The sequence below is a fragment of the Deltaproteobacteria bacterium genome (assembly GCA_005879535.1).
In the GTDB taxonomy this organism is placed as follows: Bacteria; Myxococcota; Myxococcia; order Myxococcales; family 40CM-4-68-19; genus 40CM-4-68-19.
Genome location: VBKI01000070.1, coordinates 56152 through 105799, shown reverse-complemented (window position 1 = coordinate 105799; position 49648 = coordinate 56152). Strand labels below are relative to the sequence as shown.

General features: G+C 68.1%; 46 protein-coding genes and 1 pseudogene (1 of these 47 cut by a window edge). 33 read left to right on the top strand and 14 right to left on the bottom strand.

All coding sequences use genetic code 11. The features are described from left to right. The first annotated feature begins 23 nt into the window (after positions 1–23). The 4 genes and pseudogenes from kdpB to E6J58_15845 all read left to right on the top strand — a co-directional run bounded on the left by kdpB (position 24) and on the right by E6J58_15845 (position 5708). Positions 24–2058, top strand: a pseudogene (gene kdpB, locus E6J58_15860) (potassium-transporting ATPase subunit KdpB). Between the two features lie 10 nt (positions 2059–2068). Then, positions 2069–2671: a potassium-transporting ATPase subunit KdpC gene (gene kdpC / locus E6J58_15855; GenBank protein ID TMB35667.1), complete on the top strand. Its 603-nt coding sequence runs from the start codon at positions 2069–2071 to the stop codon at positions 2669–2671. Positions 2672–2730: 59 nt separating this feature from the next. Continuing rightward, positions 2731–3876 (top strand): histidine kinase, encoded by a 1146-nt coding sequence (locus E6J58_15850; GenBank protein TMB35747.1) that lies wholly within the window; start codon positions 2731–2733, stop codon positions 3874–3876. After that, a complete protein-coding gene (locus E6J58_15845; protein TMB35666.1) occupies positions 3873–5708 on the top strand; it encodes a HAMP domain-containing protein in 1836 nt (611 codons plus the stop codon). The genes E6J58_15850 and E6J58_15845 overlap by 4 nt, the downstream gene beginning before the upstream one ends. 2 nt (positions 5709–5710) lie before the next feature. On the opposite strand, the gene E6J58_15840 is transcribed toward E6J58_15845, so the two are convergent. Both E6J58_15840 and E6J58_15835 read right to left on the bottom strand, forming a co-directional pair. Then, positions 5711–7045, bottom strand: coding sequence for a sigma-54-dependent Fis family transcriptional regulator (locus E6J58_15840; protein ID TMB35746.1), 1335 nt, complete (start codon positions 7043–7045; stop codon positions 5711–5713). Positions 7046–7074: 29 nt separating this feature from the next. After that, entirely contained in the window at positions 7075–7413 is a 339-nt protein-coding gene (locus E6J58_15835) for a hypothetical protein (protein ID TMB35665.1), read from the bottom strand. Positions 7414–7557: 144 nt separating this feature from the next. On the opposite strand from E6J58_15835, the gene E6J58_15830 reads away from it, so the two are divergent. From E6J58_15830 to astB, 3 genes are read left to right on the top strand one after another with little or no spacing between them, the layout of a single operon-like run. After that, positions 7558–9600: an amino acid permease gene (locus tag E6J58_15830; GenBank protein ID TMB35745.1), complete on the top strand. Its 2043-nt coding sequence runs from the start codon at positions 7558–7560 to the stop codon at positions 9598–9600. A 56-nt stretch (positions 9601–9656) separates the two neighbouring features. Then, entirely contained in the window at positions 9657–10121 is a 465-nt protein-coding gene (locus E6J58_15825) for a MaoC family dehydratase (GenBank protein ID TMB35664.1), read from the top strand. Between the two features lie 12 nt (positions 10122–10133). After that, positions 10134–11477, top strand: coding sequence for an N-succinylarginine dihydrolase (astB, locus tag E6J58_15820; protein ID TMB35663.1), 1344 nt, complete (start codon positions 10134–10136; stop codon positions 11475–11477). Here the strand turns inward: astB and E6J58_15815 are convergent, their stop codons facing one another. Next, a complete protein-coding gene (locus E6J58_15815; protein ID TMB35662.1) occupies positions 11478–12389 on the bottom strand; it encodes a hypothetical protein in 912 nt (303 codons plus the stop codon). A gap of 112 nt (positions 12390–12501) precedes the next feature. After that, entirely contained in the window at positions 12502–13095 is a 594-nt protein-coding gene (locus tag E6J58_15810; protein TMB35661.1) for a hypothetical protein, read from the bottom strand. A gap of 76 nt (positions 13096–13171) precedes the next feature. On the opposite strand from E6J58_15810, the gene E6J58_15805 reads away from it, so the two are divergent. Further along, complete coding sequence (locus E6J58_15805) at positions 13172–13969, top strand: hypothetical protein (protein ID TMB35660.1); 798 nt, start codon at positions 13172–13174, stop codon at positions 13967–13969. Between the two features lie 4 nt (positions 13970–13973). Here the strand turns inward: E6J58_15805 and E6J58_15800 are convergent, their stop codons facing one another. Beyond that, positions 13974–14339 carry a roadblock/LC7 domain-containing protein gene (locus E6J58_15800; GenBank protein TMB35659.1) on the bottom strand — a complete coding sequence of 122 codons (366 nt, stop codon included), beginning with the start codon at positions 14337–14339 and terminating at the stop codon, positions 13974–13976. A gap of 67 nt (positions 14340–14406) precedes the next feature. Here E6J58_15800 and sppA point away from each other — a divergent pair, with 67 nt between their 5' ends. The 9 genes from sppA to E6J58_15755 all read left to right on the top strand — a co-directional run bounded on the left by sppA (position 14407) and on the right by E6J58_15755 (position 23074). Then, the gene (gene sppA, locus E6J58_15795; GenBank protein ID TMB35658.1) at positions 14407–15345 is read left to right on the top strand and encodes a signal peptide peptidase SppA; all 939 of its coding nucleotides are present in this window, start codon (positions 14407–14409) and stop codon (positions 15343–15345) included. Further along, positions 15342–15851: an HIT domain-containing protein gene (locus E6J58_15790; protein ID TMB35657.1), complete on the top strand. Its 510-nt coding sequence runs from the start codon at positions 15342–15344 to the stop codon at positions 15849–15851. The genes sppA and E6J58_15790 overlap by 4 nt, the downstream gene beginning before the upstream one ends. Continuing rightward, complete coding sequence (locus tag E6J58_15785; GenBank protein ID TMB35656.1) at positions 15845–17614, top strand: arginine--tRNA ligase; 1770 nt, start codon at positions 15845–15847, stop codon at positions 17612–17614. Before E6J58_15790 ends, E6J58_15785 begins: the two co-directional genes overlap by 7 nt. A 35-nt stretch (positions 17615–17649) precedes the next feature. Next, a complete protein-coding gene (locus E6J58_15780; GenBank protein ID TMB35655.1) occupies positions 17650–18237 on the top strand; it encodes an SPOR domain-containing protein in 588 nt (195 codons plus the stop codon). Between the two features lie 2 nt (positions 18238–18239). Then, positions 18240–18599: a cupin domain-containing protein gene (locus E6J58_15775; protein ID TMB35654.1), complete on the top strand. Its 360-nt coding sequence runs from the start codon at positions 18240–18242 to the stop codon at positions 18597–18599. Continuing rightward, the gene (locus tag E6J58_15770; GenBank protein TMB35653.1) at positions 18578–19537 is read left to right on the top strand and encodes an SDR family oxidoreductase; all 960 of its coding nucleotides are present in this window, start codon (positions 18578–18580) and stop codon (positions 19535–19537) included. The genes E6J58_15775 and E6J58_15770 overlap by 22 nt, the downstream gene beginning before the upstream one ends. Before the next feature lie 99 nt (positions 19538–19636). After that, positions 19637–21445: an elongation factor 4 gene (gene lepA / locus E6J58_15765; GenBank protein ID TMB35652.1), complete on the top strand. Its 1809-nt coding sequence runs from the start codon at positions 19637–19639 to the stop codon at positions 21443–21445. Further along, complete coding sequence (lepB, locus tag E6J58_15760) at positions 21442–22614, top strand: signal peptidase I (GenBank protein TMB35651.1); 1173 nt, start codon at positions 21442–21444, stop codon at positions 22612–22614. Before lepA ends, lepB begins: the two co-directional genes overlap by 4 nt. Positions 22615–22645: 31 nt before the next feature. Beyond that, complete coding sequence (locus tag E6J58_15755; protein TMB35650.1) at positions 22646–23074, top strand: hypothetical protein; 429 nt, start codon at positions 22646–22648, stop codon at positions 23072–23074. A 16-nt stretch (positions 23075–23090) separates the two neighbouring features. Here the strand turns inward: E6J58_15755 and E6J58_15750 are convergent, their stop codons facing one another. After that, the gene (locus E6J58_15750) at positions 23091–25253 is read right to left on the bottom strand and encodes a hypothetical protein (GenBank protein TMB35649.1); all 2163 of its coding nucleotides are present in this window, start codon (positions 25251–25253) and stop codon (positions 23091–23093) included. Positions 25254–25371: 118 nt separating this feature from the next. On the opposite strand from E6J58_15750, the gene E6J58_15745 reads away from it, so the two are divergent. The 7 genes from E6J58_15745 to E6J58_15715 all read left to right on the top strand — a co-directional run bounded on the left by E6J58_15745 (position 25372) and on the right by E6J58_15715 (position 30841). Beyond that, a complete protein-coding gene (locus E6J58_15745) occupies positions 25372–27075 on the top strand; it encodes a restriction endonuclease (protein ID TMB35648.1) in 1704 nt (567 codons plus the stop codon). A 44-nt stretch (positions 27076–27119) separates the two neighbouring features. After that, positions 27120–28061: a HEAT repeat domain-containing protein gene (locus tag E6J58_15740; protein TMB35647.1), complete on the top strand. Its 942-nt coding sequence runs from the start codon at positions 27120–27122 to the stop codon at positions 28059–28061. Continuing rightward, positions 28058–28615: a hypothetical protein gene (locus E6J58_15735; protein ID TMB35646.1), complete on the top strand. Its 558-nt coding sequence runs from the start codon at positions 28058–28060 to the stop codon at positions 28613–28615. Before E6J58_15740 ends, E6J58_15735 begins: the two co-directional genes overlap by 4 nt. 13 nt (positions 28616–28628) lie before the next feature. Then, entirely contained in the window at positions 28629–29030 is a 402-nt protein-coding gene (locus tag E6J58_15730; GenBank protein TMB35645.1) for an acyl-CoA thioesterase, read from the top strand. Beyond that, entirely contained in the window at positions 29023–29988 is a 966-nt protein-coding gene (glpX, locus tag E6J58_15725) for a class II fructose-bisphosphatase (protein TMB35644.1), read from the top strand. The genes E6J58_15730 and glpX overlap by 8 nt, the downstream gene beginning before the upstream one ends. Continuing rightward, positions 29885–30487, top strand: coding sequence for a hypothetical protein (locus E6J58_15720; GenBank protein ID TMB35643.1), 603 nt, complete (start codon positions 29885–29887; stop codon positions 30485–30487). The genes glpX and E6J58_15720 overlap by 104 nt, the downstream gene beginning before the upstream one ends. 174 nt (positions 30488–30661) lie before the next feature. After that, a complete protein-coding gene (locus tag E6J58_15715; protein ID TMB35642.1) occupies positions 30662–30841 on the top strand; it encodes a hypothetical protein in 180 nt (59 codons plus the stop codon). Positions 30842–30934: 93 nt separating this feature from the next. Here E6J58_15715 and E6J58_15710 read toward each other — a convergent pair whose 3' ends face one another. Next, positions 30935–31777 carry an SDR family oxidoreductase gene (locus E6J58_15710; GenBank protein ID TMB35641.1) on the bottom strand — a complete coding sequence of 281 codons (843 nt, stop codon included), beginning with the start codon at positions 31775–31777 and terminating at the stop codon, positions 30935–30937. A gap of 187 nt (positions 31778–31964) precedes the next feature. On the opposite strand from E6J58_15710, the gene E6J58_15705 reads away from it, so the two are divergent. Further along, a complete protein-coding gene (locus E6J58_15705; GenBank protein ID TMB35640.1) occupies positions 31965–32897 on the top strand; it encodes a carboxypeptidase regulatory-like domain-containing protein in 933 nt (310 codons plus the stop codon). Positions 32898–32961: 64 nt separating this feature from the next. Then, positions 32962–34251: a phosphopyruvate hydratase gene (locus E6J58_15700; GenBank protein ID TMB35639.1), complete on the top strand. Its 1290-nt coding sequence runs from the start codon at positions 32962–32964 to the stop codon at positions 34249–34251. A 3-nt stretch (positions 34252–34254) separates the two neighbouring features. Here E6J58_15700 and E6J58_15695 read toward each other — a convergent pair whose 3' ends face one another. After that, positions 34255–35430, bottom strand: coding sequence for an MFS transporter (locus E6J58_15695; protein TMB35638.1), 1176 nt, complete (start codon positions 35428–35430; stop codon positions 34255–34257). A gap of 76 nt (positions 35431–35506) precedes the next feature. Beyond that, positions 35507–36415, bottom strand: a complete 909-nt coding sequence (gene rpoH, locus E6J58_15690) for an RNA polymerase sigma factor RpoH (GenBank protein ID TMB35637.1) — start codon at positions 36413–36415, stop codon at positions 35507–35509. Positions 36416–36631: 216 nt separating this feature from the next. Here rpoH and E6J58_15685 point away from each other — a divergent pair, with 216 nt between their 5' ends. Then, positions 36632–37285 carry a HAMP domain-containing histidine kinase gene (locus E6J58_15685; GenBank protein ID TMB35636.1) on the top strand — a complete coding sequence of 218 codons (654 nt, stop codon included), beginning with the start codon at positions 36632–36634 and terminating at the stop codon, positions 37283–37285. Positions 37286–37295: 10 nt separating this feature from the next. Here E6J58_15685 and E6J58_15680 read toward each other — a convergent pair whose 3' ends face one another. Next, entirely contained in the window at positions 37296–37505 is a 210-nt protein-coding gene (locus E6J58_15680) for a CsbD family protein (protein ID TMB35635.1), read from the bottom strand. 57 nt (positions 37506–37562) lie between these two features. Beyond that, positions 37563–38411: a lytic transglycosylase domain-containing protein gene (locus E6J58_15675; GenBank protein TMB35634.1), complete on the bottom strand. Its 849-nt coding sequence runs from the start codon at positions 38409–38411 to the stop codon at positions 37563–37565. 298 nt (positions 38412–38709) lie between these two features. On the opposite strand from E6J58_15675, the gene E6J58_15670 reads away from it, so the two are divergent. Next, entirely contained in the window at positions 38710–39360 is a 651-nt protein-coding gene (locus tag E6J58_15670; GenBank protein ID TMB35633.1) for a 50S ribosomal protein L3, read from the top strand. Between the two features lie 12 nt (positions 39361–39372). On the opposite strand, the gene E6J58_15665 is transcribed toward E6J58_15670, so the two are convergent. The 3 genes from E6J58_15665 to E6J58_15655 all read right to left on the bottom strand — a co-directional run bounded on the left by E6J58_15665 (position 39373) and on the right by E6J58_15655 (position 42910). Beyond that, complete coding sequence (locus E6J58_15665; GenBank protein ID TMB35632.1) at positions 39373–39846, bottom strand: cupin domain-containing protein; 474 nt, start codon at positions 39844–39846, stop codon at positions 39373–39375. A gap of 138 nt (positions 39847–39984) precedes the next feature. Continuing rightward, positions 39985–40599 (bottom strand): DUF429 domain-containing protein, encoded by a 615-nt coding sequence (locus E6J58_15660; protein TMB35631.1) that lies wholly within the window; start codon positions 40597–40599, stop codon positions 39985–39987. 124 nt (positions 40600–40723) lie between these two features. Continuing rightward, positions 40724–42910 (bottom strand): cyclic nucleotide-binding domain-containing protein, encoded by a 2187-nt coding sequence (locus E6J58_15655; GenBank protein ID TMB35630.1) that lies wholly within the window; start codon positions 42908–42910, stop codon positions 40724–40726. A gap of 186 nt (positions 42911–43096) precedes the next feature. Between E6J58_15655 and E6J58_15650 the strand changes: the two genes are divergently transcribed. The 5 genes in view from E6J58_15650 to E6J58_15630 are tightly spaced (at most 11 nt apart) and all read left to right on the top strand, a layout consistent with a single transcriptional unit that may run on beyond the window. After that, positions 43097–43858, top strand: a complete 762-nt coding sequence (locus tag E6J58_15650; protein TMB35629.1) for an outer membrane beta-barrel domain-containing protein — start codon at positions 43097–43099, stop codon at positions 43856–43858. 2 nt (positions 43859–43860) lie between these two features. Then, a complete protein-coding gene (locus E6J58_15645; protein ID TMB35628.1) occupies positions 43861–44697 on the top strand; it encodes an outer membrane beta-barrel domain-containing protein in 837 nt (278 codons plus the stop codon). An 11-nt stretch (positions 44698–44708) separates the two neighbouring features. Further along, on the top strand, positions 44709–46175 hold the full coding sequence (locus E6J58_15640; GenBank protein ID TMB35627.1) for a hypothetical protein: 1467 nt from the start codon (positions 44709–44711) through the stop codon (positions 46173–46175). Next, entirely contained in the window at positions 46172–49264 is a 3093-nt protein-coding gene (locus E6J58_15635) for a tetratricopeptide repeat protein (protein TMB35626.1), read from the top strand. The genes E6J58_15640 and E6J58_15635 overlap by 4 nt, the downstream gene beginning before the upstream one ends. Next, on the top strand, positions 48583–49648 hold the 5' portion of the coding sequence (locus E6J58_15630; protein TMB35625.1) for a tetratricopeptide repeat protein. 839 nt of this gene lie beyond the right edge of the window; the window shows 1066 of its 1905 coding nt (coding positions 1–1066); the start codon lies at positions 48583–48585; the stop codon falls past the right edge of the window. Before E6J58_15635 ends, E6J58_15630 begins: the two co-directional genes overlap by 682 nt.

The window sequence follows — 49648 nt, the reverse complement described above, 5'->3', positions numbered from 1 at the left end:
CGGAGCAGGAAGGGTCTTCTGAAATGGCCCCCAAGGCAAAGCAGCTCTCGCTCCTCGATCCGTCGATCCTTCGCCCGGCGATCCTGGAGTCGTTCAAGAAGCTCGCCCCACACCTGGTGGCGAAGAATCCGGTCATGTTCGTGGTGGAGATCGGCAGCGTCCTCACCACCGCGATCTGGCTTCGCGACGTCTTCGCTCCCTCGCCGGGGGCGGCGCCGACCTGGTTCACGCTCGCCGTCTCCATCTGGCTCTGGTTCACGGTGCTGTTCGCGAACTTCGCCGAAGCGGTCGCGGAAGGGCGCGGCAAGGCCCAGGCGGACACCCTGCGCCGGATGCGTCAGGACACCGTCGCACGCAAGGTGCGGTACTGGCCCGAGCGCGAGGACGTGCCGGGCATCTCCAATGAGGACATCATCCCCGCCTCGCGCCTGAAGAAGGGCGACCTCGTCATCGTGGACGCCGGCCAGGTCATTCCCGGCGACGGCGAAGTCATCGAAGGCATCGCCTCGGTGGACGAGTCCGCGATCACCGGGGAGTCGGCGCCGGTGATCCGCGAGAGCGGCGGCGATCGCTCAGCGGTAACTGGCGGCACGAAAGTGCTCTCGGATCGCATCGTGGTGCGCATCACGGTGGACCCCGGCGAGTCGTTCCTGGACCGGATGATCGGCCTGGTGGAAGGCGCGTCGCGGCAGAAGACGCCGAACGAGATCGCGCTGCACATCCTGCTNNNNACCCATGGGCCTCTATTCGGGGATCCGGCTTGGCGCGACGGCCGTGGTGGCCCTGCTGGTCTGCCTGATCCCGACCACCATCGGCGGCCTCTTGTCCGCCATCGGCATCGCGGGAATGGACCGGCTCCTGCGCAAGAACGTCCTGGCGATGAGTGGGCGCGCCGTGGAGGCAGCGGGCGACGTGGATACGCTGCTGCTCGACAAGACGGGAACCATCACCCTCGGCAACCGGATGGCGACGGAGATCCTCCCTGCGCCCGGCGTCCGCATGGAAGAGCTGGCCGATGCCGCGCAGCTCGCAAGCCTCGCCGACGAGACGCCCGAAGGCCGGTCCATCGTCGTGCTGCTGAAGGAGAAGCATCAGTTGCGGGGCCGCGAGACGAAGGGGATCGCGCACTTCATCCCCTTCAGCGCGCAGACGCGGATGAGCGGATGCGATCTGGGCGAGCGGCGCGTGCGAAAGGGAGCGGTGGACGCCGTCGGCGACTACGTCAAGTCGCAAGGCGCCCAGATGCCCGAAGAGCTGGTGCAGACCGCCTGGAAGATCGCCGATGCCGGCGGAACCCCGCTGGCGGTGGCGGAGGGGGGGAGGGTCCTCGGCCTCATCCACTTGAAGGATATGGTCAAGGGCGGCATCGCGGAGAGGTTCGCGCGCTTCCGGGCCATGGGCATCCGCACGGTGATGATCACCGGCGACAACCCCAGGACGGCGGCGGCGATCGCTCGCGAGTCCGGCGTGGACGACTTTCTCGCGCAGGCCACGCCGGAGACGAAGATGCAGCTCATCAAGGACGAGCAGGGGAAGGGCAAGCTCGTGGCGATGACCGGCGACGGCACCAACGATGCGCCGGCGCTTGCGCAGGCGGACGTGGGCGTCGCGATGAATACCGGCACGCAGGCTGCCAAGGAAGCCGGCAACATGGTGGATCTCGACTCCGATCCCACCAAGCTGCTGGAGGTCGTCGAGGTCGGCAAGCAGCTCCTGATGACGCGCGGGACGTTGACGACGTTCTCCATCGCCAACGACGTGGCGAAGTATTTCGCCATCCTTCCGGCGCTTTTCGTAGGCGTCTTTCCGGAGCTCTCGCCGCTCAACGTCATGCGCCTCGCATCGCCCTACAGCGCCATCCTCAGCGCGGTAGTCTTCAACGCCATCATCATCATCCTGCTGATCCCATTGGCGCTGCGCGGAGTGCGCTATCGTCCGCTCGGAGCGGCGGCGCTGCTGCGGCGCTCGCTGCTCATCTACGGAGTCGGCGGGGTCGTCGCTCCGTTCGTTGGCATCAAGATCATCGATCTCGGCCTGGCGGCCGTCGGTCTGGTTTGAGGAGGCGCTCATGCTACGCAATGAGCTCTTTGCCGCCGTTCGCACCACGCTGGTCACGCTCATCGCCCTCGGCGTCGCATATCCCCTGATCACGACGGCCGTCGCCGGCGCGATCTTTCCCCGCCAGTCCGCCGGTAGCCTGATCACCGATGATCCGGGAAACGCCGTCGGCTCCGAGCTGATCGCGCAGCCTTTCGGCAAGCCGGGATATCTGCAGCCGCGGCCATCGGCGGCCGGTGAAAAGGGCTACGACGCGGCAGGCTCCTCAGGCTCCAACCTGGGGCCGACCTCGAAGGTGCTCCGCGAGCGCGCTGCGAAGGAGCTGCAGCGCCTCCTCGAGGAAAATCCCAATGCCGAAGAAACGGTGCCGGCGGAGCTGGTCAGCGCCTCCGCCAGCGGACTCGACCCTCATCTCTCACCGGCGGCGGCGCTCTGGCAGGCTCCGCGCATCGCCCGCGCGCGCAACGTGGACGAGGCGCGCGTCCGCGCCGTCATCGAAGCCAACATCGAAGGGCGCGACCTGCTCGTCCTGGGCGAGCCCCGCGTCAACGTCCTGCTGGTCAACCGCGCGCTCGACCGGCATTTCGGACGGCCACCGCTGGCGACCAGATAGCCGCCGCCCGTGGCCGATGGCGAGCGGCGCCGGCACGTGGTGGAATGACCCCGGAGCAGATGACGAAGCCGGCGCAAACGCGAAGGCCCGAAGACTTCCTCGAGCTGGTGGAGCGCGGAAGGCGCGGCCGCCTGAAGCTGTACGTCGGTTTTGCCGCGGGCGTGGGAAAGACGTACCGCATGCTGCAGGAAGCGCACGATCTCCGCCGCCGCGGAGTGGACGTGGTGATCGCGTTTATCGAGCCCCACGGGCGCGCCGAGACATCGGCGCTGATCGAGGGGCTGGAAGTGATCCCGCGCCGCCGCGTCGACTATCGCGGCGTCACCGTGGAGGAGATGGATCTCGAGGCCGTTTTGCTTCGTCGTCCCACCGTTGCCGTCGTCGACGAGATCCCACATACGAACGTACCGGGGTCGCGGAACCGCAAACGTTACCAGGACGTGCTCGCGCTGATCGACGGGGGAATCAACGTGATCGGCGCCATGAACGTGCAGCACCTGGAATCCCTGAACGGTCTGATTGAGCGGGCGACGGGCGTCGTCGTGCGCGAGACCGTTCCCGACAACTTCCTCACGCAAGCCGACCAGGTGGTGAACCTCGATCTGACGGTCGAGGACCTGCAGGAACGCCTTCGGGCGGGAAAAATCTATGTGCCAGAGAAGATCCCCTGGGCGCTGGAGCACTTCTTCAAGGACCAGAACCTTGCCACGCTGCGCGAGCTCGCGCTGCGTGAGGTGGCGGAGAGCCTGGATCGCGCCGGCCTGGCGAAAGGAGCGCCGGAGGTGAAGGCGTCCGGACGCGTGATGGTGGCCCTGGCCTCGAATCCGCCGCGCGCGAAGACGCTGCTCTCGCGGGGCTCGCGGATGGCGGGCCGCTTGAACACCGACTGGTTCGTCGTGTACGTGGAAACGCCAGACGAAGCGCCGACCCTGATCGACTCCGAGGCGCAGCGACACCTGCTGGGAAACGTCGAAAAGGCGAGAGAACTGGGCGCGGAAGTGGTGCGGCTCAAATCGGATGAGCCCGCGCAGGCGCTGCTCGATTTCGCCCGGACGCACGGCGTGGCGCACGTCATCGTGGGGCGCTCGATGCAGCCCTGGTGGAAGCAGGTGCTGCGTGGCTCGGTCCTGACGCGGCTGATCCGCGAGGGCACCGACTTCGACCTGCACGTGGTGGCGGCGACGGATGAGGAGAGGGCGGCGTGACCCTGCGGACGAAGCTGCTGTTGGCGCAGGCGCCGCTGGCGGTCGGACTCGCCCTCGTAGGCGTCGTGGCGCTCACCACCGTGCAGACGCTGGGCCAGAGCTCGGAGCGCATCCTGCAGGACAACTTCCGCAGCGTCCTCGCGGCCCAGCGGATGAAGGAAGCGGCCGAACGGGTGGACAGCGCCGCCCTCTTCCGCGCCGCCGGCCGTCCGGACAAGGGCGATGCGCAGGCGGGTCCGAACATCGAGGCGTTCGAGACGGAGCTGCGGATCCAGGAGAGGAACATCACCGAAACCGGCGAGGCGGACGCGACGCGCCGCCTGCGCGCGGCCTGGAACGGATACGTCGCTAAATACGACGCCTTTCGCCGGCTCCGCGAGGAGAAGGACCTGCGCCGCGACTATTTCGCCGAGCTGCAGCCGGAATTCCTCCGGTTGAAGGACGCCGCGGAAAGAATCCTCGAGATCAACCAGGACGCGATGCTGCTCAAGAGCGACCGCGCGCGCGCCACCGCCGAACGCAATCGCTCGTTGCTGCTGCTGTCCACCATCTCGGCGCTCGCCCTTTGCCTGTTCGCCTCCGTATCCCTCACCCGGCGCGTGCTGCGGCCGCTGAACAGGCTCAGCCTGGCGGTGCGCCGCATCGGGGAAGGTGATCTGGAAGCCCGGGCGCGCATCGAAGGACAAGACGAGATCGCGCAGGTGGGCCGCGAGCTGGATACGATGGCCGACAAACTGCGCGAATACCGGAGCAGCTCGCTGGGGGAGCTGCTCCAGGCACAGCAGGCATCGCAGGCAGCGATCGACAGCCTCCCCGATCCCATCCTCGTCGTCGCCGCGGATGGGGCGCTCCTCAACGTGAACGAGAGCGCCGAGCGGGAGCTGCAGATCCACGCCGGCGAGCAGCCTCTCGCGCGCATCGACCCGGATCTGCGGACTGCGATCGAGAAGGTACGGGCGCACGTCGTTTCGGGAAAAGGACCGTATCTCCCCCGCGGCCTGGAAGAGGCGCTTCACGTGCGCGACCGCAGGCTGCTGCCGCGTGCGACTCCGCTCTACTCCGAAGAGGGGGCCGTCGTCGGGGCGACCATCGTCCTGCAGGACGTGACCCGCCTGGTGCGATTCGACGAGCTGAAGAACGATCTGGTGGCGACCGTTGCGCACGAGTTCCGCACGCCGCTGACGTCGTTGCGCATGGCGATCCACATCCTGGTCGAAGGCACCGTGGGGCCGATCAACGAGAAACAGGCGGACCTCTTGCAGGCGGCGCGCGAGGATTGCGAGCGCCTCCAGGACATCGTCGACGATCTGCTCGACCTCGCGCGGATCCAGGCGGGAAAGGTCGAGGTGCAACCGGCGGCCATTTCCGCCAAGTCCCTGGTCGAGGGAGCGCTTGCGAACCGCTCTGCCGCGGCGTCGGCGGCGAGGATCCAGCTTGCCGCGGAGCTTGGCGAGCCGGTCCTGCCGGTGCTCGCCGATGCGGAGCGGATCTCGCTCGTCCTCGACAATCTGATCGGCAATGCAGTCCGGCATAGCGCACCGGGTGGCGCGGTCATCGTGCGGGCCCGGCCGCAGCACGACAGCGTGCGCTTCGAGGTGGAGGACCACGGACACGGCATTCCGCCGGAATACCGGCAGCGGATCTTCGAGAAGTTCTTCCGCGTGCCGGGGACCAAAGGAGAGGGGATTGGCCTTGGGCTCTATCTCGCGCGGGAGATCGTCCTCGCGCACGGCGGAGACATGGGCGTCGAGAGCGAGACGGGGAAGGGGAGCCGCTTCTGGTTCACGCTGCCGGTGCCCGGACGCACTCCAGTGCGGGCGACGGCCGCGTAACCTCACTCATTCTCGTATTTCTTCCGCTTCCGCCACAGGGTCGAGGCGTCCACTCCCAGCAGGTGGGCCGCCTCCTCCTGCGTCCTGGTCCGGGCAAGCACGCGCAGGATGTGCTCGCGTTCGACCTGCTCGACCGTGAAGTCGGCGCCGAGCTGCGGCACCGTCGTCGCCGTCTGCGCGATGCGCTCGGGAAAGGCCTGTGGCTGGAGGATCTGGGCCGGGGAAAGGATGACCGCGCGCTCGATCGCATTGCGCAGCTCGCGGATGTTTCCCGGCCAGCCATACGCGAGAAAGGCCCGTTCCGCTTCGGGCGAAAGCTGTTGCGGCGAGCGGCGCGCCGCTCGAGCGAAGAAGCCGAGAAAGCTCTGGGCGAGAGGAAGGATCTCCTCTCGGCGCTCGCGCAATGACGGGACGATGACCTCGACGACGTTCAGGCGGAAGAGCAGATCCTCGCGGAACTGTCCTGCGCGGACCGCCTCTTCGAGGTTCCGGTTCGTGGCTGCGACGATCCGGACGTCGGCGACGCGGGTGCGTGTCTCGCCCACGCGCTCGAAGTGCTTGTCCTGGAGGAACCGCAAGAGCTTGGCCTGGATCGACTGCGGGACCTCGCCGACTTCGTCGAGGAAGAGCGTGCCTCCTTCCGCGGCTTCCACCCGGCCGGGCTGATCGCGGACCGCGCCGGTGAACGCGCCTTTGGCATGCCCGAACATCTCGCTCGCCAGCAGCTCTTCGCTGAGAGCCGGGCAGTTCACGACGGCAAACGGACGCTCACGGCGGGGGCTTTGCCGATGGAGGGCCCGGGCGAGAACGGTCTTGCCGGTGCCGCTTTCGCCGCGCAAGAGGACCGGGACGTCGTGCGCGGCGGTACGGCCGATCACGTCGAGCACCGCGCGCATGGCGGCGCTCGAGGTGGAGAGCATCACTTCCGGCGTGGCACCGGCGAGTTGCTCCTCGAGGTCGGCGACGCGCCGGGACAGGTCCATCCGCGAGCGAGCCTGTTCGACCGCGCGCTGGATCTGGGCCGGTGTGAACGGCTTCGGCAGGTAGTCGCGCGCCCCGCGGCGGATCGCCTCCACCGCCGTGTCGATGGTGGCGTACGCGGTGATGATGACGACCTCGAGCGCCGGACGCTCGGAAAGAAGCGAACCGAGAAGATCGAGACCGCTTTCCCGCCCGAGCCGCAAATCGACGAATGCGAGATCGTGCGGCAGGCGCGCCAGCGACTCGATGGCGGCCGCCGCCGAGCCGCACTCCGTCACCGTGCAGCCCAGCGATTCCAGGCAGACGGCGAGCGTCTTGCGGATGTTGCGTTCGTCGTCGACGACCAGGACTCGCATCGCACGCCTGGTGGTGTTCGCCTCGTCGTTCAATGCGGATCTCCGGGTGGCGAGAACGCCCCCGCACGGCGGTTGCGCTCGCGGCCCCAATGCCATTCCATCATCCCAGCGAACAGCGCGCCGAGGAAGCATGCCCCGGACGCGGCTGCGATCGCCGTGCGTAGATGCTCTGGCATCGGCGGCCAGAACAAGATCGCCGAGAGCGCGAGCAGATGAACGAGGAGGTTTCGCATCGCGCGATAACGCTCCCAGCGCAGTTGCGCGACGAGGAATGCCCGGACCTGGGGTCGTTCTCCCGGAACCACCTGCAATCCGCCCTGCATCCGGTTCCCTGGTTGCAGGCGTCGTGCCGGGGAGGGCGTGCTCACGGCGACACCGCCGCCGCTTGCGAAATGCAAGAAATGGCGTGGTTCGACATTGCAACATGCAATACCGCGACGGGTATCCGCCGCAAGGGGGCCAAATGCGGCTCGACAGGAAACGTGGCGCGTGCCTTGCTCCCGAACTTCTCGATGAGCACGCCCGCAGAGTCCGTGCCGCCGGAGCAGCGCCGAAGACCGGCGCAGAGGCTGAAACGGTTCCTCCTCGGTGGCCCGAAGGACCTGCAGGACCCGCACCTCTTCCGCCACATCTCGCTCATCGCATTCCTCGCCTGGGTCGGGCTCGGCGCCGACGGGCTGTCCTCGTCCGCATACGGACCGGAAGAAGCGTTCAAGAACCTCGGCGAGCACACGTATCTGGCGGTTTTCCTCGCCGCTGCCACGGCGTTCACGGTCCTGATCATCGCCGCCGCGTACAGCCGCGTGATCGAGCACTTCCCCTTCGGCGGGGGCGGCTACGTGGTCGCTACACGCCTTCTCGGACCGCGCGCGGGCGTCGTCAGCGGGTGCGCGCTGATCGTCGATTACGTGCTCACGATCTCGATCTCCATCGCCGCCGGCGGCGATGCGGTGTTCAGCGTCCTGCCGGACGGCGCTCGCTGGGCCAACCTCATCATCGTGGGCGTGCCACTGAAGCTGCATGTCGAGCTTTCGGGCGTGCTCATCCTGGTCCTGCTCAATCTTCGCGGCGTGAAGGAATCGGTGACGGCGCTGATGCCCATCTTCCTCATCTTCCTCGTCACGCATGCGGTGATCATCGGAACCGGGATCGGACTGCACCTGGGGCGCGCGCACGAGGTGGTCCAGGAAGTGTCGGCTGGCCTTTCGCGCGGGATGTCCACGCTGGGTCTGGGTGGCCTGCTGCTGTTGTTCGTCCGCGCCTATTCGCTCGGCGGCGGCACGTACACCGGGATCGAGGCCGTCTCCAACGGGCTGCAGATCATGCGCGAGCCCCGCGTCCAGACCGGCAAGCGGACCATGGCGTACATGGCCATCAGCCTCGCCGTCACGGCCGCCGGGATCATCCTCTGCTACCTGCTGCTCGACGTGCGTTACCTGGACCCCGACCACACCATGAACTCGCTGCTGGCGGGGAAAGTCGCGGGGCACGTGCAGCTCCTGGGGCTGCCCGTCGGGAAGTGGTTCGTGTTCATCACGCTGCTCTCCGAGGCGCTCCTGCTCTTCGTCGCCGCGCAGGCCGGATTCATCGACGGCCCTCGGGTGATGGCGAACATGGCGCACGACTCCTGGTTTCCGCACCGGTTCAGCGCCCTCAGCGACCGCCTCACCATGCAGAACGGCGTCCTGCTGATGGGCGGGGCCGGCCTTGTGATGCTGCTCTACACAGGGGGCAGGGTCGACGCGCTGGTGGTGATGTACTCCATCAACGTGTTCCTGACGTTCTCGCTCACCCAGGTTGCAATGATCCGCTACTGGGTGAAGCGCGAGACCCGCCACAAGCTGCCGGACTGGAAGAGCCATGTCTGGATCCACTTGGTGGGCGGCGCGCTCTGTATCGTCATCCTCACCATCACGGTGGCGGAGAAGTTCCGCGAGGGCGGCTGGCTGACCGTGCTCGCCACCAGCGCGCTGATCGCGCTCTGCATGGCGATCCGCCGCCACTACGCCGGCGTCTTTGCTCGCCTGAAGCGGCTCGATCAGATCCTCGGGGCGCTGCCCTCGCAGGCGGTCGCGAAGAGGTCGCTCGACCCGAAGAAGCCCACCGCCGTGATGCTCGTCGGAGGTTACTCCGGCCTCGGAATCCACTCGCTGCTCACGGTGCTCAAGTTGTTCCCGCGCTATTTCCAGAACGTGCTCTTCGTGACCGTAGGCGTGGTGGACAGCGCCACCTTCCAAGGCGTCGAGGAGGTCGACCGCGTGCGGGAGCAGGCCGAGGAAGGCTTGAGGAAGTACGTCGAGCAGGCGGAGAGGATGGGGCTGCCGGCGGACGCCCGATTGGCGATGGGAACCGAGGCGGTGGCAGAGTCCGTGCGCGTGGCTAGCGAGATCGCGCAGGACTTTCCCCGCGCCATCTTCTTCGCCGGAAAGCTGATCTTCGAGCGGGAGCGCTGGTTCGACCGCTTCCTGCACAACGAGACCGCCTACGCGATGCAGCGGCGGCTTCAGTTCGCGGGCTTGCAGATGGTGGTGCTGCCCGTCCGGGTCCTCGAGTAAGCGCCCACCATACAGCAGGCGTGCTAAAGAGACCTCGCAACCGACCGGGAGGCATCATGGGCAAGACCGTGATCGACGGCCTTCAGGGATTGAGATCGCTGGCGGGAAAACAGATCGGCGTCTCCGATTGGCGGCAGATGACGTACGAGGCGATCCGCAAGTTCGCGGACGCGACCGGTGACCATCAGTGGATCCACGTCGACCGCGAGCGCATCGCGCGGGAGTCGCCGTTCGGCAAGCCCATCGCCCACGGATATTTCACCGTCTCGCTCATCGCCGGAATCTTCTTCGAGCTCGTCGAGATCAAGAACTTCGGGATGGTGATCAACTACGGGCTCAACAAGGTGCGGTTTCCCAACCCTCTCAAGGACGGGCAGCGCTACCGGCTCAACGTGAAGCTCGGCGACGTCACCGAGATTTCCAACGGCGCCGAGGGGCTGCTCGCGGCGACCATCGAAGTCGAGGGCGAGTCGAAGCCCGCGTGCGTGGCCGAGCTGGTGTTCCGGTTCTACGGAAAGTAGCGGACGGGTCGCGTGCGCGCGCGCGAATACAACTTCGACGGGCTGGTCGGCCCGACGCACAATTACGCCGGTCTTTCCCACGGCAATCTCGCCTCGCTCGCGCACGGCGGCCAGCCGGCGAGCCCGCGACGGGCGGCGCTGCAGGGGCTGGCGAAGATGCGATTCGTCGCCTCGCTCGGCGTGGGACAGGCGATGCTGCCGCCGCACGAGCGGCCCTCGCTGCGCACCTTGCGTCGCCTCGGATTTCGCGGCAGCGACGAGGAAGTGATCGCGCAGGCGGCGCAGGATCCCGAGCTCAAGGACCAGCTCTTGCGCATCAGCTCCAGCGCCGCCGCCATGTGGACGGCGAACGCGGCGACGGCCATCCCCAGCGCGGACGCAACCGACCACCGCGTGCACCTGGTGCCGGCGAATCTCACCGCGATGTTCCACCGCTCGCTGGAAGCGGAAACGACGGCGCGCGTGCTCCGCGCCATCTTTGCCGACGCACGACGATTCGAGGTTCACGATCCGCTCCCCGGTGGGGGACACTTCTCCGACGAGGGCGCGGCGAACCACAGCCGCCTGTTCACGGACGGAAACGTCGTGCACCTCTTCGCCTGGGGGCGGCGCGCGTTCACGGAGCCATCGCCTGCGGGCGAGCCGTCGCGATATCCGGCCCGACAGACCCGCGAAGCCTCCCACGCGCTGGCGCGGCTGGGCCGCGTCGATGCCGCGCGCGCTCTCTTTCCGCAGCAGCACCCGATCGGCATCGACGCCGGCGCCTTCCACACCGACGTCCTTGCCGTGGGAAACGCCAACGTCCTCTTGCTGCACGAATTCGCTTTCGTCGATACCGAGGGGCTCTTGAGCAAGTTGCGCGAGGTCCTCGGCCCGTCGTTCATCGCGGTTCTCGCTACCGAGAGCGAGCTGCCGGTGGCGTCCGCCGTGGCGTCGTACCCCTTCAATTCGCAGCTCGTCACGCTTCCCGACGCCAGCATGGCCATCGTCGCTCCTCAGGAATCGAGGGAGGATCCGCATGCCCGTGCCTGGCTGCAGCGGCTGGTCGAGTCCGACGGTCCGGTGAAGAGCGTGCACCACCTCGACCTGCGAGAGTCGATGGAGAACGGCGGCGGGCCGGCGTGCCTGCGGCAGCGGATCGTCCTCGAGGATTCGGAGCGATCGGCAATCCGGGCTCGCGTCTTCTGGGACGATTCCCTCGGCTCCGAGCTGGAGGAGTGGGTGACGAGGCACTACCGCGACCGGCTGACCGGCGACGACCTCGCCGACCCTCGCCTGGCGCGCGAGACCATGACGGCTCTCGACGAGCTCACACGGATCCTGCGGCTGGGCAGCGTCTACGATTTCCAGCGGTGATTACTTCTGCGCCGGCGCTTCCTTGCGCACCAGCTTGCCCTGCGGGTCGACGAGGTAATCGGCGTCGTCGTAGGACAGCTCGAACAGGCCGTCTTCCCGCAGCGTGATCGAGCGCGGCGTCCGCTTGGCGAGCAGCGCCTTGGCGTCGTTGGCGACCGTCAGCGTCGGTGAGGGCGCTTCCGCTTCGCGCGGCTCGGGCGGCGCGGCCTGCTCCGCAACCGCGGGCGGCGGCGCCGTCGCCGCCGGTTCCGCTCGCTTCGCTTCCTCCTTTTCCCGATCGATGTCGGGCAGCCGGGCGCGGATCTGGGCGGCGTCGTCGGGAGGCAGGCGGTCGAGCTCGCGCGCGAGCTCCGGGTTCGCCGACACCAGCCGCGCCGCGGATCCGAGGAACGGCCTGGGGAGCGGAAGTGGAGCGGGCGCAAGCCTCACGCCTCCGGCGCGTGGGGGCAGCCGGACAAGCCGGTCCTCGCTGGCCTGCGCCTTCCGAACTGCTTCGAGGCCCGGCCGGAGGTCGCCGATGGTCAATCCGCCTTTCGCCTCGGCCAGCGCGGAGGCGAGCTCGTCGGAAGCCTGGATCGCGTCGGCGCGCAGCCGGCCTGCTCGATCGAAGCTGGCGGCGAGCTGCGGATCCGGATCGTCCGCCATCAGCTCGGCTGCCGTGTTGCGGATCCAGGTGCCGCGATCGATGCCTTGCAGCAGCCGCTTCAGCTCACCCCGGCCACGGCCCACCGCCGCGTAGTCGCTCGATCGGATTGCCTGGAGGTCGGCGCGGTTCGGCCGGCGGGCCAGCGCGTCCTGCGCCCAGCGCTCCTGCTGGACGATGGCGCGCATCGCGCCCGAATCGCGCTGGGATGCCGGCGAGCCGTGGATGCACCCGGCGGCAAGCAGGATTGCGAGGAAAAGTCGGCGCATGCGCACTCCTTTTGCGGGCGGGCCCTCCGCGCGTCAAGAGAGCAGCATCAGCGACGCGCGGCGTTCGCCTTCGGCCACGCCGTTGAGTAGAACGGCCGAAGGAGGCCGGAATTCAATGTTCCTTGCCGCGTTGTTGCTCGCCGCGCCCGCCGAAGACCTGCAGGCGCGATTGCGGCACCTCGAATCGGCGGCGGCCGCCTGGGCGCCCGCGCCTTCGCCTGATACGACCCGCGTCGCGTTCCTCACCACGCTGTTCGGCGCCCGCCAGGCCGCCACCGTCGAGCTCGAAGGCAGCTATCCGACCCAGCTCACGGACGAGCCGGAGGGCGTCGTCGAAGTCCGTTACCTGCCTTCCGAGCCGGGAAGGTTGGTCGTGGTGGCGCTGCGAGACGGACGCCGGCGGCTGATCCTCTTCGAGGAAGAGGGTGCGCCACCGATCCCCGTCGATCCCGATCCCGGAGATCAGCTCCTGGGCGGCTTCTCGCGCGACGGGAAGAAGCTCTTCTACGCGGTCCAGAACGGCGCCACCGTGTCGCTGCGTATGTTCGCCGTCGATTCGAAGAAATCCTCCGAAGTAGCGCCGCCGCCGCCTGCATCCGGGACGCAGCCTGCCGCAGGGTCGCTTCCGCTCGCGGAAGCTCTCTCGGGTCTGTTCGCGGTCGGACCGCCTTCTCCCGACGGCCGCGCGATCCTCGCACTCGTCCATCGCAAGGCGTCGGAGGCGGTGGTGATCGTCGACATCGCCTCCGCGTCAGCCGCGGTTCTCGCCGGACGGACGGACGGTGTACGTGCTGACGGATGCCGATCGGGCGACGATGGGTGTCGACGCGGTGGTCGTCCTGGGACGAGCCCGCAGGACCATCCACGCGCCGGCGCAGAACGTCGAGGCGTTCGCCGTCAGCGAAGATGGCCACCGGCTGGCGGTCGCCGTCGAATCGAACGGCCAGGACATCTTCTCGCTGCTCGATTTTCCCTCGCTGCGCGCCCAGCCGCTCGCGGTTCCTCCCTCGGGGGCACTCGCCGAAGGAGGTCTCGTCTGGGACCACGCCAGCGAACGGCTCCTCTTCGGATGGCGGCTCTCGGACGATACGACTGACGTCTGGGAGTTGCGCATCGGCCGCGGCACGCCGTCGCGCATCACCCGCAGCCCGAGGCCCGGTCTTTCCCGCGCCTCGATCACGCGACCGTCGCCCGTGCGCGTCGGCGACGGATTGGCATGGCTGTGGCGGCCGGCCGAGATCGCCAGACCCCGCGTGGCCGTGGTGATCGCCGCGGTGCCGACACGGCCCGTGTTCGACAAGCGGATTGCGGCCCTGAACTTCGCGGGCATCGCCGTCCTGGCTGTGAACGGAGAGGGAGCGGAGAAAGCGGCGCTCCGGTATCTGAAGTCCGCGCAGGACCTCGATCCCCGCGAGCCGCTGCTGCTCAATCCCGACGGCGTCGAGGTCGAGGATCGATCGCGTTGGGGAGGAATCGTAAGCGGCCCGGGCCAACACCGCGGCGGGCTCGAGCTCGACCGCGATCATCCTGATCTTCGCGCGCTCGTGCGGTACGCCCGCCGGGGCGCCAGCGCCCTGTAGACCGCTACAGCTCCGACGCGATCTGGGTGGCCACGGATCGCAGCGCGAACGCCGCCGATGCGCCGGACCCGCCCTCGCCGACGAGCAGCACCACGTAGTACCCCTCGGGGAGCGCCCGGCAGAGCAGGCTTCCCGCGCCGCAGCCGACCTGAAGCTCGAGCAGCGCGCCGGCGCCACAGTCGCGTGCGCTTTCTTGCAAGGCCAGCCAGACCGCCGCGAGCTGCGCACCGGCCACCTTCAGCTCGTATTCGGAGAGAGTGTCGTCGTGGATCACCAGCTCCACGGATTCGCCTTCGTGATCGCAGAACACCGCTCCGCGCGCCTTCGGCACACGCTTGACCAGCGCCGTCAGCATGCCCCGGAAGGACACCGCAGCGCTTGTACCCGCACGATTCGAGTGGTAGCAAGCGGCCTCTGTTCTCGAAGGAGCGTCCCAGTTGGACAAGCGCGCGGCGGTCGTGCTCGGCGTCATCTTCGGGGGCCTGTTCCTGGTCCTGTTCGGGTTCATGCTGCTCGCCTACTCCGCGGTGAAGGGCACCGCCACCGGCGTCAGCCTGGAGACCGAGACCACCGTGGGCGCCCGGATCGGCATCGTCGAAGCGAAGGGCACCATCGGCGACGCCGCCCCCGCCGGCGTCGACTCCGACAAGGTCGTCAAGCTGCTGAAGAAGTACGAGAAGGACGACGACGTGAAAGCGATCGTGCTGCGCGTCGACTCGCCCGGAGGCGCCGTCGCCCCTTCGCAGGAGATCCACGACGCGATCAAGCGGATCAAGGCGAGGAAGAAGGTGGTGGTTTCGATGGCAGGGCTGGCGGCGTCGGGCGGCTATTACATCTCCGCGCCGGCTGACCGGATCTTCGCCGAGCCCGGAACGCTCACGGGCTCCATCGGCGTGATCTTCATGCATTTCAACGTTCGCGGCCTTTTGGAATGGGCCAAGGTGGAGGAGACCACCCTGAAGAGCGGCAAGTACAAGGACACGCTCTCGCCCTTCCGGCCCATCCACGAGACCGATCGCGAAGAGATCCAGAGCATCTCCGACGATGTCTACGCCCAGTTCGTGCAGGCGGTCGCGCAGGGCCGCGGCTTGCCGGAGGCGCGCGTCCGCGAGATCGCCGAGGGCCGCATCTACACCGGCAAGCGCGCAAAGGAGTTGAAGCTCGTCGACGAGCTGGGCGGTCTCGACGATGCCATCGCGGCGGCCTGGGGCCTCGCGGGCCAGAGCGGCGAACCGAAGGTGCAGTATCCGCCGCGCGAGCACGAGCTTTCGCTCCGGGATCTGATGCGCGGCGCGTTCCAGGGCGCGAGCGAAGGCGTGCGGTCCGCCGTTCCCCAGGGAGGACTGATGTTCCTGGCGCCGAATCTGGTGAGGTGATGGAGCAGCTCTGGGCGCCGTGGCGGATGGAGCTGATCGCGAAGGCAGGGGCTCAGAACGGATGCATCTTCTGCGACTTGCCGCGCGCCAAGAACGACCGCGAGAACCTCATCCTCGGGCGCACGCCGCATACGTTCGCCATCCTCAACCGGTACCCGTACAACAACGGCCACCTGATGGTGGTGCCGCGCAGCCATAGCGGGGACCTCGTCTCCCTTCCCCGCGAGGAGCATGAGGAGCTTGCCGAGATGGTGCGGGTCGCCATGCGACTCGTCGGGCAGGCCTACCGTGCGCAGGGCTACAACCTGGGGATGAACCTGGGATCCGCTGCCGGAGCCGGCATCGCCGGGCACGTGCACTGGCATGTCGTCCCGCGCTGGACCGGCGACACGAACTTCATGCCCGTCCTCGGCGACACCAAGGTGATGATCGAGCACCTGCACGCGAGCTGGGACCGGCTGCGGCCGTCGTTCGACGCGGAGTATTCCAAGGGATCGGCATGGTGAAGGAGCAGGTCGCCGCGCTGGTCCAGGCCGCGCTGCAGAAATGCGTGAAAGATGGTCTCCTGCCTCCGGGGGAATATCCCGTCCAGCTCGATGCGCCGAAGCAGGTCGCGCACGGCGACTTCGCCGCCAATTCGGCGATGGCGCTCGCCAAGCAACATGCCCAGGCCACCGGCGCACAGAGACCGAATCCGCGGGCGCTGGCGCAGGCCATCGTGGACCGCCTGGAAGACCCCGAAGGACTGCTCGCCGGAAAGCCCGAGATCGCAGGGCCGGGATTCCTCAACCTCCGGCTCGCAGCCGACGTCTGGCACAAGGCGCTGCGCACCGTCTGGGCGGAGCGCGAACGCTTCGGCCGCAGCGATTCCGGCGGCGGCCTGCGGACGATGGTGGAGTTCGTCAGCGCCAATCCCACCGGACCCATGCACGTCGGCCACGGCCGCGGGGCGGTGATCGGCGACGTCGTCGCCAATCTCCTCGAATGGGCGGGATACGAAGTGTTTCGCGAGTTCTACATCAACGACGCCGGCGGCCAGGCGTGGCGGCTCGCCCACGCGGTCCTCGCGCGCGCCACCGAGCTGCGTCCAGACGTCCGGCGCGTTCCGCTCGATCCAGAGGACTACCAGGGGGAGTACGTCAAGGAGATAGCCTTGGCCTGGCTGGAGTCGGAGGGCGATCCTTCGCGTCCGTTCGAAGAGATCCGTGAGCCGCTGCGCCGGTTCGCCACCGCTTACGTCCTGGATCTCATGATCAAGCCGGACCTCGCGCTCTTCGGGATCCGCTTCCACAACTTCTTCAGCGAGAAAGTCCTGCACGACGAGAATCGCCTCGCCGCCGCCATCCGGGTGCTCGACGAGAAAGGGCTGACGGCCATGGAAGTGCTGCCGCCACCCAAAGGCGTCGAGATCGACGAGGAGGAGTACGTCGCGCAGCCGCTCAAGGTGGTGAAGACCACGCGTTTCGGCGACGACCGCGACCGGCCTCTGTTCAAGACCGGCGGCGAGCCGACTTACTTTGCGGCGGACGTCGCCTACCACTTCGACAAGCTCTCCCGCGGTTACCGCCGGCTGATCGACGTGTGGGGCGCAGACCACGCCGGGTACATTCCCCGGATGAAGGCGGCGGTGGCCGCGATGGGCGGCGAGCTCGAGGTCATCCTCTTCCAGCTCGTCAATCTGATGAAGGACGGCCAGCCGTACCGGATGAGCAAGCGGGCGGCGAACTTCGTCACCCTGCGCGAGCTCCTGGAGACCGCTGGCGCGGATGCCACGCGCGTCTTCTTCCTGCTGCGCCGCGGCGACATGGCGCTCGACTTCGACCTCGGGCTTGCGCAGAAGCGGGACAACACGAATCCCGTCTTCTACGTCCAGTATGGCCACGCGCGATGCGCCGCGATCCTCCGCAGGGCGAAGGAGGAGAAGGGCGTGGAGCCTCGCTGGGACGCGGGCGCCCTGCCGGCGCTGCAGCTTCCGGAAGAGATCGACCTGATCAAGCGCATCCTTCAGTTTCCCGAGCTCATCGCGCACGCAGCAGCCGCGCTCGAGCCGCACAAGGTCGTCTTCTATCTCCAGGAGACGATCGCGCAGTTCCACGGCTATTACACGAAGTACAAGAAGACCGAGCGGGTGATCTCCGACGACGCCCGCAAGACGTCCGCGCGCCTCTTTCTCGTCTGGGCGGTGAAGCAGACGCTGGCCAACGCGCTGGCGGTGCTCGGGGTTTCCGCTCCGGATCGGATGGACGCGCCCGCCACGGACGAAGAGTAGCGGCGACCGGCCGCCCTCTGGTACACCCGCGACGGATGCGGGACGCGCAGCGGCTGCGACAGAGACTGGATCTCTCGCTCGACGGGCGCCAGCTCGTGGCGCTGACGGTCTGCGCGCTGTTGCTCGTCTCCGCCGTCTTTTCTCTCGGCATGCTGATCGGGAAGAGGGCGGCCACGAGCGACGTCGGGGTCCAGATCTCCGGCGATCTCGCCGCGCTCGACGCCCAGGCGCGAAAGCAGACGCCGGCGGCGCTGCACCCGCCGAAGGCCGCCGAAACGACCGTCGTTCCCGCCCCGGCACGGGTCGCCACCGTCGTGGGGCCGCCGCCGCGCGCAGCGCAGGTTGCGCCTGTGCCGGTGACGTTGACGCCGCCGCCGAACGACCTCGGCGAGTACACCGTCCAGATCGGCGCCTCGCAGGAGCGCACGGAAGCCGTCCGCCTCGAGGGCCGGGCCCGAAGCGCCGGGCTGAAGCCTTACGTGGTGGAGGCGAACCTCGGGTCGAAGGGCACCTGGTACCGCGTGCGTGTCGGGGCCTTCCACGACAAGGAAGCCGCAAACCGTTTCCGCAAGGACGTCGAGCGCGAGCTGCGCATTGCCGCAGCCGTGATGCCGGCGCGCTGATCATGCCCTCCATCCAACCGGTCCGCGTGGAGAAGCCCTGGGGGTACGAGCTCATCTGGGCGCATACCGATCGCTACGTGGGAAAGATCCTCCACATCGACAAAGGGCACGCGCTCAGCCTGCAGTACCACCTGCGCAAGGACGAGACCATCCACGTGCTCTCCGGGACGATGAAGCTGCAGACCGGCGAAGAGGGCAAGGAGCTGGAGGAGCGGGTCCTCGGGCCGGGAGACTCGTTCCACGTCACTCCGCTCTTGCGGCACCGGATGGTTGCGCAGACGGACTGCGACATCCTCGAGGCCTCCACGCCGGAGCTCGACGACGTCGTCCGCCTCGAGGACTGGTACGGAAGGGTGAAGTAGTGCGCTCGATCGTGCTGGGAGGGGCGGGGTTCATCGGCAGCCACCTCGTCGATCGCCTCCTCGCGCGCGGCGACGAGGTCGTCGCCGTCGACAACCTGCTCACCGGGCGGCGGGACAGTGCCGAGCGTCACCGCGGACAACCCCGATTCACCTTCCTCGACCACGACGTGTGCGAGCCGATTCCGCTGCAGGGCGCTGCGGCCACCGTCTTCAATCTTGCCTCCCCGGCCTCGCCCCTCGACTACGCGCGCCTGCCGCTGGAGACGCTGGACGTCGGATCGCGCGGCACGCGCAACGCGCTCGAGCTTGCGCGCCGCACGGACGCCACGCTGGTGCACGCCAGCACCTCCGAAGTGTACGGCGACCCCCTCGAGCATCCGCAGCGAGAGGACTACTTCGGGAACGTCAACCCGGTGGGACCGCGCGCCTGCTACGACGAAGCGAAGCGTTTCGCCGAGGCCCTGATCACGTCGTACGCGCGCGTGCACGGGCTGCCCGTGCGGCTTGCGCGCATCTTCAACACCTATGGCCCGCGCATGCGCAGCGACGACGGCCGGGTCGTGCCAGCCTTCGTCAGCCAGGCGCTGCGGGGCGAGGACTTCACCGTCTTCGGCGACGGGACGCAGACCCGCAGCTTCTGCTACGTCGACGATCTGGTGGCGGGACTCCTCGCGCTGCTGGAGCGGGGTGACGCGCGGCCGGTCAACCTCGGCAATCCCCATGAGATGACGCTGATCGAGTTGGCCGAGACGACGCGCAGGGTGGTAGGGAAGGGCGGCCGCATCCGCTCGGTCCGACCGCTCCCCGAGAACGACCCGAAGCAGCGCCGCCCGGACATCACGCGGGCGCGCACGCTGCTCGGCTGGGAGCCGAAGATCGGCCTGGAAGAAGGATTGAAGCCGACGGTCGCCTGGTTCCGCCGCGAGCTCGGTCTATAGAGGCGCCTTGGCCATACTGGAAGCTCGCACGGGCCACTCGGGAACCCGTCGCTTGGCGAGCTGTTTCGTGTTATCCCCCGCGCTCCCGGTAAGGGGACGATGCCTGAGCAGAACCAGCACCTGCGCAACTTCTCGATCATCGCGCACATCGATCACGGCAAATCGACGCTGTCGGACCGGCTGCTGGAGAAGACCGGGACCGTCAGCGAGCGCGAGGCGCAGGACCAGTTCCTCGACAACATGGAGCTGGAGCGGGAACGGGGAATCACCATCAAGGCGCAGTCCGTGCGGATGAACTGGCGCAGCAGGCGCGACGGCAAGGACTACGTCCTCAACCTGATCGACACTCCCGGCCACGTCGACTTCGCCTACGAGGTCTCCAGAAGCCTCTCTGCTTGCGAAGGCGCCGTGCTGGTCGTCGACGCCTCGCAAGGCGTGGAGGCGCAGACGCTCGCCAACGTCTACCTCGCGCTCGAGCACGACCTCGCGGTCGTTCCGGTGATCAACAAGATCGACCTCCCCAGCGCAGACGTGGAAGGCACGCGCAAGGAGATCGAGGAGGTGATCGGCCTCGACGCCAGCAAGGCGGTTCCCACCAGCGCCAAGGAAGGCGTCGGGATCGAGGAGCTCCTGGAGGAGATCATCCACACCGTGCCGCCGCCAGCCGGCGACCCCGAGGCGCCGCTCAAGGCGTTGATCTTCGACAGCTGGTACGACTCGTACCGCGGGGTGATCATGCTGGTGCGCATCGTCGAAGGCACGGTGCGGCCCCGGCAGAAGATCATCTTCATGTCCAACCGCCGCGAGTACGAGGTGAGCGAGGTCGGGGTGTTCGCGCCCAAGGCGCGGGAAAAGGGCGATCTGATCGCGGGCGAGGTCGGCTTCGTCGTCGCCAACGTGAAGGTCATCCAGGACGCGAAGGTCGGAGACACGCTCACCGACGCGCAGCGGCCGACCACGAGCGCGCTGCCCGGATTCAAGGAGATCAAGCCGATGGTGTTCTCGGGGATTTTCCCCGTTGATTCGGCGGATTACGAGAATACCCGCGACGCGCTGGAGAAGCTGCGCCTCAACGACTCCGCCTTCACCTATGAGCCGGAAACTTCCCAGGCCCTCGGATTCGGATTCCGGTGTGGATACCTCGGGCTCCTGCACATGGAGATCGTCCAGGAGCGCCTGGAGCGTGAGTACAACCTGAATTTGATCACCACCGCGCCGTCCGTGGTCTACAAGGTGGTGAAGAAGGACGGCAGCGAGCTCTCGGTGGACAACCCGGCGAAGCTTCCCGGAGAAGGCGAGATCGAGAAGTTGATGGAACCGATGCTGCTCGCGCACATCTATGTTCCGAACGAGTACGTCGGGCCGGTGCTGCAGCTGTGCCAGGATCGCCGGGGGACGCAGAAGGACATCAAGTACATCGGTACCAAACGCGTGCAGATCACCTACGAGATCCCCCTTGCCGAAGTGGTGTTCGACTTCTTCGACAAGCTGAAGAGCATCTCCCGGGGCTATGCGTCGCTCGACTATGAGCCGCGCGGGTACCAGGAGGCGGATCTGGTGAAGCTGGACATCCTCATCAACGGCGAGCCGGTGGACGCGCTCTCGACCATCGTCCACCGCGAGCGCTCCTACCAGCGCGGCCGTTCCATCTGCGAGAAGCTGAAGGAAGAGATCCCGAGGCAGATGTACGAGGTGGCCATCCAGGCCGCCATCGGCTCCCGGGTGATCGCCCGCGAGACCCAGAAGGCGCTGCGCAAGAACGTCCTCGCCAAGTGCTACGGCGGCGACATCTCGCGCAAGCGCAAGCTCCTCGAGAAGCAGAAGGAAGGCAAGAAGCGCATGAAGGCGGTGGGACAGATCGAGATCCCGCAGGAGGCGTTCCTCGCCGTGCTCCGGGTGGAGGAATGACGGCGGTATCGGAGACGCGAAACGCAGCCCAGGCGAAGCGGGAGGCGGAGCTGGTCTCCGCCGCTGACCGCGGCTCCCGCGCGTTCTACGCCAGCGCCGGCTACGGCAAGCTGGCCGGGATCCTCGGCGGGACGGTGGCCATCGCGGTGGTTGCCCAGCACCTCCTCCGGCGGCAGGACTTTCTCCTCGGTTCGCTCTGCGTCTTCCTCGCCGTCTTCCTGCTCTCTACCATCGGGTCGGCCACGCCCTGGGGCGTGCGCAGCCGCGCGCGCAACGAGGCAAAGTCGTTGCGCCGCAGCGCCGCCCGCCTCTTGCGGCGCAACCGGACGAAGATCTCCGAGCCTGCCGTTGCCGAGGTGGAGTCGGCCATCGCCGCCGTCGACGAAGCCCTGGAACAGCCGCACGGGATGCCGGCGGTGCAGGCGCGCCACGCGCTCGACGCCCAGCTCGACAAGCACCTTTCGTTCGCGCGCAAGGGTGCGGTGCGCGAGTACACCGAGTCGATCGGCGGCGCCATCCTGGTCGCGTTGCTCCTGCGCGCGTTCGTCTTCGAGCCGTTCCACATCCCCTCCGGCTCGATGATCCCGACGCTGCTCGTCGGCGACTTCATCTTCGTCAACAAGATGAGCTACGGGCTGCGGATCCCCTTCACCGATCCCGGCCACGTCCACAAGCTCTGGGAGCGGCCACCGCAGCGCGGCGACGTGGTGGTGTTCATCAATCCGCAGCACCCGGACGTCGACTACGTGAAGCGCGTGGTCGGCCTGCCCGGCGACCATATCGACATCCGCGAGAACGTCCTCTACGTGAACGGCGTCGAGCAGAAGCGCGTCGAGGCCGGCGACTACACCTACAAGGACCATTCCGAGTACACAGACGCCGACATCGACGTCGTCGCGCGCATGTACGTGGAGGATCTCGCGGGCCACCAGCATCCCATCCTCCTCCGCAAGGACCCGCTGTTCCAGCGCTCGGGCTCGTTCGTGGTGGAGGAAGGCCGCGTCTTCATGATGGGCGACAACCGGGACAACTCCGCCGACAGCCGGGTAGAGGGAGGGATCGGCCAGATCCCCTTCAGCTACATCAAAGGGCGCGCGAGCGTGATCTGGATCTCCTTCGGCGGCAGGGTGGGGATCCGCTTCGACCGGATGTTCCGCGGCGTAAAGTAGCCGCTCCTGCCCCCTCGCGTAGACTGGCGTCGTGAGGAGCCGTAGAGACCGCGGGATCACGCTGATCACCGTGATGGTGTTCGTCGGCGCCGTTGCGGCCGTGCTCTGGCTCGCAACCTACGGCGAGGCGTATTGGGAAAACTTCGAGGTCAAGCGCGTCCTCAAGGAAGCGGCGAACCTCGCCTACCGCCAGCCCGAGGACAAGTACGTCCGCGAGTATGTCTTCAGGGAGCTGCACCATCTGTTCGACCAGAAGGTGGAGGACCACGGCCGCGTGATCACCGAGATGCGCATCGACGTCGAGGAGGACGATCTCCGCATCGAGCGCACGCAGGTCCCGGCACTCGTGCACATCTGGCTGTCGTATTCGCGCGACGTGCGGGTACCCCTCCTCCACCAGCAGCGCCGCGTCACCTTCGACGAGTACGTCGAGCAGGACCTCTCACCGGTCAAGTGGTGACAGAGCGAGATGCGTTCTAGACCACGCTGAGATGCGTGGCCAGGCGGTGCAAGCTGACCGCGTCCTCCTCGAGCAGCGCGCAGGAAAGGTCGCTCGCCAGCGATGCGTGCTTCGCGGCGGGCAGCTCGGCGACGAGGATCCCGTCGGAAACGTCGTAGAGCTCGCTGGCGCCACGCTGCAGCAGCAGGATGCCGCGACGGAGAACGGCTGCCGGCTCCGCATTTCCTTCTGCTGCGATCGACCAGCGCTTGCGGCCGTCCAGGCGCATTGCCGCGCCGCCCGGACCGAGCGCAATCAGCGCGCCGTCGTCCTCGGCGAGGAGCCGCCGCGCCCAGCGAACGTCGGCACGCTGGCGCGGCTCTCCGTCGCGCGTGGAGAACGTGCAGACGGCGCCTCCGCCCAGGACGGCGATGGCGCCCTCGTGGACCGTCGCCTCTTCCGCGGCTGCTGCAAGCTCGCGCTCCCATAGCGTCTTGCCGCTCTCCGGCTCGATGCAACAGAGCATTCCGCCGTCGAGCACGAGGGCCTGCGGTCCACAGGAGATGACGGGGTTCGCGCGGAGCCGCCGTTTCCAGAGGATTCCGCCCTCCGGATCGATGCCGGCAAGCGACCCGGAAGACAGGGCCGCGATCACCACTCCGGACGCGACCGCGACATGCTCGGGTGCGCCGCCGGGCAGCCGGGTGCGGAACGCCAGCGCGCCGGAGTCCGCGACCATCGCGATGCCTTCGCCGGGCAGCGCGCGGAGCACTCCTTCGGGAAGCGTCCACAGTCGCGCCGGCTGGGCCGCTCCGCGCAGGCGGCGCTTCCAGCGGACCTCGCCGGACTCGGCGTCGAGCCGGACCAGCGCGTCGCCGGGCTCGGCATAGAACAGCTCGGATCCGCGGTGGACAGCGCCGCTGGCGGCGTGCACCCGCCAGAGCTCCTTCCCCGCCGCCGGATCGATGCCGACCAGCTCTCCCTCGCCCTCGACGACGAGGGGTCCCTGATCGAGCGCCATCATGCGCGCAGCGCCGGTGAGCGACCTCCGCCACACCTCCCGATACACCAGGCGCCGGATCCGGCCGCGGGCGAGCGGCGGTTTCTTCTCTCGCCCCTCGCGCGCAGGGGGCGCGATCACTGCGGCGGGCGCACGGCGCAGGTCGCCGCTCTCCAGATCCGCGGAATGCCGCAACAACGCCTGGGCGCGGTCGCGCAGGTCCGCCGCGAGCTCGTCGGTGCCGGCGCGCAGGGTCTCGTCTGCGTACAGCTCCGCCGCTCCGGCGGCCACCTTGGCGAAGCGCAGCGGCGGCAGCTTGAGCGGCTTCCTCCAGCCCTGCGCGCGCACCTCGTCGCAGGTGAGGTCCCAGCGAAGCTCATGCGTGCCGAGGGGGAGGGTGAACGCGGGCTCGCCGCCTTCCCACGCCTCGACCAGCCGTTCGGTGTCCCCCAGTAGATTCCGCAGGAACAGGAACACCGGTCCTTCCCAGGTGAGGCCCGGCGCTCCGCTGCGAAGGAGCGTGACCGATCCGCGGCCGACGTGAGCTGCCAGCGGCGCGAACGGGACCTCCGTGGCGCAGCGCATGCGCGACATGGTCTCGGGCGGCAGCTGGACGGAAAGCTTCTCCGGCTTGCGGTGGACATGGCTGAGCAGCGTCTGCGGCTCCGCCGGCCGCGACGGCCAGGTCCGCGGCGGCGGTTGTGCGCGCCGCGCGAGCTGCGCGCACTCCGCGCCCAACCTTCGCGCCAGCCGCGCGCGCGAGAGCGCGGGACTGATCGCGAGCAGATCGAGGAGCAGCCCGCGCGCGGCGTGCAACGTTGCGGTGCGCATCTTGTGCGCGTCGACGAGCAGACCGGAGGCGAGGATGCGCGCGGGCGGCGCCAGCGTCACGAGCGTGAGCAGCAGGTCGTGGCCCCGCGCTTCCAGCACCAGCTCCGTCGGTCCGGGCCCGATGGTGGCCTGCGCCGCCGGTTGCCCTTCGCCGATCCGGATCAGCGCCTGTGCCAGCTCGTCGACGGCCTGCAGGACGCGCGCCTCGCCGACTCCGGCGGCGATCTCCACGCCGTCCACCTCGATGCCCAGGACGTCGACGATCTCCGCACCGGTGAACGCCTTGGCGCGCGCGGCGCTGAGCGATCGCAGCTCGCCCAGGTACGCGGGGTTGAGGCGCCAGGAGCGCCCGGGGCGAATCCGGATCACCCAAGCAGGCTAAGTTCGTTGACACCACCAATGCAACTCAATAGGCTAATTGAACTTTTTCGGAGCGGCGGAAGGGTAGCCTCCACCTGGTCCCGACCGCACTCCCGCGGAGTGTCACATGACGTTCACCGAAGCGGCCGTAGAGGTCCTGCGCCGCACCGGCAAGCCTCTCCACTACAAGGAAATCGCGGATGTCGCCCTGCGCGACAACCTGCTCTCGCACGTGGGCCAGGATCCCGAGATCACCATGGGACAGCGGCTCGCGGCGATGGCGAAGCGCGAGGACGACCGCAAGGTCGTCGCCGTCCTGCCTGAAGGCACGTTCGCGCTGATCGAGTGGTCCGTGCCGCAGGAGGCGCAGGTCGAGCCGGTGCCGCCGCCGATGCAGCCGGCGGAGACTGGCGAGGCGCTCTATCGGCCCCGCGAGCGCGAGCCTCGCGCCATTCACGCCCAAGCGCGGCGCAGGCTCGCCGAGCTGCAGGCGGAGCACGAAGAAGGCTACGAGGAAGTGGAAGCGGAGCGCCGGCGGCAGGATCAGGGCCGCAAGGGACAGCGGCGGTTTCCTCCGCCGGCCGAGGTGGTGTTCGAGGCATTGGCGCAGCGCCAGAGCGGCTCGGCGCTGGCGGAGCTCGCGGCCGACTTGCTGCGCAGGGAGCTGCTCTCCGACGCGCTGGTGCGCGATCTTCCTTCGCTCGTCGCCGCGCTGCTCGAGGACAACCGCCGACGGACCGAGGCGGGGCGCAAGCCCGCGTTCATCGTCGACGGCGACCGCGTGACCCTGGTCGAGTTTCCGCCCGCTTCCGCGCTGCTGGAGGAGGTGCGGGCGCCGCACGGGGGCGCAAGGCCGATGGGGGCGGCGCAGCTCGGCGCGGAAGTTCGCCGCGCCGTGGTTCGCGCGCTGCGGCGCCGGGTCGCGGAGCTGGACACGGGCGCGTTCGAGAACCTCTGCGCGGCGCTGCTGGAGAAGATGGGGATGCGCGACGTGCGGGTCGCCAAGCGCAGCAAGGAAGGACCGCTCTATCTGGCCCGGCAGCGGCGCGGCGTGTCCGACCTGCGCGTGGCGGTGAAGCTCGTGCGCGGCGGAAGGGAGATCGGACGCGCCGACGTGCAGGAGCTGCGCAAGGACCTGGCGCACTACTCCGCGCAGATGGGGCTCGTGCTCGCTCCGGGAGACGCGGGACGCGACGCCCGGAGCGAGGCGAGCGCGGCAGCGCAGGCGCCGGTCGCGCTGTACGTCGGCGAAGCCTTCCCGGAGGAGATGATCGCCTGCCGGGTGGGCGTGACGGTCCAGACCGTCGAGGTGCCGGATCTCGACGAGGCCTTCTTCGCCGGCCTTTCGCGCCAGCGGGAAGAGCGCGCCGGCCGCCGCGAGCGCGAGGACCGGGTCCACGAGGAGCCGGCGGCAGCTGCGTCGGAAGCGCACGAGATCTCGGTGGAAGCGACGCCCGCCGCCGAGCCAGCGCCCACGGAGGAGGCGCAGACTGCTCCCGAGGTTGTCCCGCCGGAACCTGTCGTCCAGGCCGCCGAGGGAGAAGAGCCGCGCGAAGCGCGCCGCCGCCGCGGACGCGAGGATCGCCCGCGCGCGACCAACGCCGCCGAGCAAGCCTGGGGACAGCCTGCGGGCACGCTGCGCTTCGCTCCGCCGCCCGGACCGACTGTGGTCTCATCGACCACACCGCTCCGCGAGGAAGCTTCCGTGGAGGAGCGGGCCGAGGAGCGTGCGGGCGACGAACGCCGCGAGGAGGCGCCGGCGGATGAACGGCACGAGGGCGAGGCGGAGCAGACCCCGGCGTCCGACCCCCAGAAGCCGGACCCTTTTTGACCGCGAGGGCGCGCGCCCTTAGCATCGGAGCGGAGACCCGGCCGATGCATCGCGCGAAAAGCCTGGCTGCGCTCGCCATCGCGGCTACTGCCTGCAAGCCGTCGTCGTCGGGGCGCGCCCTCGCGATCGGCACGCTGGCGATCAGCGAGGCGGCGCTTGCCGGGAAGCCGGAGATTGCCGAGTCCTCGGAAACGCTCCGCCAGCAGCTGCGCTCAGCGCTCGAGGGAACCGGGCGCTTCGCCGTCCGCGACGGAGGGACGCTGCGCATCCAGCTGGACATCGACCGGGCGCAGAGGACGCTCGCTCCTCCCGCCGCTTACGATCCCGCAAAGCCCTTCGTCGAGCACGAGGTCGCCGACGTGGCCGTCACGTTGGAGATGACGTCGACCGGAGCGCAAGGAGACGTCGAGCGGTTGGTGGCCGAGGGTGGAGCCCGGGTGCCCACCAACGCGGACGACAGCCTCGATCCGGGAGCCCGGCACGCGGCCTTCAGCGCGGCGGTGGAGGGGGCGCTGCGCGACGCCGTCACCGGTCTCGCGGCACAGCTCGACGCCCGGGGCAAGACGGATGACGCGCTGCTCAAGGATCTTTCCTCGGCCGACGCGCGGGTCCGCGACTATGCCATTCGCGTGCTCGCCGACCGCCGGAGCCCCGCCGCGGTGCCGCAGCTCATCGCCCGGCTACAGGACGCGAATCCGGAAGTGGCTCGCCGGGCCGCCGGCGCCCTGATCGCGATCGGCGACCGGCGTGCGGTGACGCCCCTCATCGAGATGACGCGCCACCGCCATGCCGAGGACGTCGGTCCCATCCTGTACGCCATCGCCAGCCTCGGCGGCGCGGAGGCCGAGGCCTTCCTTTTCACGCTGGAGAGCGGCGCGTCCGACGAGGAGACGCGCCGGGCGGCGCGGGGCGCCTACGAGGACCTGGTCCGGAGGAAGAAGGAGGACGCCGCCCGGCTCTCGCAGCGCAGGCGGGCTCGCCCGTGAGAAAACTCGCGCTGGTCGCGCTCGTTCTTTGCGCATGCAAGGCGGGTCCGCAGGCAGCGCCGGCGTCTACCGGATCCGGCGAGGACGCCACCCGCTATTACCCGCTCGCCGTCGGAAACTCCTGGACCTACGCCTTCCACGGATCCAACCGGCGGGAGACCATCCAGATCGTCGGCCGCGACGGCGCCTGGTTCATCGACGATCACCGCGGGCGTCTCCGCTACGAGAGCGACGGTGTCCGCGACGCCGACCGCTACCTGCTTCGGACGCCGCTCGCCACCGGCGCGAAATGGAGCGCCGTCGAGAACCTGGTGGTTCAGCGGTTCGAGGTGGTCAGCATGGACGCGAGCACCGTCACCGAGGCGGGGACCTTCACCCGATGTGCGCTGGTGCGCAACGAGCAGCCGCTGGCGAAAGGGGGAAAGTTCGTCACGGAATGGACCTACGCGCCGAAGGTGGGTCTGGTGCTGCTCGTCACCAGCACCGTCGACGCGCACGGTCGGCAGCAGGAACAAACGCGGCTGCAGCTGGTCGCGTATCGCGTCGGCCAGTGATAGACGACGCGACGTGGAACCCTACCGCGTGCGCGTCATCTACGGTGACACCGATCAGATGGGCGTCGTCTACTACGCCAACTACCTGCGCTTCTTCGAGGGAGCGCGCGGCCATTTCATCCGCGGTCTCGGCCTCTCGTACGGCGAGGTGGAGCGCCGCGGCATCCTCCTTCCGGTCCTCGAGGCGTCGGTGCAGTACGTGAAGTCGGCGAAGTACGACGACGTGCTCGAGATCCACCTGTCGGAGACGCACACGAGGGTGAAGATCCGCTTCGACTACAAGGTGCACCGCCAGCAGGATGAGGCCGTGATCACGCTGGGACACACCGTCCACGTCTGCGTGGGGCCGGAGCTGAAGCCGACCCGCGCCCCGGACTGGCTCCTGTCGAAACTGGAGGGCTACAGGAATGGATAGGAACATCGGGCTCGAGGCCGTGCGCCTCACGGAGGCCGCGGCGATGGCGTCGGCTCGGGTGATGGGCCGCGGCGACGAGAAGCTCGCCGATCAGGCCGCCGTGGACGCGATGCGCAAGGCGTTCAACGAGCTCAACATCCGAGGCACCATCGTGATCGGCGAGGGCGAGCGGGACGAGGCTCCCATGCTGTACATCGGCGAGAAGGTGGGAAAGGGCGACTCCGCCGATCCGGAGGTCGACATCGCCCTCGACCCGCTCGAGGGCACCACCATCACCGCGACCGGCGGACCGAACGCGCTCAGCGTCATCGCCATGTCGGACAAGGGCAATCTGCTGAACGCGCCCGACACGTACATGGACAAGATCGCCGTCGGGCCGTCGGCGAAGGGAGCGATCGATTTGAACAAGAGCCCCTCGCAGAACCTGCGCGCCATCGCCGACCGCAAGGGTGTCTACGTAGATGACCTGACGGTGATCATCCTCAATCGGCCGCGGCACGAGAAGCTGGTCGCGGAAGTCCGTGCCACCGGGGCCCGGATCAAGCTGATCGGCGACGGCGACGTCAGCGCGGCCATCGCCACCTGCTTTCCCGAGACGGGCGTCGATGTCCTGATGGGGATCGGCGGCGCGCCGGAGGGCGTGATCGCGGCGGCGGCCATCCGCTGCATGGGCGGCGACATGCAGGGCCGCCTGGCGCCGCGCAACGACAAGGAGATCGAGCGCGCGCAGAAGATGGGTGTCAAGGACGTCAAGAAGGTGTTCGAGCTGGAAGAGATGGCGCGCGGACACGTGGTCTTCGCCGCGACCGGCGTCACCTCCGGCGACTTCCTCAAGGGCGTCCGTTTCTTCAAGGGTGGAGCGGAGACGCACTCGGTGGTCATGCGCTCCAAGAGCCGCACCATCCGCTACATCCAGTCGCGGCACACCTTCGAGCACAAGCCGAACTACAACGCATAGCCGCTGGTGCACCGGAGGCGCGAATCGATGGCAGCCACGGCTGCGGTGCGTCAAACTGGACGCAGGGGATATTTTGTCGATCGTGGGTTCGCGGGGGCACAGGATTCGCGTCAGCCGGTCGATCGAGATCGACGTGACGCCCGACGCGTTCCATCGCGTGGTGGAGGACTACGCCCGATACCCGGAGTTCGTGCCCGAGGTGAAAGCGGTCCGTGTTGGCCGCGGCCTGGGCGATTCGGTCGAAGTCACGTACTGGCTCGACGTGAAGCTCAAATTGTTCGATTTCACGCTCCGTCACGTCACGCGGTCTCTCGAGCGCATCGAATGGACGCTGGAATCGACGGACCGCGGCGGCACCCGCGCCACGTACGCGATCGAGATCGATCTCGGCCCTCTGGTTCCCGGCCCGCTCGAGAAGGCGCTCGCAGAGCGGGGCCTACCCAACATGCTCGCGAATTTCAAGACCCGAGCGGAGTCTCTCCGTGAAACAACGCGTTGAGGCGCGCGTTACCCACAGTGGGTATGTTGACCGAGGTAGGGTGGATTGTTACAAGTCTAGAAGGAGGCCGGACAGGCCCTCAGGAGGCAAGGGGACGGGCGGCGGAAAGCGGGGGCGGTGAAACGATGGTGCCAGGATTGCATCGATCCTGTAGTTGACCCCGGAGGTGCTCCAATGCTCGACGCTTTCATCATCGAAGAGATCAAGAAGCGTGAGCGGGAGCATGACAGCCAGCGGCCCCGCGTCGAGCTGCCGATCCCGGAGCCGACCCCCCAGCGCCAGAACGACCGCCACGAGGACGACGAACAGCCCGAGCGCGGAGTGATCATCATCGACTACTCGGTGCCGGCATAGGCTTCCCCGCGGTGGCGGGGCCCGCCCAGCGGGTGTAGGGGCTGGGCGATTGAGCGAGGGTCTCCAACCGGAGACCCTCGCTGCGCTTCGGTGCTACCGCGAGATCTCCGCCCACCTCTCCTTGATCTCCGCCGGGCTCCAGGGGCCGCCCTCGCGCGTGACGCCCGCCGTCTCCGTCATCCTGTACAGGAACACCTTGGGCCCCTGCACCCCCACGATCAGGCCTGTGATGTCCGCCGCGAGGTCGCTCGCGAGGAACGCCGCCACGGGTGCGACATACTGCGGTCCGATCTGTTCTGGCGTCATGCCCTTGAACATCGCGAGGTCCTGCGTCATCCGCGTGAGCGCCACGGGCGCGATCGCGTTCACGGTGACTCCCATCCGCTGGAACTCCATCGATGCGGTGCGCGTGAGCGAATAGATCCCGCCCTTCGCCGACGCGTAGTTCCCTTGACCGAAGTTGCCCAGCAGGCCGGAGAGCGAGGTCGTGTTCACGATCCGCCCACCCTTGCCCTGCACCTTGAACACGCGCGCCGCCGCCTGCGTGACCAGGAACGTCCCGCGCAGGTGCACATCGAGCACCAGGTCGAAGTCCTGCTCGCTCATGTTGAGGAGCGTCTTGTCGCGCAGGATCCCGGCGTTGTTCACCACGATGTCGAGCCTGCCGAACTTGTTCAGCGCGCTCCAGACGAGCCCGTCAGCCCCTTCGCGCGTGGCCACGCTGTCGTAGTTCGCTACGGCGTCTCCGCCCTTGCCCTTGATCTCGGCGACCACCTTGTCCGCCATCTCCGCACCCTTGCCGCCGCCGTGGCGATCGCTGCCGAGATCGTTCACCACGACCTTGGCGCCCTCGCGGGCGAAGAGCAGCGCGTGCTCGCGGCCGATGCCGCCGCCCGACCCGGTGATGATCGCGATCTTGCCCTCGAGCAGACCCATGCTGACCTCCTCCTTGGGAGGGGCGCTTCTAGCACATCAGAGGTGCCGGAGCGCCGGGGATGTCGAGCCCCGCATGAGCACCGGATGACAAACGCCTGGCATCGAATGTGGCCGGGGGTTGCCTACGGGGCTCGCACCGGGAAGATTGGGCGCCGCCGGACGGATCAGGCCGTCCTCAGGAAAACACATGGCATCGAGATCGAAGTCGGCTGTCGCGGCGTTTACTGCCGTCGTCGCGGTCCTTTCGTGCATTCTCGAACCTCCCGGCTACGCCATCTCCGGAAGGATCTCGGGCGCACAAGCACATCAGGTCACGGTCAGCCTGTCGGGAACCGCGTTGGGCGCCGACAGGACCAGCCGGACGGATTCCTCGGGAGCCTACTCGTTCGATGGCGTGCCGAAAGGCGTCTATACGATCACGCCGTCGCTCGCCGGGTACCATTTCAATCCGGCAAGCGCGCCAGCGACGGTGAACGACCGCGATGTCGCGGCAATGAACTTCGACGGCCAGCTCGACGACAACCAGTCCGCCGATCCGCTTGCGCTTCAGGTCTACGGCCGGGACATGGGCTCGCTTTACCAGAACCTGTCGGTCGTTCAGCAAGGAGTCCGGGTCAATGACGCCGTCGTCAAGGTCAACGGCGTGACCATTCCGCATCCCCCCGGTTGGTACGAGGACGGAGACTATATCGGCCAGCTCGAAGCCATCCTCTCCACGGGCGCGCAGATCGCCCTGCAGGTCACCAGGGGAGCGAAGACGGTCACGGCGACCGGCAAGGTCCCGGAGGCGCCGATCCTGACAGCCCCCTCCGACGGAGCGACCTTCGCGCCAGACAGGGACATCACGGTCACCTGGACGAGCTCGACCCAGCCCGACCGCTTCACGGTCAACGCGCAGTGGTCCTGCGGGAGCAACTGCGGCACGGCCAAACGTTTCCCCGCTCCTGCCTCGGCTCGAGCGCTCACCATCCCGGCCCAATCCCTGCCTTTGGGAATGGCCATCCAGATTTCCGTCTTCGCATACAACGACGGCACGTTCAGCGGCGACTACGCGCCCTGGCCCGACTACCCGGGCATGAACATCCGCGCCGAGTGGAACGCGGTCACCATCTCGCGGTGAGAGGTCGGACCCGGATCGCGCGCCCGGCGTTGCCCGAGAATGCGCGGCGTGCTACGGCCGCGCCATGACAGAAATCGTCGACGTCCACGCCAGAGAGATCCTCGACAGCCGCGGCAATCCGACGCTCGAGTGCGAAGTGACCGTGGCCTCCGGAAACATCGCGCGCGCGGCGGTGCCTTCGGGGGCGAGTACCGGCGAGCACGAGGCCCATGAGCTGCGCGACGGCGAGAAGAACCGCTATGGCGGCAAGGGCGTGCGCACGGCCTGCGAGAACGTGCGCAGCCGGATCGCGCCGCGGCTGGTGGGAATGGACGCCGCCGATCAGGAGGGCATCGATCGGCTGATGATCGAGCTCGACGGCACACCCACGAAGAAGGCCCTGGGCGCCAACGCCATCCTGGGCGTCTCGCTGGCCGCGGCGCGCGCCGCGGCGATGAGCTTCGGCATCCCGCTCTACCGCTACCTCGGCGGCCTCAATGCGCGCACGCTTCCCGTCCCGCTGATGAACATCCTCAACGGCGGCGCGCACGCCGATTCCAACGTGGACATCCAGGAATTCATGGTGGTCCCCTGGGGCGCACCCACTTTCGCAGAGGCGCTGCGCATGGGCGCCGAGGTCTTCCATGCGCTCAAGGGCGTCCTCAAAGGGCGCGGCTACTTCACGGGAGTAGGCGACGAGGGAGGGTTCGCGCCGAGCCTGAAGTCGAATCGCGAAGCGCTGGAAATGATCGCGGAGGCCATCGGCAAGGCCGGATACAAGCTCGGCAACGACATCGTTCTCGCGCTCGACTGTGCCGCGAGCGAGTTCTTCAAGGACGGCAAGTACACCCTCGAGGGCGAGAACAAGACGCTCGATCGCGCACAGCTCGCCGAGCTCTACGCCGCGTGGGCCCGGGACTTTCCCATCGTCTCCATTGAGGACGGCTACGCGGAAGACGACTGGGACGGCTGGAAACTCCTCACCGACCGTCTGGGTGCCAGCGTTCAGCTGGTGGGCGACGATCTCTTCGTCACCAATACCCAACGGCTGCAGCGAGGGATCGCGCAGGGCATCGCCAATGCGGTGCTCATCAAGGTGAACCAGATCGGCTCGCTGACCGAGACCATGGACTGCGTCCGCCTCGCGCACTTCAACGGCTACCGGACCGTCATGAGCCACCGCTCGGGCGAGACCGAGGACGCATTCATCGCGGACCTTGCGGTCGCCTGCGACTGCGGAATGATCAAGACCGGGTCTGCGAGCCGCAGCGACCGGATGGCGAAGTACAACCAGCTCCTGCGCATCGAGGAGGAGCTCGGCCTGTCCGCGCGCTACGCGGGAAAGTCTGCGTTCCCGCGCGCGGCGAAGAAGTAGTCGTCAGGCGGCGAGCGCCGCGCGCCTCCGGCGTGCCGCTCCCAGCACGGCGTGCGCGACGCCCGCCACAAAGCACACGACGACGCACCCCGCCCAGAGCGCGCGCAGTCCCCACGCGTCGACCACGGCGCCGGCGACGAGCGGAGCTGCCACCATGGCCAGCGCCTGCGCGAGCATCTGCGCGCCCTGGTATCGCCCGCGGAGGGCCACCGGGCTCATCGAGGCCACGACCGCGCTCACCAGCGGCAGTCCAACGACGTCGCCGATCGTCCAGATCAGCGTGGCCGCGTAGTACTGCGGCATGGTGGAGCTGAGCGCGTACGCGCCGAATCCCAGGCCGACCCACACCGAGGCAATCGCCAGCAGCACGCCGCGGTCGATCGCGCGCAACCAACGCGCGGTGAAGGGCTGCGTGACGAACACGGCCGCGCAGTTCAGCGCCATCATGCGCCCGTACTCCTCCGTCCCGAAGCCGCTGCGCACCACGGCGAGCGGAAGCGCGAACTGGAATTGCCAGAACACGATCATGAAGGCGAAGTGGGTGGCGAGGAAGGCGAGAAACGGCCGATCGCCCGCGAGCGTGCTCCAACCGACGGCCCGCGCTTCGGAGGCCGGGGTGGGACGCGATTCCGGCACCCGGAACACGACGAGCGCCGCGAACAGCACCGTGGTGATCGCGTCGCCCGCGAAGAGGCCGAGCCAGGTCCGTCCGGCAAGTACGCCGCCGATCCATGCGGAGACGGCGATGCCGACGTTCGCCGCCCAATACAGAAGCGCATACGCGCGCCCAAGCAGCTCCGGCGGCAGCACGTCCGCGACGATGGCCTGCATGGCGGGGCGCGCCATCGAGACGCCGAGGCCGAAGGATAGGACTCCCGGCGCGATGGCCAGAGGCGACCTTACGAAACCGAGGTAGAGCGCAGAGACCGCGGAGAAGGCGAGGGCGAGGAGCAGGGCCGGCTTGCGTCCCGCATGGTCGGCGAGCTGCCCGCCGATGGGCCCAGCGAGCACGGCGCCCACGCCGAGCAGTGAGAGGACCAGGCCGGTCTGCCGGGCGTCGATGCCGCGCGAAGAGAGGTACAGCGCGAGGAACGGGAAGACGAAGGTGCCGAGAGACGAAAGCAGGTACCCGATCCACAGCCACCAGTAGACCGCGGGCAGGCCGGCGACCCGACGCATCGCCGGAGCGTACCATCCCGCCCCGAAGCGCAAAGGGCCGCCATGGCGGCGGCCCTCGTTCGCGCTGTGAATCTGATCAGGCCGTCTCGGCGACCGGGACGCGCTCCTCGTCCGGGAACAGCTCGTCCATCAACTCGCCGAGCTCCGCCTCCAGCTTTGCCTTGGCCCTGATCTCCAGCTGCCGCGCGCGCTCGCGGGAGAAGCCGAAGTGTTCGCCGAGCTCCTTCAGGGTCATCGGCTTGTCGTTCATGATCCGCTGCTCGATGATGTAGCGCTCGCGCGGATCGAGCCGACCCAGCGCCTCGAGCACCCGTTCCTGCACGATGTGGCGCTCTTCCTGCTCGGCGATCTCCGCGTCGGGGAGGTCGGCGCCGTCCATGACGAAGTCGACGTGCGAGGAGCCGCCGTCCTCGCCCATGGGCGCGTCCAGCGAAAGGTCACGGCCTTCCATGCGCTGCTGCATCTCCAGGACTTCGCCGGGCTTCACCCTCAGCTTCTTGGCGATGGCGCCCTCGCTGGCCTTCTGCATGTCGCCGGTGACGCCGTCGAACTTCTCCAGCTCGCGCCGCGTGCGCGCCAGGGAGAAGAACAGCTTCCGCTGCGCCTGCGTGGTCCCGAGCTTCACCAGGCTCCAGCTCTTGAGGATGTAGTTCTGGATGAAGGCGCGGATCCACCACACCGCGTAGGAGATCAGGCGGATGCCCTTGTCGGCGTCGAACTTCTGCACCGCCTTCATCAGGCCGATGTTTCCTTCCTGGATCAGGTCGGCCATCTTGATGCCGTAGCTGCGGTATTCGTACGCGACCTTGACCACGAAGCGCAGGTTCGAGGTGACCAGCTTGTGGGCCGCGTCCAGATCGCCGCTTCGCGCATAGAGCCTGGCGAGACGCTGCTCTTCATCGACCGTGAGCAGCGGGTACTTGTTGATTTCCGCCAGGTACATGGCGAGCGAGCCAGTGCTCGACGGAAGGGCGGACGGTTGCATGCGGGTTCCTCCGGGCTGGGAACGACGACTCCGGTTGCCATGAGCAAGCGGGATGCCACGTCAGGCACGCCCGCGGTTCACAGGGACTTGACACCACGATGTGGAATGTACGTAGCCGCTTCCTGTAAGATCTCCATGCCCGCTCGGCTGCATGACCTGTAACTCTTGAGCAGCCGTCCGCTTGCGCACTCTTGTGCCGGCGCTTAGGTTCGGCCGATGCCGCCGCCGGGAAAGCGCGGGAAGTACCTCGGGTTCGTCGCACATGAAATCAAGAACCCGCTCGCGACGGCGCTCTGGTCCTGCGACCTGCTCAAGCGGATGGACGCCGCCGATCGCGGCGGCGAGCGCGCGGAAAAGATGATCGACGTTTCGCTCCGGGCGCTGCGGCGCATGCGCCGTCTCATTGAAGATTTCTTCACCATCGAGCGCCTCCTCGAGCACGGCTACGACTTGAAGCAGGAAAAGATCGCTCTCAAGGACCTGGTCGAGCCCGCCCTGCACACGCTGGCGGAGAAGGATGGAATTTCCACGGACGGCTGGGTCCTCGAGCTGGGCAACGCATGCACCACCGGAGACAGCGACATGCTCCGCCGCGCCGTGCGAGCGTCGCTGGAGCACATGGCGCGAGGCTCGCTGGGTCCCCGCCTGTCGGTCGCGGCGCGAGCGGACGGAGCGAATCCCGCGCTGCACATTCGCGCGGAGAGCGCGCCTATCCCGCTCGTTCCGCCGGAGCCCGAAGACCGGCCCAGCGGGGATCCCACCGGGGCCGTCCTCGGCTTTGCGCTGGCTTCCCGCATCCTCGGCTTCTACGGCGGTCGGGTCGAGGAACGCGAGGGTGGCCTCTGGCTCGTCTTTCCGCCAGCGGCCTGATGATTTCGGGCTACTTCTCGTCGGTTTTCGGGCGATCCAGGTCGTCCAACTTCTCCTTGATGCCTTCGCGGATGTTGCCGGCGACGTCCTTGACCTTGCCCTTCAGGTTGTCGAGCTTGCCTTCGCCCTCGAGCTCGCGGTCGCCCGTCGCGACGCCGACGGTCTCCTTGATCTTGCCCTTGGCCTTATCCAATTCGCCTTCGAGGTTCTTCTTGTCCATGTAAGCCTCCTGTCGAGGCTACGTTGGACACAGGACGCATTATCGCCGAGCCTCGGCCTAGCGGGCGGCGACCTGCTGCGGAGCGGTGAGGAGCGCCTTGTAGGTGGCAAGGACGTTCCTGGGATAGGCGTGCAGGCGGTGCCATGATTTGCTTCCGCGCTGCAGCGCGCGGGCGGTGGCGGGCCCGGCGTTGTACGCGATCAAGGCGCGGGTGAGGTCGCCGTCGAACCGGCCCATCAGTTGCGCGAGGTAGCTGGTTCCCAGCTCGATGTTCAGAACGGGATTGAAGAGCTGGGTGGGGCGGATTTTCGGCGGCGAGGGATCCCGCTGCAGCAGCCACTGCGCCGTCGGCGGCATCAGCTGCATGAGCCCCCGCGCGCCCACCGTGGATACGGCGACCGGGTCGAAATGCGACTCGACCTGGATCACCGCCGCAACCAACGCCGGATCGAGGCCGTTCCGCCGCGACTCGCGGATGATCGCCGCCATCACCCGGCGGCGCTCGTCGCCCCAGAGCGCGGTGGAGTCCTTCATCCAGCGCGAGACGCCGATGCGCTCGGCTTCCCGGAAGTCGGAAAGTTCCTGCTCGCCCGCGGAGAGCGCTTCGATCCGCGATCTGGCGGCGGCAAGCTCCGCCTCAGACCGACGCGCGCGCTCGTCCGCCCGCCTCGCGGTCTCCAGCGCCGCCGCCGTGGTGAACGCGAAATTCGCCGCCTGGTCGCCGGGGTCGGGCTGCTTCAGCAGCCCCAGCGCGGCGCCCGCGGCGCTCGCGCCGCAGACGAAGACCAGGAGCAGTGCCAGCGAACGGCGCCGGCTGGCCGCGGCTCGACGCGCACGGCCAGCCGGCCCCCTCCCCCGGATTTCGGGAGCCGAGATTCCCGCCCCCCACGTCGCCGCCCCAGACATCCCGTCCCCCCGGGGGAACCGGAACCTAAATTCCCCACCGCCGGGACGGCGCAGGAGCACCTGGCGTGCCACCAGGCGCACCGCTCGGCGGCCTGGTCGATCGGCGGGGAAGGGAGAGAACGCCTTTGCCCAACTTGATCCGCCAGGTTCCGCGTGTTAGAAGCCGCGGCCCCCGAAGCACCGGGGAACCGTCAGGACCGCAACCTCCTACGCATGGCGCGGCTTTCCGGCCCGCCGCCGCAGCCTCTGCCCCGCATGCTGCGCGCACGTTCGCGGTAGGAAACGCGAGGAGAACGCAATGTCGAAGGGCATCATCGGCAAGAAGATCGGCATGACCACCATGTTCGCGGACGACGGCAGCGCGGTCCCCGTCACGGTGGTGGAGGCCGCTCCGAATCTCGTCTTCGGCCATCGCACGCAGGAGCGCGACGGTTACACCGCCCTACAACTCGGCTTCGACGAGCTCGACGAAAAGAAGGCCGAGCGCCGGCAGACGAAGCCGTACCTCGGCCAGTTCAAGAAGAAGAGCCAGAAGCCGCATCGGCTGATCAAGGAGTTCCGCGTCGAGGAGAAGGATCTCGGCGACTTCGCGGTCGGCTCCCAGGTCACCGTCGCCCTGTTCAAGAAGGGCGACCGGGTCGACGTCACAGGCACCACCCGCGGCTTTGGCTTTGCCGGGGTGGTGAAGCGCCACCACATGAAGGGCGCGGCGCGCGACTCCGCCTCCAGCCACGAGCACCACCGCCACATGGGAGCCGTCGGACAGCGGAAGACGCCGGGCCGCGTCTTCAAGGGCAAGCGGATGCCCGGGCACATGGGAGTCGATCGCCGGACGGTGCAGAACCTCACCGTGGTCGACGTGGTTCCCGAGAACAACCTGCTGGTGATCAGCGGCAGCGTGCCGGGGCACGACAAGTCCGTCGTCATCGTGCGCCCCGCGGTGAAGTAGCAGACCCGGGGCTCAGTACGGCGTTCCGTCTTTGTGCGTGAACTGCCACCTGCCCTCGATGAGCACCGCCTCGAGATCGTCGTCGGGATAGCTTCCTTCATCCCCCGGCGTGCGATCGCCCGCCTCGAGGTACACGATCTCCTCGGTGGTCTCGTTGATGAGGTGATGCCCATTCCCGTCCCCGGCCCTGAACCCCGCGCACATTCCCGGCGACAGCCGCGTCTTCCCTTCGTCCGTGCGCAGCGTGGGATGCCCCTGCAACACGTACACGAACTCGTCCTGCCTGCTATGCGAATGCCTCAGCGCCGACACCGCGCCCGGCGCTAGGCGCGTCAGATTCACGCCGAAATTCTTCAGCCCGAACAAGTCCCCCAGCGGCCGCTTCACCCGCCCCTTCATCCGCGATGCAAAGGGCTGCGGGTAGTCCGTCGGCTTCGTCCTGGGCGGCGCGGCGACGATGGCTACAGGGCGTTTCTCTTCTGCCATGCAATCTCCTCGCGCGTCGACGCGCTCAGACACGTTGACGCACAAGGGTACCGCATTCGCCCGCAGCTCAAGCTGTCGCGCTGCTGGATCTCGAACAGGGGAATAATCCGGTTTGCGCCGCGTACCTTTCGGTCGCGCTCAGCCGACGATCTCGCACTTCAGTCTGCGCCCGTCGCGCTCGCCGGATCCGAGGACGCGTTCCTGCCCATGCAGAACGCGGCGCGCCGACCAGAGCAGAACGTAGGCGTCGAGTACGTCGTCGCGCGCCGTCCCCGGCACCCTGGGCACCTCGCCGAAGACCGGGCGCAGCAGCAGCCGCCGTTCTGTTTCCCCCGCCGCCTGCTTCTTGGGATAACGGAGCGGACCGCCGTTCAGCAGCGCGAAGCTGACCTCCGGATGCGCCTCCCGGACGCGGCGCTGCAGCGCTGGCTTCATGGAGGCATCCACTTCACGAATCTTTTCGAGGATGTTCCAGAGCTGGACGGAGCATTGCCCGGCGTACCGCCGCGAGCGAAGCAGGCTGCGGGAGGGCGCTGGAAAGACGGAGCTCCTTCGCTCGCCGATCAAGGAACGCGCCTCGGTGTCGCATCGGCGGGAACCGACCTCGAGCAGGCCGATGGGGACGTCGATGAGCGCGAGCTCGAAGCGGCGGGAAAGAACATACGCAAACGTGGGAAGCACCTGGACGCCGCCTTCCCACGCGACGACCCATCCACTACGGCAGCCGTCGACGCCGGCGAGTCCGCTCGTCACGGCTCACACATCATTTTGGGACAGCTTCCCAGATCACGAATAGAGCGTACGCCGTGAGAGCGACAAGGACCATGCCGGCTGTGCGTCGAGCGACCGTTCTGCTCGCCGTGCGAGCGGTAGTGGCTCAGTCCGCGACCGAGAGCAGCACTTCGCTGGCGCTGATGATCTGCTTCTGCAGTAGGTGTCGGGCGTAGTCGATGAACGGCGTCAGGGCGCGCGTCTCGGTGGCGATGTCGTGCACGTCCGCCAGAGACCGTCCGGCGGCGATGGCCTCGCGAACGGCGTCGTTGATCTGCAGGGCCTCGACCACGGCTGCGCGTCCGACGTAACCCGTGCCGCCGCAGGCGTCACAGCCGACCGCGCGTGGCAGGGTCTGCTGCCCCTTGTCCACGATCCTGCGTGCGACCAGGGACTCGAGCAGCGCAGGCACCGGCGGATCGAGCTTGCGGCAGGCGGAGCAGAGCTTGCGCACCAGGCGCTGGACCAGCACGAGATGGATCGACTGCGCGATCAGTGCGCGGCCGGTCCCGAGGTTCTCCAGGCGCTGCACGGCCGCGATGGCGTGGTTGGCATGCAACGAGGTGAGCAGCAGGTGGCCGGTCATCGCCGCCTCGAGACCGATCCGTGCGGTGTCCTCGTCGCGCATCTCGCCGACCACGATGACGTCGGGGTCCTGGCGCAGCATCGAGCGAAGGACCTGGGGGAACCCGAGGCCGGCATTGGCGTTGACCTGCACCTGCGTGACGCCTGCCAGCCGGTACTCGATGGGATCCTCCACCATGATGATGTTGGTGTCAGGCCGGGTGACCTTGCGCTCGTTGAGCAGCGCGTACAGCGACGACGTCTTTCCCGATCCGGTCGGGCCCGCGATGACGATGCCGCCATAGGGCCGGTTCAGCGCCTTGCGAGCCGCCGCCAGCACCGTCGGCTCCAAGAAGATCTGCTCCAGCGCCCGCGTGCTCCCTGCCGCCTCGAGGATGCGCAGCGCGATCTTCTCGCCCCGGTTCGCCGGAAGCGTGGAGACGCGGAGGTCGATCTCGCGCTTGCCGGTGGTCACGCCGATCCGGCCGTCCTGCGGCAGCCGGCGCTCGGTGATGTCCAGCCCGGCGAGGACCTTGATGCGCGCGGTCACGCCCTTGAGCGAGGTCGTCGCCGGAATCGGCTCGCTCCAGTCCTGCAGCAAGCCGTTGGCGCGGAAGCGGACGCGGAATCCCTGCGCGGTCGGCTCGATGTGGATGTCGCTGGCCTCGCGCTCGAGGCCGGCGGCGATGATCCGGTTGACGAGTCTGATCGCGTCGTCGCCCACGGCGCGCGCGTCGGCGGCGCGGTCTTGCTCGGCGACGGTCTCGAACTGGAAGGAATCGGGGTTGATGCGCGGACCGCCGGACTTCTTCGGCCCGGAATCGTCGAGAAGCTTGAGCCGGACCAACGCGGAATTGAAGTCCTCCAGCCCGATCGCGACCGGCACGATCTGCATCGTCTGCAGCGTTCGCCTGAGCTCGGCCAGCGCCGCGTTGTCGCGCGGGTTCACCATCGCGACCGTGAGGACGTTGCCGGCGAGCTTCACCGGCAAGAGACGGAAGCTGCGGATCAGCTTCGTCGGCACCGTCGCGAGCACGGACGGCGAAAGATCGAAGTCGCGCAGCTCGGCAAATGCGACGACCCCGCTCGGATCCGGCTCGGGCTCGATCGACTGCAGCGGCCTCGCCTCAACGGCAGGATCCACCGTCTGGAGGAGCTGCGCCTCGATGTCGGTCATCAGCTCCGGCGCGCCCTGTCTCTCCATCGCGGCGAACAGCACCACCCGTTCCGTCAGCCGCTTCGCCAGCGCCTCCGCCACCGTCGGCACGTTGCCGATCATCCCCTGCAGGACCGAGGACGGCAGCCAGAGAACGCGCGACGAGTCGCTCGCGATCACGAAGTAGGGGCTGGGCTTCCCGAGGAGCGCTCCCACTTCGCCGAAGTGGTCGCCGGGCAGCAAGTCCTCGACGGGCGCCAATTCGCCGCCGGCCGAGGGCAACAGCACTTGCGCCTTGCCGGAATAGAGAATCCCGATCCCGTCGTTCACCTTGCCTGCGGTGACGATCTCGCTGCCATCGGCACACTCGAGGCCCTGCAGCAGCCCGGAAACGCGAGTGATCACGTCCTTCGGTGCGCTCTTGAACAGCGCGCTGCGGGTGAGGAAAGGCTGGATCTTGTCCGCCGGAACCTTCACCCGGACGATGCCGTCGAGAAGCGGCGGCGGCGCGACGCTCGCGTCGGGCAAGCGCGCTTCCGGCGCCGAAGCGCCGGTGCTCTGAGAGCCCCCCATGCGTCAAATCGATACCACGCGACTCCGAAGCGGCCACAATTTCAAGGGTGTACGCCGCAGTGCGCGAAGGTGCGCCGGCGTCGCCGTCCGCCGCACGCAAGACGGAAAGCGACAGGCAGGCAGGCGCCCGACCTTGCCGGGCGGACGGGCGCGCAGCAGCTTCCACCGCCAAGCGGAGACCCAGGAATGCGCGCCCGGTTGTTGCCTTTCGAGCTACTCGCCGCCGTCTGCGTCATCGCCGCTCCCGCGGCGCGCGCGCAGGAATCGATCTACGGCCCCGACGGCGCTCCTACCGTAGTGCAGCACAAGCTCTACCCGATGACGGGACGGTGGGAAGCTGCCGCTTCCTTCGGCGTCGCGCTGAACACGGCGCTGGTCGACCAGCTCGGCGGCACGGTCTCGCTCGCGTACCACCCGAATGAATGGCTCGACCTGGCGGGAGAGGTGCTGCTCAACCAGACCGGGCTCTCCACTCTGGCGCGCAACGTCCGGGCGGACATGCGGCCGCGCAGCGAGGGGCAGACCGGCGACGAGTTCAGGAACGACAACCAGCTCCGCGGGGGCGCATTCGCGGTCGCCCGCGTCGCTCCGATCTACGGCAAGTTCAATCTCGCGTCCGAGCTGCGGGTGCACTTCCAGGCTTACCTGCTCGCGGGCGCCGGAGCCGCGCGAATCCATCGCGAGTCCGTCAACCTCTGCGCCGATCCGGGTACCGGCGTCTGCCAGAGCTACCAGCAGAGCGATTCCGTCGATCCCGTCGGCATCCTCGGCGCGGGCTTCCGCTTCTACTTCAACCAGCGCTGGAGCCTGCGGACGGAGGTCCGCAGCCATCTCTTCCGCTCCTCGTACAAGACGGCCAACGACCTGACGCAGCCTTCGACCGGTTCCCTCCGCCATTACCTCGCAAACGTCGCGACGTTCGGGGCCGGCGTCTCGTTCCTGTTCTGATCATGCGAACGTTCCTCATCGCATCCCTGATCTGCGGAGCGGCGGCGGCGCAACAGACCGACCCGGATGCGGTTCGCATCCACGTCCTGGAACAGCGTCCCTTCACCGAGGCGGGCCGCTGGGAGGCGTCGTTCTTCGGCAATACCCAGATCAATCCCAAATTCACGGTGCACGCCGGGCTCTCGGCGGAATTGGCCTACCACCTGCGCGAGAACCTCGCCGCGCAGCTGGGCGTCTGGTACTTCCCGATCTCGGTGCAGAGCTCGCTCTCGGAAGAGCTGCTCACCAAGGCGCGCGTCGCGCCGGAAACGGCCGAGGCGTTCCTGCTTCGCGCCGCCGCTCTCGCCGGCCTCGAGCTGATGCCCGTCTACGGCAAGCTCAACATCTTCGACGGCAAGATCCTGCGGCTCGGGGTGTACCTCAACGGCGGGCTCGGCGCGGCGAAGACACGGGTGCAGCTGCGGCCCTCGTCCGACCCCGTCACCGGGCGCACGTTCGGCGACACCGGGTTCCGCCCCATTGCGTCGCTGGGCATCGGGCTCCGCGTCTTCCTCAGCGAACAGCTGACGATACGCATCGAGGTGAGGGACTTTGCGTACTCCGGATACGTCTCGAAGGTGAACGGCTGCAACCACGACGAGGCGGCCAGGATCGAGGCCGCCGAGGCGAACGGCCAGACCGCCACCGGCCTGTCTCCCGGATGCGACGAGCGCGCCTTCGGAGCGCCGGGTGCCCAGGCGCAGCTCAACGCCGGCGCCGCGAAGGACCTGCTCGCGCGTCCTTCGTCCGACGTGATCAACAACATCGCCTTCCAGGGCGGCCTGAGCTGGCTCTTCTGAGGACGCCCCGCATGCGCCGTCTCGCCCTCGTTCTCTTCCTCGTTTCCGCGGCCGCTGCCGCCCAGGACGCCGGTCTGGGCAGCGCGATGCAGGATTTCAATGCAGGGCGCAACGCGCGCGCGGCGATCGGTTTCCGCCGCGCGCTCGACACGACGGCGGAGGCCGATCTCGCGCAGGCCGAGTACTTCCTCGCCCAGTCGCTGGAGCGGCTCGGCCTCGAGTTCGGCGCTTTCTTCCACTACGCCGCCATCGTCCGTGACCGGCCTTCGCACCCGTACTGGCTCAAGGCGGTGGACGGAGCAGCCCTCGCCGCGTCGCAGCTTCGCGACGACGTCGTCGCGCCGAACCTGTTCGAGAAGATCTACGGCGACCGTATCGATGGAGTTGCACCGGAGAGGCTGGCGGCGATCAGGACCTCGCTCGCTCTCCTTGCCTGGCGCGCCGGGAGGTACGAAGACGCGGCGCGCCTCGTCCGCCTCGTGCCCGACTCGAGCGCGGCATCGCCCCAGGCCCGATACCTGACGGGTTTGCTGCAGCAGCGGACCGACCCGGAGAAAGCGGTAGAGACATTCCGCGCTCTCGCGGCCCTTCCCCGCGCCGGCAGTGAGCTCCGGGAGCTCTCCCTCATCGCCCTGGGGCGCACGCTCTACGGGCTGCATCGCTACCCTGAGGCCAGCGCTGCGTACGAGAAGCTCCCGCGCTTCTCGCGGCACTGGGACGAGGCGCTGTTCGAAGGAGCCTATGCGGATCTGCAGAAGGGCGATCCCGGCGCGGCGCTGGGCAAGCTGCACAGCCTGCATTCGCCGCATCTGCGCGACGAGTTCGTGCCCGAGTCGCTGAACCTGGCCGCGATCCTCTACCAGCAGCGCTGCCTGTACCCGCAGGTCCGCTCGACGATCGCGCAGTTCGACCGCGAGTACCTGCCCATGCGCGACCAGATGAAGAGCATCCTGCAGGCGGACCTGCCGCTCGGCGAGTACTGGCGGATGCTGTCCGCCGGCGATTCCCGCCTTCCACCCGCGGTGCAGCATCAGTTGCAGAAGAACGAGCGCGTGTCCGCCATGCGCGCCTATCTCGAGCAACTCGATCGCGAGGCGGCGCGCGTCCGCGCCGAGCCGGGGTTGGCCGGCTCGGCGCTGAAGGACGAGCTGCTCGACGCCATCGCCCCGCAGAAGGAGCTTTCCGCGCAGCTCGCCGGGAAGTTCGTCCAGGGCCGCCTCGCCGACATGGTGCGCCTCATCGACGTGCTGCAGGGCGACCGGGAGCTGATCGCCTTCGAGACCACCAAAGGCGAGAAGGAGATGCTGGAGACGCGGTTCGACGCGGACGCGCAGCTCGCCTCGCAGCGGCTCTTCCGGCCGGCGATTCCCCCCAAGGGACACGAGTACTGGCCGTTCGACGGCGAGTACTGGCCCGACGAGATCGGCTTCTACCGCTACACCGTCAAGGACGCCTGCCCGGCGGGGAGGGACGAATGACGCTGTGCGCGCTCGCAGCGCTCCTCCTTGCCCTCTCTCCGGCGGCCTCGTCGCCCGCGGCGCTGCAGGACGATCGCCAGGCCGACGCCAAAGCCGATCGCAAGCGCGACGAGCTGATCGAGGATCTGAAGGTCATCATCCCGCGGATGCCGGAGGGGGATCGCCGTGCCGACCTCTACTTCCAGCTCGCCGAGCTCTGGTGGGAGAAGGCGCGCTACGCAGGCCTTCAGGAAGTCCGCGATCACGACGACGCGGTCGCGAAATGGGCGGACAAGCGGGAGGGCGAGGAGCCGAAGCTCGACACGAGCCGCAGCGACGGGTACCGCAGGGAGGCCATCGGCCTCTACCAGGAGGTGCTCGATCGGTACCCTGCGTACGAGCGCCGCGACGAAGTGCTCTTCGTGGCGGGCCACAACCTCTACGAGAGCGGCAACAGGGATCGCGGAATCGCCTACTACTCCGCGCTGATCGCGCAGTACCCGAAGAGCCGTTTCGTCCCCGACGCCTGGGTTCAGACCGGCGAGCACTTCTTCGCCACCAACGATCTGCCCCGGGCGCGGGAGGCCTTCGAGAAGGCCGCCTCGTTCCACCTGCCGAAGCTGTACGCGTTCGCGCTCTACAAGCTCGCCTGGTGCGACTACAACGCCGGGGCGTACGGAGCGGCCATCGCGAAGTTCAAGGAAGTGATCGCCTATTCGGAGGGCGAGGCCCGTGGCGACCGGGTGCAGCTCCGCCAGGAAGCGCTCAAGGACATCGTCCTTGCGTACGCCCACGTCGACGCGATCGACGGCGCCGTCGCGTATCTGGCGGAGAAGGCCGGCGCCGATTCCGTGGAGGCCATCCAGCGGCTGGCGGCCACCTACTTCGACGACGGCAAATTCGAGCAGGCCATCCGCGTGTACCGGATCCTGCAGGCGCGCGCCCCGGGCCACGCGAAAGCGCCCGCCTGGCAGCAGAAGATCCTGCTCGCCTACGACAAGCTGAACCGGCGCGATCAGGTGGTCACGGAGATGAATCGGCTGGTCGGAGACTACGGGCCGCAGAGCGGATGGGCCAAGGCGAACACCGCGGAGAAGGGAGCTTTGGCCGAAGCGCGCGATCTGGCGGAAGCGTCGCTGCGCGAGCTGGTGCAGGACTACCACCAGGAAGCGATCAAGACGAAGAGCGCTGCCACCTACCGGCTGGCGCGCGACATCTACCGCCAATACCTCGACACGTTCCCGCAGAGCGAGAGCACCGCGTCGATGCGCTTCTACTACGCGGAGATCCTCTACGCGCTCGAAGAGTGGGACGCCGCCGCCATGGAGTACGGGAAGGTCGTGGAAGCCGATCCCAAGGGGTCGCAAGCGCAGCGCGCTGCGTACAACGCCATCCTCGCCCTGGAGAAGGCGGTGGCGATCGCCAAGGGCAAGCTGAAGAAGCGCGAGCTCGCCGACGCGGCGAAGGTCGAGGAGCGCAAGGACAAAGGACATGTCGATCGCGGCGCCGGCAAGCTCCGGCTCGAGACCGTCACGCGCGACGTCCAGCCGGAGCCGATTCCGGAGAACGAGCAGAAGCTGATCGCCGCCTGCGATCGGTACCTGCGGCTGGCCTCTGGCGCCAAGGACGAGATCGTCATCCGCTACAAGGCCGCGTTCGTCTTCTACGAGCGCCGGCATTTCGTCGACGCGGCCAAGCGCTTCGGGGAGATCATCCTTCGCTGGCCCACCGACAGCTGGTCGCAGAAGGCCGCGGAGCTCTCCCTGGACATCCTGAATACCAGGCAGGAGTGGCAGGCCCTCAGCGATCTGGCCCAGCGCTTTCTCCGGGACAGCCAGCTCTGTCCGCCTGGCTCGAAGTTCCAGCTCGAGACGGCTCGCGTGGCGGAGGGCGCGCGGTTCAAGTACGCGATGCAGCTCTATGAGGAGAAGAAGGACTTCGCCCTCGCCGCGAGCGAGTTCCGCGCCTTCGTGGCGCGCTATCCGAAGAGCGAGTACGCGCCGAAGGCGCTCTACGACGCGCTCTTGATCGCGGACAAGGGAGACGAGCTCGACGTCGAGATCGCCGCGGGCGAGCAGCTCGTGCGCGAATACAGCAGCGCGGATCCGGCCATCGTCAAGCTGACGATCCCCGCGTTGGCCAACGCCTGCGAGCGCGCCGGCCGGTTTCCGGACGCCGTCCGCTGGTACGAGGAGGCGCAGCGGCGCTGGCCCTCGGATGCGAGGGCGGCGGACTGGCTCTACAATGCCGCGATCTGGCGCGAAGGCGTCGGCGACGACGCCGGCGCGCTCCGCGACTGGCAGACCTGGCTGAAGCAGTACCGTTCGCGGCCCGACGCGGCGAAGATCGCGTTCAACGTCGGCGTCATCCTCGAGCGGCAGAAAGATTTCCGGCGCGCCGCCGAGCACTGGTCGTCGTTCCACCGCGAATGGGCAGGGGCGGCCACCGCCGGACAGCTCCTCCTCGCGCGCTACAAGCAGGGCCTGGCCCTGCGCGAGCTGAAAGCGCCGGAGGCCGCCACAGTCCTGGCGGACGTCCCGCAACGCTATGCCCGGCTTGCCGAGGCGGACAAGGCCGCGGCGCCGCTGATCGATGCGGCCGCGCATGCCTGTTTCCTCGCCGTCGAGCCGTCGTTCAGCGACTTCATGGCCATCCACTTCCGCTATCTCCGCCAGGCCGACCTCGTCTACGTGCTGAAGGTGAAGAACACGCGCATCGCGCGGCTGCTCTCCGCATACGGCGAGGTGATCGCCGTCGGCAGCCCGCGCTGGAGCGAGGCCGCCTTCGCGCGCATCGGCGAGGCGTACCGCAACTTCAACAAGGGCCTGCTCGATGCGCCGATGCCGCGCGGCCTCGACCGGGAGCAACAGGAGCTCTACCGGAGCATGCTCGAATCGCAGGCCCTGCCGCTCGAGGACAAGGCGGTCGAGGCATTCGCCAAGGCGATCGCCATTTCGCGCACCACCGGCGTGTATTCGGAGTGGGTGGTCAAGGCCCAGGATCTGCTGCGCGAGTACCAACCGGACGCGTACGGCGACGTGCACCGTCCAGGTTTTGCCGAGAGCGCCCCGACGCGCCCGGTCGCGCCCGAGCTGACGGGAGGTCCCTGATGCGGCTGTTCATGGCGATCGCGCTGCTTGCCTGCGCTTGCGCGCACGCTCCCGCGCAACAGCGGCCGACCCCGGCGCAGATCAAGGCCGCGGAACGGCAGCGCCTGTTCGAGCTGCCGGCAACGATCCTGTACAAGGAAGGCCGCGAGCTGATGACCCGGCGGGACTGGGAAGGAGCCGAGGCCCGCCTCGAGACGTTCCTCGCGAAGCAGCCCAACCATCCAGGCGCGCTCTTCGACTCCGCGTGGGTTGAGGAGCAGCTCGGCGACGCGCCTGCGGCGGCGGAGCTGTACACGCGCGCCCTGGCCGCCGATCCGGGACATGTCGGCGCGGCCGTCAACCTCTCTCGCCTGCTCGCTGGTGCCCCGGACCGCGCGGAGGCCG

Coding starts and splice junctions, on each gene's coding strand:
- kdpC (TMB35667.1), top strand. CDS start 2,069: ATGCTACGCAATGAGCTCTTTGCCGCCGTTCGCACCACGCTGGTCACG.
- E6J58_15850 (TMB35747.1), top strand. CDS start 2,731: ATGACGAAGCCGGCGCAAACGCGAAGGCCCGAAGACTTCCTCGAGCTG.
- E6J58_15840 (TMB35746.1), bottom strand. CDS start 7,045: ATGCGAGTCCTGGTCGTCGACGACGAACGCAACATCCGCAAGACGCTC.
- E6J58_15830 (TMB35745.1), top strand. CDS start 7,558: ATGAGCACGCCCGCAGAGTCCGTGCCGCCGGAGCAGCGCCGAAGACCG.
- E6J58_15825 (TMB35664.1), top strand. CDS start 9,657: ATGGGCAAGACCGTGATCGACGGCCTTCAGGGATTGAGATCGCTGGCG.
- E6J58_15815 (TMB35662.1), bottom strand. CDS start 12,389: ATGCGCCGACTTTTCCTCGCAATCCTGCTTGCCGCCGGGTGCATCCAC.
- E6J58_15810 (TMB35661.1), bottom strand. CDS start 13,095: ATGGACGAGTGCGAGGATCGCGCGGCCGTCGGGAGAAGGCGGTCCGAC.
- E6J58_15785 (TMB35656.1), top strand. CDS start 15,845: ATGGTGAAGGAGCAGGTCGCCGCGCTGGTCCAGGCCGCGCTGCAGAAA.
- E6J58_15780 (TMB35655.1), top strand. CDS start 17,650: ATGCGGGACGCGCAGCGGCTGCGACAGAGACTGGATCTCTCGCTCGAC.
- E6J58_15775 (TMB35654.1), top strand. CDS start 18,240: ATGCCCTCCATCCAACCGGTCCGCGTGGAGAAGCCCTGGGGGTACGAG.
- lepA (TMB35652.1), top strand. CDS start 19,637: ATGCCTGAGCAGAACCAGCACCTGCGCAACTTCTCGATCATCGCGCAC.
- lepB (TMB35651.1), top strand. CDS start 21,442: ATGACGGCGGTATCGGAGACGCGAAACGCAGCCCAGGCGAAGCGGGAG.
- E6J58_15745 (TMB35648.1), top strand. CDS start 25,372: ATGACGTTCACCGAAGCGGCCGTAGAGGTCCTGCGCCGCACCGGCAAG.
- E6J58_15740 (TMB35647.1), top strand. CDS start 27,120: ATGCATCGCGCGAAAAGCCTGGCTGCGCTCGCCATCGCGGCTACTGCC.
- glpX (TMB35644.1), top strand. CDS start 29,023: ATGGATAGGAACATCGGGCTCGAGGCCGTGCGCCTCACGGAGGCCGCG.
- E6J58_15715 (TMB35642.1), top strand. CDS start 30,662: ATGCTCGACGCTTTCATCATCGAAGAGATCAAGAAGCGTGAGCGGGAG.
- E6J58_15710 (TMB35641.1), bottom strand. CDS start 31,777: ATGGGTCTGCTCGAGGGCAAGATCGCGATCATCACCGGGTCGGGCGGC.
- E6J58_15705 (TMB35640.1), top strand. CDS start 31,965: ATGGCATCGAGATCGAAGTCGGCTGTCGCGGCGTTTACTGCCGTCGTC.
- E6J58_15700 (TMB35639.1), top strand. CDS start 32,962: ATGACAGAAATCGTCGACGTCCACGCCAGAGAGATCCTCGACAGCCGC.
- E6J58_15695 (TMB35638.1), bottom strand. CDS start 35,430: ATGCGTCGGGTCGCCGGCCTGCCCGCGGTCTACTGGTGGCTGTGGATC.
- rpoH (TMB35637.1), bottom strand. CDS start 36,415: ATGCAACCGTCCGCCCTTCCGTCGAGCACTGGCTCGCTCGCCATGTAC.
- E6J58_15685 (TMB35636.1), top strand. CDS start 36,632: ATGCCGCCGCCGGGAAAGCGCGGGAAGTACCTCGGGTTCGTCGCACAT.
- E6J58_15680 (TMB35635.1), bottom strand. CDS start 37,505: ATGGACAAGAAGAACCTCGAAGGCGAATTGGATAAGGCCAAGGGCAAG.
- E6J58_15675 (TMB35634.1), bottom strand. CDS start 38,411: ATGTCTGGGGCGGCGACGTGGGGGGCGGGAATCTCGGCTCCCGAAATC.
- E6J58_15670 (TMB35633.1), top strand. CDS start 38,710: ATGTCGAAGGGCATCATCGGCAAGAAGATCGGCATGACCACCATGTTC.
- E6J58_15665 (TMB35632.1), bottom strand. CDS start 39,846: ATGGCAGAAGAGAAACGCCCTGTAGCCATCGTCGCCGCGCCGCCCAGG.
- E6J58_15655 (TMB35630.1), bottom strand. CDS start 42,910: ATGGGGGGCTCTCAGAGCACCGGCGCTTCGGCGCCGGAAGCGCGCTTG.
- E6J58_15650 (TMB35629.1), top strand. CDS start 43,097: ATGCGCGCCCGGTTGTTGCCTTTCGAGCTACTCGCCGCCGTCTGCGTC.
- E6J58_15645 (TMB35628.1), top strand. CDS start 43,861: ATGCGAACGTTCCTCATCGCATCCCTGATCTGCGGAGCGGCGGCGGCG.
- E6J58_15640 (TMB35627.1), top strand. CDS start 44,709: ATGCGCCGTCTCGCCCTCGTTCTCTTCCTCGTTTCCGCGGCCGCTGCC.
- E6J58_15635 (TMB35626.1), top strand. CDS start 46,172: ATGACGCTGTGCGCGCTCGCAGCGCTCCTCCTTGCCCTCTCTCCGGCG.